The 57671-nt window shown below is 46.3% G+C and carries 52 protein-coding genes and 2 pseudogenes (1 of these 54 running past the window's edge); 40 read left to right on the forward strand and 14 right to left on the reverse strand.

Going from position 1 to position 57671, the window contains the following annotated elements; all coding sequences use genetic code 11:
• The first annotated feature begins 273 nt into the window (after positions 1–273).
• On the forward strand, positions 274–1950 hold the full coding sequence (locus tag QUA27_RS17235) for a calcium-binding protein (protein WP_333069281.1): 1677 nt from the start codon (positions 274–276) through the stop codon (positions 1948–1950).
• Between the two features lie 67 nt (positions 1951–2017).
• Here the strand turns inward: QUA27_RS17235 and QUA27_RS17240 are convergent, their stop codons facing one another.
• A complete protein-coding gene (locus QUA27_RS17240; RefSeq protein WP_333069282.1) occupies positions 2018–2380 on the reverse strand; it encodes a hypothetical protein in 363 nt (120 codons plus the stop codon).
• Between the two features lie 401 nt (positions 2381–2781).
• Between QUA27_RS17240 and QUA27_RS17245 the strand changes: the two genes are divergently transcribed.
• Complete coding sequence (locus QUA27_RS17245; RefSeq protein WP_333069283.1) at positions 2782–3624, forward strand: photosystem II manganese-stabilizing polypeptide; 843 nt, start codon at positions 2782–2784, stop codon at positions 3622–3624.
• Between the two features lie 461 nt (positions 3625–4085).
• The gene (locus tag QUA27_RS17250) at positions 4086–4859 is read left to right on the forward strand and encodes an RNA polymerase sigma factor SigF (RefSeq protein WP_333069284.1); all 774 of its coding nucleotides are present in this window, start codon (positions 4086–4088) and stop codon (positions 4857–4859) included.
• Positions 4860–4998: 139 nt separating this feature from the next.
• On the opposite strand, the gene QUA27_RS17255 is transcribed toward QUA27_RS17250, so the two are convergent.
• Positions 4999–6165: a pyridoxal phosphate-dependent aminotransferase gene (locus QUA27_RS17255; protein ID WP_333069285.1), complete on the reverse strand. Its 1167-nt coding sequence runs from the start codon at positions 6163–6165 to the stop codon at positions 4999–5001.
• A 210-nt stretch (positions 6166–6375) separates the two neighbouring features.
• Between QUA27_RS17255 and QUA27_RS17260 the strand changes: the two genes are divergently transcribed.
• The 10 genes and pseudogenes from QUA27_RS17260 (at position 6376) to nrdJ (ending at position 20248) form a co-directional block, all read left to right on the forward strand.
• Positions 6376–6888, forward strand: coding sequence for an adenine phosphoribosyltransferase (locus QUA27_RS17260; protein WP_333069287.1), 513 nt, complete (start codon positions 6376–6378; stop codon positions 6886–6888).
• 205 nt (positions 6889–7093) lie between these two features.
• The gene (locus tag QUA27_RS17265) at positions 7094–8134 is read left to right on the forward strand and encodes an ABC transporter permease (RefSeq protein WP_333069288.1); all 1041 of its coding nucleotides are present in this window, start codon (positions 7094–7096) and stop codon (positions 8132–8134) included.
• Between the two features lie 252 nt (positions 8135–8386).
• Positions 8387–8947 (forward strand): annotated as a pseudogene (locus tag QUA27_RS27440) (leucine-rich repeat domain-containing protein); the annotation flags it as partial.
• A 567-nt stretch (positions 8948–9514) separates the two neighbouring features.
• A pseudogene (locus tag QUA27_RS27445) lies at positions 9515–10018 on the forward strand (DUF6745 domain-containing protein); the annotation flags it as partial.
• 338 nt (positions 10019–10356) lie between these two features.
• Positions 10357–11310 carry an ABC transporter ATP-binding protein gene (locus tag QUA27_RS17275; protein WP_333069291.1) on the forward strand — a complete coding sequence of 318 codons (954 nt, stop codon included), beginning with the start codon at positions 10357–10359 and terminating at the stop codon, positions 11308–11310.
• A 77-nt stretch (positions 11311–11387) separates the two neighbouring features.
• Positions 11388–13067 (forward strand): hypothetical protein, encoded by a 1680-nt coding sequence (locus QUA27_RS17280; RefSeq protein ID WP_333069292.1) that lies wholly within the window; start codon positions 11388–11390, stop codon positions 13065–13067.
• A gap of 575 nt (positions 13068–13642) precedes the next feature.
• Positions 13643–15805, forward strand: a complete 2163-nt coding sequence (locus QUA27_RS17285; RefSeq protein WP_333069294.1) for a DUF4394 domain-containing protein — start codon at positions 13643–13645, stop codon at positions 15803–15805.
• A gap of 163 nt (positions 15806–15968) precedes the next feature.
• Entirely contained in the window at positions 15969–16256 is a 288-nt protein-coding gene (locus tag QUA27_RS17290; RefSeq protein WP_333069295.1) for a hypothetical protein, read from the forward strand.
• A 208-nt stretch (positions 16257–16464) separates the two neighbouring features.
• Positions 16465–18930, forward strand: a complete 2466-nt coding sequence (locus QUA27_RS17295; protein ID WP_333069296.1) for an LAGLIDADG family homing endonuclease — start codon at positions 16465–16467, stop codon at positions 18928–18930.
• A 244-nt stretch (positions 18931–19174) separates the two neighbouring features.
• Positions 19175–20248, forward strand: coding sequence for a ribonucleoside-triphosphate reductase, adenosylcobalamin-dependent (nrdJ, locus tag QUA27_RS17300; protein ID WP_333069297.1), 1074 nt, complete (start codon positions 19175–19177; stop codon positions 20246–20248).
• A 268-nt stretch (positions 20249–20516) separates the two neighbouring features.
• Here nrdJ and QUA27_RS17305 read toward each other — a convergent pair whose 3' ends face one another.
• On the reverse strand, positions 20517–21995 hold the full coding sequence (locus tag QUA27_RS17305) for a bifunctional orotidine-5'-phosphate decarboxylase/orotate phosphoribosyltransferase (RefSeq protein ID WP_333069299.1): 1479 nt from the start codon (positions 21993–21995) through the stop codon (positions 20517–20519).
• Positions 21996–22234: 239 nt separating this feature from the next.
• Here QUA27_RS17305 and QUA27_RS17310 point away from each other — a divergent pair, with 239 nt between their 5' ends.
• From QUA27_RS17310 to QUA27_RS17320, 3 genes are all read left to right on the forward strand, one after another.
• Positions 22235–22447, forward strand: coding sequence for a pentapeptide repeat-containing protein (locus QUA27_RS17310; RefSeq protein WP_333069300.1), 213 nt, complete (start codon positions 22235–22237; stop codon positions 22445–22447).
• A gap of 98 nt (positions 22448–22545) precedes the next feature.
• On the forward strand, positions 22546–23256 hold the full coding sequence (locus tag QUA27_RS17315; RefSeq protein ID WP_333069301.1) for a DUF547 domain-containing protein: 711 nt from the start codon (positions 22546–22548) through the stop codon (positions 23254–23256).
• A gap of 68 nt (positions 23257–23324) precedes the next feature.
• Positions 23325–23465 carry a hypothetical protein gene (locus QUA27_RS17320; protein WP_333069302.1) on the forward strand — a complete coding sequence of 47 codons (141 nt, stop codon included), beginning with the start codon at positions 23325–23327 and terminating at the stop codon, positions 23463–23465.
• Positions 23466–23713: 248 nt separating this feature from the next.
• Here QUA27_RS17320 and QUA27_RS17325 read toward each other — a convergent pair whose 3' ends face one another.
• Both QUA27_RS17325 and QUA27_RS17330 read right to left on the reverse strand, forming a co-directional pair.
• Positions 23714–23974 carry a hypothetical protein gene (locus tag QUA27_RS17325; protein ID WP_333069303.1) on the reverse strand — a complete coding sequence of 87 codons (261 nt, stop codon included), beginning with the start codon at positions 23972–23974 and terminating at the stop codon, positions 23714–23716.
• A gap of 287 nt (positions 23975–24261) precedes the next feature.
• Entirely contained in the window at positions 24262–24876 is a 615-nt protein-coding gene (locus QUA27_RS17330) for a Uma2 family endonuclease (protein WP_333069304.1), read from the reverse strand.
• Positions 24877–25067: 191 nt separating this feature from the next.
• On the opposite strand from QUA27_RS17330, the gene QUA27_RS17335 reads away from it, so the two are divergent.
• From QUA27_RS17335 to QUA27_RS17345, 3 genes are all read left to right on the forward strand, one after another.
• A complete protein-coding gene (locus QUA27_RS17335) occupies positions 25068–26468 on the forward strand; it encodes a DUF2157 domain-containing protein (protein WP_333069305.1) in 1401 nt (466 codons plus the stop codon).
• A gap of 98 nt (positions 26469–26566) precedes the next feature.
• The gene (locus QUA27_RS17340) at positions 26567–27265 is read left to right on the forward strand and encodes a GDYXXLXY domain-containing protein (protein WP_333069306.1); all 699 of its coding nucleotides are present in this window, start codon (positions 26567–26569) and stop codon (positions 27263–27265) included.
• 236 nt (positions 27266–27501) lie between these two features.
• On the forward strand, positions 27502–28626 hold the full coding sequence (locus tag QUA27_RS17345) for a hypothetical protein (RefSeq protein ID WP_333069307.1): 1125 nt from the start codon (positions 27502–27504) through the stop codon (positions 28624–28626).
• Positions 28627–28957: 331 nt separating this feature from the next.
• Here the strand turns inward: QUA27_RS17345 and QUA27_RS17350 are convergent, their stop codons facing one another.
• Both QUA27_RS17350 and QUA27_RS17355 read right to left on the reverse strand, forming a co-directional pair.
• A complete protein-coding gene (locus QUA27_RS17350; protein ID WP_333069308.1) occupies positions 28958–29188 on the reverse strand; it encodes a hypothetical protein in 231 nt (76 codons plus the stop codon).
• A 39-nt stretch (positions 29189–29227) separates the two neighbouring features.
• Positions 29228–29356: a hypothetical protein gene (locus QUA27_RS17355; RefSeq protein ID WP_333069310.1), complete on the reverse strand. Its 129-nt coding sequence runs from the start codon at positions 29354–29356 to the stop codon at positions 29228–29230.
• Positions 29357–29715: 359 nt separating this feature from the next.
• On the opposite strand from QUA27_RS17355, the gene hemH reads away from it, so the two are divergent.
• Positions 29716–30879: a ferrochelatase gene (gene hemH / locus QUA27_RS17360; protein ID WP_333069311.1), complete on the forward strand. Its 1164-nt coding sequence runs from the start codon at positions 29716–29718 to the stop codon at positions 30877–30879.
• A gap of 201 nt (positions 30880–31080) precedes the next feature.
• Here the strand turns inward: hemH and QUA27_RS17365 are convergent, their stop codons facing one another.
• Positions 31081–31692 carry a DUF4126 domain-containing protein gene (locus QUA27_RS17365; protein WP_333069312.1) on the reverse strand — a complete coding sequence of 204 codons (612 nt, stop codon included), beginning with the start codon at positions 31690–31692 and terminating at the stop codon, positions 31081–31083.
• A 323-nt stretch (positions 31693–32015) separates the two neighbouring features.
• Between QUA27_RS17365 and QUA27_RS17370 the strand changes: the two genes are divergently transcribed.
• The 4 genes from QUA27_RS17370 to QUA27_RS17385 all read left to right on the forward strand — a co-directional run bounded on the left by QUA27_RS17370 (position 32016) and on the right by QUA27_RS17385 (position 35830).
• Complete coding sequence (locus QUA27_RS17370) at positions 32016–33302, forward strand: Glu/Leu/Phe/Val family dehydrogenase (RefSeq protein WP_333069314.1); 1287 nt, start codon at positions 32016–32018, stop codon at positions 33300–33302.
• Between the two features lie 579 nt (positions 33303–33881).
• Positions 33882–34097: a hypothetical protein gene (locus tag QUA27_RS17375; RefSeq protein ID WP_333069316.1), complete on the forward strand. Its 216-nt coding sequence runs from the start codon at positions 33882–33884 to the stop codon at positions 34095–34097.
• Positions 34098–34184: 87 nt separating this feature from the next.
• A complete protein-coding gene (locus QUA27_RS17380) occupies positions 34185–35075 on the forward strand; it encodes an ABC transporter permease (protein WP_333069318.1) in 891 nt (296 codons plus the stop codon).
• A gap of 374 nt (positions 35076–35449) precedes the next feature.
• Positions 35450–35830 carry a hypothetical protein gene (locus QUA27_RS17385; RefSeq protein ID WP_333069320.1) on the forward strand — a complete coding sequence of 127 codons (381 nt, stop codon included), beginning with the start codon at positions 35450–35452 and terminating at the stop codon, positions 35828–35830.
• A gap of 117 nt (positions 35831–35947) precedes the next feature.
• Here QUA27_RS17385 and QUA27_RS17390 read toward each other — a convergent pair whose 3' ends face one another.
• Together QUA27_RS17390 and QUA27_RS17395 are read right to left on the reverse strand one after the other, a co-directional pair.
• Positions 35948–37306, reverse strand: a complete 1359-nt coding sequence (locus tag QUA27_RS17390; protein WP_333069321.1) for an FAD-binding oxidoreductase — start codon at positions 37304–37306, stop codon at positions 35948–35950.
• 145 nt (positions 37307–37451) lie between these two features.
• Positions 37452–38201, reverse strand: coding sequence for a class I SAM-dependent methyltransferase (locus tag QUA27_RS17395; protein ID WP_333069324.1), 750 nt, complete (start codon positions 38199–38201; stop codon positions 37452–37454).
• A gap of 303 nt (positions 38202–38504) precedes the next feature.
• Here QUA27_RS17395 and QUA27_RS17400 point away from each other — a divergent pair, with 303 nt between their 5' ends.
• The 6 genes from QUA27_RS17400 to QUA27_RS17425 all read left to right on the forward strand — a co-directional run bounded on the left by QUA27_RS17400 (position 38505) and on the right by QUA27_RS17425 (position 45908).
• Positions 38505–39974: an adenylate/guanylate cyclase domain-containing protein gene (locus QUA27_RS17400; RefSeq protein WP_333069326.1), complete on the forward strand. Its 1470-nt coding sequence runs from the start codon at positions 38505–38507 to the stop codon at positions 39972–39974.
• Between the two features lie 251 nt (positions 39975–40225).
• Positions 40226–41638 (forward strand): adenylate/guanylate cyclase domain-containing protein, encoded by a 1413-nt coding sequence (locus QUA27_RS17405; protein WP_333069328.1) that lies wholly within the window; start codon positions 40226–40228, stop codon positions 41636–41638.
• A gap of 214 nt (positions 41639–41852) precedes the next feature.
• Positions 41853–43157 (forward strand): adenosylmethionine--8-amino-7-oxononanoate transaminase, encoded by a 1305-nt coding sequence (gene bioA / locus QUA27_RS17410; RefSeq protein ID WP_333069330.1) that lies wholly within the window; start codon positions 41853–41855, stop codon positions 43155–43157.
• Positions 43158–43174: 17 nt separating this feature from the next.
• On the forward strand, positions 43175–44218 hold the full coding sequence (gene bioB, locus QUA27_RS17415) for a biotin synthase BioB (RefSeq protein ID WP_333069332.1): 1044 nt from the start codon (positions 43175–43177) through the stop codon (positions 44216–44218).
• Between the two features lie 235 nt (positions 44219–44453).
• Positions 44454–45065 (forward strand): class I SAM-dependent methyltransferase, encoded by a 612-nt coding sequence (locus tag QUA27_RS17420; protein ID WP_333069333.1) that lies wholly within the window; start codon positions 44454–44456, stop codon positions 45063–45065.
• Positions 45066–45233: 168 nt separating this feature from the next.
• Complete coding sequence (locus tag QUA27_RS17425) at positions 45234–45908, forward strand: SDR family oxidoreductase (RefSeq protein WP_333069335.1); 675 nt, start codon at positions 45234–45236, stop codon at positions 45906–45908.
• A gap of 140 nt (positions 45909–46048) precedes the next feature.
• Here QUA27_RS17425 and QUA27_RS17430 read toward each other — a convergent pair whose 3' ends face one another.
• Positions 46049–46528 carry a hypothetical protein gene (locus QUA27_RS17430; RefSeq protein ID WP_333069336.1) on the reverse strand — a complete coding sequence of 160 codons (480 nt, stop codon included), beginning with the start codon at positions 46526–46528 and terminating at the stop codon, positions 46049–46051.
• An 82-nt stretch (positions 46529–46610) separates the two neighbouring features.
• Here QUA27_RS17430 and petN point away from each other — a divergent pair, with 82 nt between their 5' ends.
• The 4 genes from petN (at position 46611) to QUA27_RS17450 (ending at position 47904) form a co-directional block, all read left to right on the forward strand.
• Entirely contained in the window at positions 46611–46700 is a 90-nt protein-coding gene (gene petN, locus QUA27_RS17435; protein ID WP_071883976.1) for a cytochrome b6-f complex subunit PetN, read from the forward strand.
• A gap of 92 nt (positions 46701–46792) precedes the next feature.
• Positions 46793–47392 carry a DJ-1/PfpI family protein gene (locus QUA27_RS17440; RefSeq protein ID WP_333069338.1) on the forward strand — a complete coding sequence of 200 codons (600 nt, stop codon included), beginning with the start codon at positions 46793–46795 and terminating at the stop codon, positions 47390–47392.
• Positions 47389–47625, forward strand: coding sequence for a DUF167 domain-containing protein (locus tag QUA27_RS17445; protein ID WP_333069340.1), 237 nt, complete (start codon positions 47389–47391; stop codon positions 47623–47625). Before QUA27_RS17440 ends, QUA27_RS17445 begins: the two co-directional genes overlap by 4 nt.
• Positions 47626–47715: 90 nt before the next feature.
• The gene (locus QUA27_RS17450) at positions 47716–47904 is read left to right on the forward strand and encodes a CsbD family protein (protein ID WP_333069342.1); all 189 of its coding nucleotides are present in this window, start codon (positions 47716–47718) and stop codon (positions 47902–47904) included.
• A gap of 522 nt (positions 47905–48426) precedes the next feature.
• On the opposite strand, the gene QUA27_RS17455 is transcribed toward QUA27_RS17450, so the two are convergent.
• Positions 48427–50403 carry a calcium-binding protein gene (locus tag QUA27_RS17455; RefSeq protein WP_333069344.1) on the reverse strand — a complete coding sequence of 659 codons (1977 nt, stop codon included), beginning with the start codon at positions 50401–50403 and terminating at the stop codon, positions 48427–48429.
• Positions 50404–50866: 463 nt separating this feature from the next.
• Positions 50867–52000 (reverse strand): cob(I)yrinic acid a,c-diamide adenosyltransferase, encoded by a 1134-nt coding sequence (locus QUA27_RS17460; protein WP_333069346.1) that lies wholly within the window; start codon positions 51998–52000, stop codon positions 50867–50869.
• 227 nt (positions 52001–52227) lie between these two features.
• Here QUA27_RS17460 and fraC point away from each other — a divergent pair, with 227 nt between their 5' ends.
• From fraC to QUA27_RS17490, 6 genes are all read left to right on the forward strand, one after another.
• Positions 52228–52746, forward strand: coding sequence for a filament integrity protein FraC (gene fraC, locus QUA27_RS17465; protein WP_333069349.1), 519 nt, complete (start codon positions 52228–52230; stop codon positions 52744–52746).
• 5 nt (positions 52747–52751) lie between these two features.
• A complete protein-coding gene (locus tag QUA27_RS17470) occupies positions 52752–53750 on the forward strand; it encodes a DUF5357 family protein (protein WP_333069350.1) in 999 nt (332 codons plus the stop codon).
• Positions 53751–53957: 207 nt separating this feature from the next.
• Positions 53958–54731 carry an ABC transporter permease gene (locus tag QUA27_RS17475; protein WP_333069351.1) on the forward strand — a complete coding sequence of 258 codons (774 nt, stop codon included), beginning with the start codon at positions 53958–53960 and terminating at the stop codon, positions 54729–54731.
• A 161-nt stretch (positions 54732–54892) separates the two neighbouring features.
• Complete coding sequence (locus QUA27_RS17480; RefSeq protein ID WP_333069354.1) at positions 54893–55273, forward strand: hypothetical protein; 381 nt, start codon at positions 54893–54895, stop codon at positions 55271–55273.
• Between the two features lie 222 nt (positions 55274–55495).
• Entirely contained in the window at positions 55496–56323 is an 828-nt protein-coding gene (gene larE / locus QUA27_RS17485; protein WP_333069356.1) for an ATP-dependent sacrificial sulfur transferase LarE, read from the forward strand.
• 107 nt (positions 56324–56430) lie between these two features.
• Complete coding sequence (locus QUA27_RS17490) at positions 56431–57165, forward strand: SGNH/GDSL hydrolase family protein (protein WP_333069358.1); 735 nt, start codon at positions 56431–56433, stop codon at positions 57163–57165.
• Positions 57166–57294: 129 nt separating this feature from the next.
• On the opposite strand, the gene QUA27_RS17495 is transcribed toward QUA27_RS17490, so the two are convergent.
• Positions 57295–57671 carry the final stretch of a polysaccharide biosynthesis/export family protein gene (locus QUA27_RS17495; protein ID WP_333069360.1) on the reverse strand. 1468 nt of this gene lie beyond the right edge of the window, so the window shows 377 of its 1845 coding nt (coding positions 1469–1845); its start codon lies off the right edge, out of view — the gene reads right to left on this strand; it ends in the stop codon at positions 57295–57297.

Genomic DNA, 57671 nt, shown 5'->3' on the forward strand with positions numbered 1-57671 from the left:
AGATAGCACTCAGTTTTTTCGCTTCTGTGCTTTATTGCGTAAGCATCCCTATTTAAAAACTGTCCGGAGTATTGTAATAACTAAATTAGATTGCAGATCGGGCATTATACCAGCCCCGATCGCAACTGCAGACACGAGCAAAACTTCCAGCGCCCCTTCGCCAGATTGCCAAAATCTCAATTATGCTAACCTAGGCAAGCAGCAATCCCTTGTCACGAAGGCGATTAACATAATTTCAAACAATTTATTTTATTGAGGACCGGTGTATCCCGTATGGCAAACCTGATCGGCACAGACAGCAACGACTTTATTCTAGGAACTCCGCTGGGCGATCGAATTCGCGCCTTAGATGGCGATGACACGCCCCTGGGTGCGGGAGGAGATGACACCCTAGAGGGCGACGGCGGTAACGACCAGCTTCTTGGAGCGGACGGAGCAGATTCGCTGATTGGCGGTGAAGGAAACGACGAACTCATTGGCAACCAAGGGCGCGATTTTGCTTCCGGCGGGAACGGCGACGACTCGATTCGCGGCGGTTTGGGCAACGACATCCTCGAAGGCAACGACGGGATAGACAGCGTGGTGGGAGACGCTGGGGACGACTTAGTTTTTGGCAACGGAGGTTCTGATGTGATTGCCGGCGGTACTGGCAACGACACGCTCACAGGGAATGACGGCGACGATTCCGTGTTCGGCAATGCTGATGATGACTTTCTCTACGGGAATTTTGGGAACGATTCTCTCAACGGCGGCAGTGGTAGGGATCAAATGTTGGGCGCTGAGGGCAACGATTATTTGACCGCCAGCGACGGCGACGACACTTTGTACGGCAATGCCGACAACGATTCGCTCTTCGGAGACGGTGGTAATGACCAGATATTCGGCGGCAAGGCTGACGATACAGCTTTTGGCGGCAGCGGTTCCGATACCCTTCGCGGCGATGAAGCCGACGACTCGGTACTGGGAGATGAAGGTAATGACTTCCTGTTTGGCGGCAAAGGTAATGATGGTATCGACGGCGGTTTTGGCGATGACTCCTTGGCTGGAGGTATCGGCGACGATACCATTTTGGGAGGTTTCGGCAATGACAATTTATTTGGGGCAGAGGGTAATGATTCTCTGATCGGAGGTGAGGGTTCGGATACTCTGATTGGCGGCAGCGGCAGCGATGTCTTTGGATTGGGAGCCGGGCCTGGCAGTTTGGCTTTAATTACTGATTACAATGACACAGAGGATTTCTTTGGACTGCCGAGCAATTTATCTTTCGCTCAACTGCAAGTTCGCCAAGGTAACGGTGCCAATGTCAGGGATACAGTAATTACGACGCTCGATGGCAAGCTTTTAGCAATTTTGACAGACACTCCGGCCGCGCTGATCGAGGGGAATGATTTTATCGCTGTGACTGGGACGGCTACTCCCAGACCAACCACCATTACAACTACAACTACAACTACAGTTACCAGCACAACTACAGATCCAACTCTAACTCCAACTCCGACTGAGACGCCGACTCCAACTCCAACTCCAACTCCGACTCCGACTCCGACTCCGACTCCGACTCCAACGCCGACGCCGACTCCGACTCCGACTCCGACTCCGACTCCAACTCCCACAGCAGCACCGACTCCGACGCCGACTCCAACTCCCACAGCAGCACCGACTCCGACGCCAACTCCAACTCCCACAGCAGCACCGACTCCGACGCCAACTCCAACTCCGACAGCAGCACCGACCCCGACTCCGACAGCAGCACCGACCCCGACTCCGACTGCTTCGAGGATTCCAATTCCGCCGACAGTTAGCGTGCCTGATTCACCTCTGCTATCAATTAGTTCGATTCCCCCGACTCCCGGACTATTGCCAATGCCGGGTCAGACGCCGATATTCCCGACGGCGGTGCCGAACCCGATACCTTTTCCTACACCTGTTCCTACACCTTACGGGCTGTAGGGGCGATCGCGCAGCTCGCTGATGAGTGATGAGTTAATGTAAAACTCACTAAACTCATCACTCAAAACTATTTAACATCCTGGGGAGTTTCGGCCGAGTCTTCTGGCGACTCGGCTGGAGAATCTTCTAGGGGAGATAATTGTTGGGTGTACCCCAAGAGCGATCGAAGTTTCATGCGGTGGATGTAAGGCCAGCCGCCATTGGCTTCAATATTCCTGAGCAGTTTGTAAAGTGCTTGGCGGTTGTCGGGAAAAGACGCTTGAAACAAACCGTCGCGAATTTCCCGGTGCGAAGCTTCCAGTGTCCGCAGCAGGGCCAAAAGCAGCAGACTGTCTCCCTGACAATTTTCGGCTAAAGTCCGAATCGCCTCTGTCACTGATTGCATTTGAGACTGCAAATTTTCTGACTCTAAATCTTTGCCGTTGTCCATACCGCTGCTTCCTTTGAAATCTACAAGGCCTTTGTCCCCAGCCTTTTGGTCAACCGACTAATCGAGCTAGTCGCGATCGCCATTCGGGGTCATAAGCAAAGTAACTTAAGTAGGTTGACTTAAGCAATATTAATTTGCAGTCCAAGTCAGGAAAAGAGCACCACCCGTCGTACCATGTGTATTGGGCTGCGATCGGAACATGATTGAGAAATCATAAGTTCTTGCTTATTTTCACGCCGCACTAGCTTGATTGTGTGAGTCAATGCCGGTGTCGGTGAAGCGAGGGATCAGGATCTAAATGCTGCCCGAAGCGCTGGCCTAGCCTGCCGGCGGGCAATTATATTTTGCTCGAAGTAGGGCTTTTTCTTAATATAATCCGATGTTGGATATTGAGGTTTGCAATGAAATATCGTGCTTTAATTGTTGCACTTTTAGCATTTTGCATGAGTGCGCTGGTTGCTTGTTCTTCTGCTCCTGACACGACGGTGGCGACTACCGAGTTGCTCACCTACGACCAGATTAGAGGTACTGGATTGGCTAATAACTGCCCTAGCTTGGCAGAAACTTCTCGGGGATCGATCCCCATCGAAGGGGGCGCCACCTATAAACTGACTGGTTTGTGTTTGCAGCCCACAACTTATTTTGTGAAGGAAGAACCAGCAAACAAACGCCAAGAAGCTGAATTTGTGCCTGGTAAATTGCTGACCCGGTTCACGTCGAGCATTGACCAAGTTCAAGGTACGCTCAACGTCGGTACTGACGGCACTCTGACTTTCACAGAAGAAGACGGCTTGGATTTTCAAGCTATTACGATTCAGTTACCGGGCGGAGAGCAAGTACCTTTCTTGTTTACCATTAAACAGCTAGTGGCCAGTTCCGAACCGGGAGTGGTTGCTATCAATACTTCCACCGATTTGCGAGGGGAGTTTAACGTTCCTTCTTACCGCAGCGCAGGCTTTTTAGACCCTAAAGCTCGCGGGGTAGCGACTGGCTACGACAATGCTGTAGCGCTTCCGGCTAGTGACAATTCCAAACGCGTGCGGGCTAATGTTAAGGTCGCTGACACTCGCACCAAGGCGGGCAAAATTTCTCTCCAAGTTGCTAAAGTTAACAGCGCCACTGGCGAAATTGGCGGGATTTTTGAGAGTACGCAGCCTTCTGATACTGATTTGGGAGCTAGACCCGCTCTGGACGTGAAAATTCGGGGTTTGTTTTACGCTCGCATTGAGCCTTCTGTGTCATAAAATTGGCTTTCAGGATCGATCGAACTTGAGCAGTTTTTTGCCCTAGAGCTACTGCTCACCCTTCATTAGCCAACAGTCTGGAGCAACATAACTTAGGACTGTTGACTAATGACTACATTTATGATTTAATTTGGATAAATACCAAGTTATTAATTTGGTATTTTTAATTAATTAAAGTATTGTATTAAAACCGCTTTAAAATTATAATTTACTTAAAAAAATCCGGTTAAATTCTGGCTTGTGCCGAAGGTCTTCTTCCGGATAGAGTTCTGCATCCTGCCGAAAAAAATTCGGATAATCCAACTAAATCCCTGCACCTTCCGAAAATTAAACTGGTGTGTCCGCTATCACACCTATTAAGTGCTAGGATTACACTACCTAAAAGTGAATTTTTTTAGACTAGATTGGAAACTAGATCTAAAGCAAGCTCAGTCCTCTGCTCTACCCACCCTTATGCCACCATGTCTACCACAGTGCCGAACGAGCTAAAAAGCGAAAATTTGCAATTGTTGCGCGAGTATCAACTTTCTGGATCGAATGAAACCCGCAATCAGTTAGTTAAACTGAATATTGGGCTGGTCAGAAAAGAAGTTTATCACTGGATCAACCAGTGCGGTGAAAGCTACGACGATTTGCTGCAAGTCGGGTGTATTGGGTTGATCAGGGCGATAGAGCGGTTTGATATCGCCAAGGGGCACGCTTTTAGTTCCTTTGCAATTCCCTACATACGGGGTGAAATTCAACACTACTTGCGGGACAAAAGCCCTTCTGTCCGATTTCCCCGCCACTGGCAGTCCCTCGAACGCAAATCCGTAGCAGCAATCAAGGATTTGCAGGTGCAGTTAAACCGCAAACCTACCGATGCTGAGGTAGCAGCAGTCCTTGAGGTTTCTGTAGAAGAATGGCAAGAAATTAAATTAGCCCATCTCAACAGATCGCCTCTGAGTTTGGACGCGCCGGTGCAAGATGAAGATGAGGGGGCTAGTTGTCTGGGAGAATTGGTGCCCGATACTAAGTATCGGAGTTTTCAGTTGGCGCAAGAGGATCAAATTCGCGTACAGCAAGCTTTGGCTATGTTGGAACAACGGACTCGCGAGATATTGGAGTTTGTGTTTCTCTACGATTTGACCCAGAAAGAAACGGCTGAACGCTTGGGTATCAGTGCGGTGACTGTTTCTCGGCGAGTTAAGAAGGGGCTGGATTTGCTCAAGGAAATCATGACTAAACAGCTTTAGTCAGTTGACAGTTGACAGTTGACAGTGGGCAGTGGGCAGTTGACAGTTGACAGTTGTCAGTTACTGCCAATAACTAATCACTAATCATCGCTCACTAATGACAACTAATAACTACTGACTACTGCCCACGGACTAATTTTTAGATGCTGCGGACAAATTTATCCAGCCTTTCTACGGCTTTTTTAATTGTGCCTAAATCGGTGGCGTAAGACAAGCGAATATGGTCGTCTGCACCAAACGCAATCCCCGGAATAACTGCTACTTGCTGCTGTTCTAAGAAAGCGTCGCAAAATTCCAGAGAATTCATTCCAGTCTTGCTGATGTTGACAAACATATAGAAAGCACCGTCGGGTTTAATACAGCTAATCCCAGGGATAGCATCGAGTAATTCAAATATTACCTGACGCCTTTCGGCAAAAGCTAGACGCATTGTTTCGACAGACTCTTGACTGCTTTCCAAAGCTGCGATCGCCCCGTACTGTGCAAAAGTACATACATTTGAGGTACTGTGACCTTGAATCGTGCCGGTGGCTTTGATTAATTCGATCGGCCCGGCCAAATAACCGACTCGCCAGCCTGTCATCGAGTAAGCTTTAGCAAAACCGCTGCTGATTAGGGTGCGATCGAAGATTTCTTTGCCTAGGGAACCGATGCTGACGTGTTGAGCGCCGTCATATATAATTTTTTCGTAAATCTCGTCAGCAACGACAAAAATATCTCGATCGACTATCACCTCGGCCAATGCTTTGATTTCGGCCGGAGTATAAACCATTCCCGTCGGGTTAGAGGGCGAATTCAGTACAAATAACTTGGTTTTGGGAGTAATCGCTCGACTCAGTTGTTCCGGTGTAATTTTATATCCTGTAGAAGCATCAGTCTGTACAATTACTGGCTTGCCGCTGGCGAGTTTCACCATTTCTGGGTAGCTTAGCCAGTAGGGAGCCGGAATAATTACTTCTTCTCCAGGCTCGATCAGAGCCATCATCAGATTGTAGAGCGAATGCTTGCCGCCGTTGGTGACAATGATATTTTCCGGTTGATAGTTGAGATTATTGTCATCGCGGAGTTTGCGGGCGATCGCAGCTTTTAACTGCGGTTCCCCAGCCACAGGGCCGTACTTAGTCTTCCCCTCGTCTAAAGCTTGTTTTGCCGCTGCTTTAACGTGTTCGGGGGTATCAAAGTCTGGTTCTCCCGTACTCAAACTACAGACATCAATCCCTTCGGCCTTCATGGCTTTAGCCTTAGCGGCGATCGCCAAGGTTATAGAAGGAGAAACCTCACCCACTCGTGCTGCCAACTTAATCATTGGATTTTAGATATTAGATTTTTGACTTTAGATCATAGGGTGACAAATCTTGATATTCAACCCTGTTGTTAGGAAATTATGACATTTGTTTACATATAGTAAATCTAAAATCTAAAATCTAAAATCTAAAATCTAAAATTTAAAATCGATTGACATTATTATTGTACCATTTTTGATGCCTCATTACCCTCAACGCCGATCTGCAAGCTTATGGATCTCAAATCTCTGATTCGCGACATTCCTGATTTCCCCAAGCCGGGAATTATGTTTCGAGACATTACAACTTTGCTGCGCGACCCGCAAGGACTCAGTTATACCATTGACAACTTAGCCGAAAAATGCTCTGCAATGTCTGCTGACTATGTGGTGGGTATGGAATCGCGCGGCTTTATCTTTGGCGCGCCTTTGGCCTACAAAATGGGAATAGGCTTTATTCCTGTCCGCAAACCGGGGAAACTGCCCGGTGCGGTTCATTTTGCTGAGTACGAGTTGGAGTACGGTGTCGATCGACTGGAGATGCACCAAGATGCGATGACATCAGGCAGCCGGGTGCTGATTGTGGACGATTTAATCGCCACTGGCGGAACAGCGGCTGCGACGGCTAAGTTGTTAGAGCAAGCTGGCTGCGAGCTTGTCGGTTTTGCTTTTATCATTGAATTGCAGGCTTTGGGTGGCAGGCAGAAATTGCCGGATGTGCCGATCGTCACGCTAGTTGAATATTAGTTAGTTAACAGTTGACAGTTGACAGTTGACAGTTGACAGTTGAATAAAAACTACTGACAAATAATATCCTTGAGCTTTGCATCGGAATTATTCATCTCTCTCTTCTGCAGACTCTGTGATCTCTGCGTCAAGAGCGGTTAAATCATTCCGATGCAACCGCAATTAATATCATTCACAATTCTTCAAATCTAAAATCTAAAATCGTATGACTTCTATTAAATTGAATCGAAATTGGCGAATGTTGAATTCTCTGTTTGGCAGCGAGACATTTACTTATGTTTTAAAGCGACTGTTGCAGGCACTTTTAACCCTATTTTTGGCATCGATGCTTTGTTTTGCAATTATTGAGCTAGCACCGGGAAATTACTTGGATACTTTGAGCCAAAATCCCAAGATTTCGCCGGAGACACTCAAGCAACTCGAACAGCAGTTCGGCTTAGATAAACCAGCTATTGTGCAGTATTGGCTGTGGCTGCAACAAATTGTGACGCGGGGGAATTTTGGCACGAGTTTTGTGTATCAGCGATCGGTAGCTTCGCTGCTGTGGGAACGGGTACCGGCGACGTTATTAATGGCGATCGCATCTTTGATTGTGACATGGGCGATCGCGATTCCCTTGGGAATTGTCGCCGCCGTCAATCAAAACCGCACAGTCGATCGAGTTCTGCAAGTAGTCAGCTACACGGGACAGGGATTTCCCAGCTTTATCACAGCGTTGCTGCTGCTATTTTTTGCTCAGAATACTTCGCCTCTGTTTCCCGTCGGAGGAATGACAAGCATCGACCACGCAGACTTACCTTGGTGGAGTCAAATCCTCGATTACGGCTGGCACTTAATTTTGCCAACTGTCGCCCTCAGCCTTACTGGTTTTGCTGGTTTGCAAAGATTGATGCGCGGACAATTGTTAGACGTGCTCCGTCAAGATTATATCCGAACGGCGCGGGCGAAAGGTTTGCCGGACGATCGAGTAATTTACGTTCACGCTTTGCGGAATGCTGTTAATCCGTTGATTACGTTGTTGGGTTTTGAGTTTGCTAGTTTGTTGAGCGGTGCGTTTATTGCCGAATATTTCTTTAATTGGCCGGGTTTGGGAAAGCTGACGTTGGAGGCGGTGAACAATCAAGATTTGTATTTAGTAATGGCAAGTTTGATGATGGGCGCTACCATGTTGATTGTTGGGAATTTGTTGGCGGATTTGCTGCTGAAAGCTGTCGATCCTCGGATTAAGCTGGAAGATTTGAAATAGAAGACTTAATTCAGTAATAGAAGGTACGCAAGGGCGATTGGTAATAGTCAACAGTCAATAGTATTCCCATTACCCATGTCGGAGCGTTTTATGTCTGAACACAAACCAAACGAGTCTATGATTTTTACCCGCTTTGCCGACTGGTACAGGCATATTGACAGCCTTTCAGAAGACGCAAAGTGCACAGTTAAGATGTTGTTGAGAAAGGCTGGCACTGATGACGCACAAGAAGCGGAGCAGATACTTTCAAGCATGACAGAACTGGATCTCTCTCGCCATGGAAAGTATGACTATAAAATTACTGATATCAGCCCGTTGCGCGAGCTAGCCAATCTGACAAACCTGGAGATCGGCTACCATCAAATTACCGATATCAGCGCGTTACGCGAGCTAGCCAATCTGACAACCCTGGAGTTGACCTACAATCAAATTACCGATATCAGTGCGTTGCGCGAGCTAGCCAATCTGACAACCCTGAAGCTCGGCCGCAATCAAATTACCGATATCAGCGCGTTGCGCGAGCTCACCAATCTGACAACCCTGAAGCTCGGCTCCAATCAAATTACCGATATCAGCGCGTTGCGCGAGCTCACCAATCTGACCACACTGGATCTCGGCTCCAATCAAATTACCGATATCAGCGCGTTGCGCGAGTTCACCAATCTGACCACACTGGATCTCGGCTCCAATCAAATTACCGATATCAGCGCGTTGCGCGAGCTCACCAATCTGACCACACTGAATCTCAACTACAATCAAATTACCGACATCAGCGCGTTGCGCGAGCTCACCAATCTGACCACACTGAATCTCGACTTCTCTAAAATTGTCCCTATGTGCGTGTTAGGCGAACTCGCACAGAAACGTCTTACTCTCTCGACTAGACCAATTGATGGTCAAAAAGCCACAGAAGCCATCAAAGTTGCCTATGCCGCTATTGGTCTAGAAGAACCAGACGTTATTATTTGCAGCAGTCCCCGCGACGCTTATCTCCAAATCTTCAACTTGTTCAAACGCGACGATTCACAAAACTGCTCTGACGAATACAGCAATAGATGGGGGAAAAATATAGACCGAAAATGGATGTCCCCTATGGGAGAATTTGCAAGTCCGGCGGTGTGGAAGTATGAGCTCTATAGCATGACTATCGAGTCCGAAGCATACAGCACACTGAGTTCGCTAATGTACGAATGGGCTGAAAGCTATGTGCGATCGGAACAATGGAAGGGGAATGTTTTTCCCGATTATTTGGAGGGCCTGGAATACCCTGAAACTCCCACGACTTTGTTTAAGGAAATCTATTTGACTGAATGGTATATCTCTTCATTAGGCGTCAATATTTCGGAAAAGGCACAAGAAATACATCGCTGCCAAAAGCTGCTTTTCGAGGACTGCGGTTGGATATTTCCCTTTGAAAAGTTTTGCGCGGTGTGCGATCGCCCCCGGCACCTGCGCTTTGACAGTCAAAACCGCTTGCACGCGGAAGCAGAACCTGCGATCGAGTTTGCGGATGGATGGAATTTTTACTATTATCACGGTGTCAAATTGCCTGAAGAATACGGCAAAGTTCACCCAAATCAATGGCAATCCCAATGGCTTTTAGCAGAAGATAATGCCGAAGTTCGGCGAGTGTTAATTGAAGCAATTGGTTACGAGCGCATTTGTCAAGAGTTGCAAGCAAGACAAATAGATATTTGGCAGGAATATGCGCTATTACAAATAGATAATGCCGATGTCGAGCCGATTTGTTTGTTAAAAATGATTTGTCCGAGTACGGGATTCATTCACGCTTTGAGAGTGCCGCCTAACCTGACATCAGCTAGGGAGGCAATTCGGTGGGTAAATTGGGATATCGATCCAGAGGAATTTTCCGTGCAGACTTGATATAGCAGAAGGAAGAAGGAACAAGGAAGAAGGAACAAGGAAAGGAAGAGGGAAGAGGGAAGAAGGAAGAGTTAATATTAGCAAGGATTTCAACGATCGATAATGTCTTTGTGTTAATTTCAGAAACGAGATGACAATTCAGGGAAGAACGGGCTAGGCTAGCTGTAGACATCTATTTCGATCGGGATTTACACACGGGTGGCCAGAAACCGGGTTTTTTGTGAGAAGAAGCGTTATAGCCCGTAAAAACGACATAAAACCCGGTTTCTTTGGTTTTGATGCGTCTAGGACTGTTCGGGGCAGGAATGCACCGATAAAACTTCATTCACCCTCCAAACATGGCAAAACAACTAGCAATAGAAACTCGCGGGCTCACGAAACAATTCGATCGCCATATAGCAGTCAATGACATAGATTTGCAAGTAGCAGCAGGCGAAGTATGCGGACTGATCGGCCCCAACGGTGCCGGCAAAACTACTTTGCTGCGAATGCTGGCGGCCGCTGAGGAACCGACTATAGGGGAAATTTACATCAACGGCGATAGGTTATTGCGCGATCGATCGCACCCAATTCTCAAACAGCGCATTGGCTTTCTTCCCGACGACTTTCCCCTCTACGACGACTTGACTGTTTGGGATTATTTAGACTATTTTGCGCGACTCTACAACCTCCAGCAACCGCGCCGCCGAGAGCGAATCAACTCCGTGTTAGAACTCGTGCAACTAACCAACAAGCGCAACAGCTTAATTTCCACCCTGTCGCGGGGGATGAAACAGCGCCTGAGTTTGGGGAGAACTATTATCCACGAACCGCTGTTGCTGTTGTTAGACGAACCCGTTTCTGGCTTAGATCCGATCGCCCGAATGCAGTTCCGCGAAATTATCAAAGTTTTGCAAGAAGCCGGCATGACCGTAGTCATATCATCTCACGTCCTCAGCGATTTAGCCGAACTTTGTACCTGGGTGGGTATCATGGAACTCGGATATCTGGTCGAAAGCGCACCTTTACAAGAACTTTACAAACGCCTCAGCCGCCAGCAAATTTTCATGTCGGTTTTAGGAAATAAATTAGAAGCGCTAACATCCGCATTAAAAAACTTTCCTTGGGTGGAAAATTGGGCAATAATCCCGGAAACTCAACAGGTGTGCGTTGATTTTTCAGGAAGCCCGGAAGATGCGGCAAATTTATTACGCGAACTCGTAGCCGCCAACATTCCCCTAACCGAATTCCACTGCACTCAAGAAGACTTAGAAACCATCTTCCTCAAAATGGGACACAAGCAAGCATCCTAATTTGCTTTTTCCCTCGTTACCAAGATGAACCGTGAGTTATAACTAACTCATCACCCATTCCCAATCACGAATAACTAATGACACTCAACTTATTAGATAAAATCGGCAACTGGAATCCCCAGTTATTTCGAGAAATTAAAGGCCGCTTGAAAATGGGCAATATCGCGATCGCCTCTGCCCTTTCCCTAAGCGGTCAACTGCTGCTGTTCATGTATTTCAGAGCCCAGATACCCGTTCCCCCTGCTAATGGGGAATACACTAATCCCATCTATCACAGATTTTGCACTTTAGATGAGGCCGCCAATTCCTATGAAAAAATCTGCGTCAGAGATGCCTTCAGCAACTTTGTCATTAACTGGCGGGAGTGGTGGCTAGAGATATTCGTTTGGCTGAGCATATTTAGCGTCTTAGCTTTATTAGTAGCAGGGACTTATCTACTTGTCAGTGACTTAGACAAGGAGGAACGCCGTGACACGCTCAACTTTATTCGCCTCAGTCCCCAGTCTGCCAAAACAATTTTTCTAGGCAAAATTCTTGGCGTACCAATTTTACTTTATTTAGCAACAATTCTGGCCATACCCCTGCACCTGTACGCTGGATTAGCTGCTCAAATACCCCTGAATGAAATTTTATGTTTCTACATAGCGGTTGTAGCTAGCTGTGCTTTGTTTTACAGCAGTGCGATGCTATTTGGATTGACAACCAGTTGGTTGGGAGGATTTCAACCTTGGTTGGGTAGCGCTACGGTTTTTGTTGTGTTTGGGATGTCTGTGATCCAGTTAACGCGAACTGCTTGGGATTTGCTAACATTTTTGTCTCCCATTCCTATCCTGAGATATCTGCTTTTTGGAGTTGGTGTTAATAACAATCATGCTTTCAAGTGGTTAGTTGCAAATTTAGACAAGTTGCAATGGTTTTACTCGCCAGTGGGTACAAATATTGCGAGTGTTCTTGCTTTGTCTCTATTGGTTTGTGGTACAGGAACCTATTGGATGTGGCAGGGATGGCAGCGCCGCTTTCCAAATCCCACTGCTACAGTTTTGAGCAAGCGACAAAGTTATTTGGTAGTTATCTGCTGTCAGCTAATAATTTTAGGGTTTGGACTCCAATCAAGTCTCGCATCCTACGGTAATAGCAGCGGTTTACTTGTCGTGAATTTGCTGATGTTCTTAACTTTAATTGCAGCTTTAACATCTGACAGACAATCTTTGTACGATTGGGCAAGGTATAGGCAACAAATCGTTCCCAGCAGTCAGAAGTTGTGGCGACGCTACCCGCTACTCGATTTAATTTGGAGCGAAAAAAGTCCGGCTGGAGTGGCGATCGCGATTAATCTCCTCAGCTCAGTGATAATTTTAACACCTTTGACGCTGTTTCAAAAAATTGAGACACAAGAATTTGGGGGCGTAATTTGCTGCCTTAATCTAATCCTAATTTACGCAGCCATCACCCAACTATTCCTATTTACCAAAACCCGAAATCAGGAAATTTGGGCCGCCGGCACTGTCGGTAGCGCTATCTTGTTGCCACCTTTGATTTTATCTATGCTGTTGCTAACCCCAGAAAAAGCTCCTATTTTCTGGTTGTCTTCAACATTTGCTAGCTTTTGGTCTTCGTCGTCTCTCGTAGCGTCAGGAAATACCATTTTGTTCTCCATACTCAGTCAGTGGACTGTCTTGGTGTTGTTGAATCTCAAATTGCGATCGCAACTGAGACTCGCAGGGCAATCAGCTTCTAAAGCACTGCTGAAAGCTTGAAAAAGCTGGGGAAGGGATTAAACGTGAAACTCCGATTCAGGCAGGGATTTAAACCCCTGCCTGAAAGCTTAAGTCGTCTGAGAACGACTGTTTAACTAACTTATTATGCCAATTCCGCATTTATAATCCACTTTATATTGAGCGATGGTGGTCGCCACCACACACACAAAGCCCCCCTTCGCAGGCTTTAAGATTAAAGTTGAAAAATAATTTCTGACTGGACAGATCCAAAATTATAGAGTCAGCGTATATTACTAATGAAAGCAGTACAAAATTTCACAGGTTCGCACCGCTAAAAATTTCAGCTTGCCTGTTTGCAGTTGAGCTGCGATCGCCCTTGGCTACACACCCAACTATAAAATACGGCTAAGTGATCGGTATTTAGGAGTGAGTTTATTTGAATCCGGGGGCGGGTTTATATATCATTTTAGCTGCGTGTAATACTTTTATGGCAACCCACCCCTACAGCAGAAAATAAGAAAAACTATCCTCAAAGTGCGAATTTGTGATATTTTGACTGAGAATACCGCCACCGTTAGGCAACAGAAGTATCAAATTTAGAGGGTGATTAGAGCATGGCAGAAATTAGAGGCACCGCCCAAGCAGACTTGCTTGCAGGAACTCCAGAAAATGACCTAATTTTTGGTTTGATGGGCAATGACACCATTACCGCCAACTCTGGTAATGACAGTATTTATGGAGGAAAACAAAGCGATTTAATTGAGGGCAATTTAGGTCAGGATTCGCTATTTGGAGATTTAGAGAACGACACTATTAACGGTGGAGACGGTAACGATTTTTTAGTGGGCGGAAAAGGCAGCGATTCCATATCGGGAAACTCCGGCAATGATGTTTTGTCGGGCGATCGAGATACTGATATCCTGATAGGCGGAGACGGGGCAGACTTATTTGTTTTGAGGCGCTACGCTGAGGCAGATCCTGGTCGTACCAGCGGCGGTGTTAGTCTGGCAAATGCAGACGCGATCGCCGATTTTGTACCAGGTACAGATTTAATCGGTTTGGGGGAAGGTCTCAGTTTTAGCGACTTAAATATTCTCGAAGCTGGAAACAATACTGTTATCCAAGACCGCGTAACAGGAGAATTTCTCGCTACCCTCCAAGGGGTGAGACAAAGTGCGATTAACCAGGCAAGTTTCACTAATAATATTAGCAGCGTTGTTCCCAATCCCCCGCCTCCAGCGCGGACAACGGCTTATGCTTTAACTCCTGCTAATCGGATTGTTGGTTTTAGCCTTTCCAATCCGGGAAGTGTGATCTCAGATTTGCCCGTGACTGGATTGCAAGCGGGAGAAAGTTTGCTGGGAATTGATTATCGGCCGGCTAACGGTTTGCTTTACGGTGTGGGTTCTAGCAATCGCTTGTATACTGTCAATCCGATGACTGGGGAAGCAAGTCCAGTCGGTAACGGGGAGTTTGCTGTTCCCCTAACTCCGGGGGCTGCGGGTTTTGATTTCAATCCGACAGTCGATCGAATTCGGTTTGTCAATCAAGCCGATCAAAACGCCCGCCTCAACCCGGATACCGGGGCACTTGTGGATTTTGACACGCTGGCGGGGGGAATTCAACTCGACGGGAATTTGGCTTATGCTGCGGGCGATCGCAATTTTGGAAGTTCTCCGGCTGCTGCTGGGGCTGCGTATGTGAATAACTTTGCCGGCGCAACTTCGACGACGCTGTTTGCAATTGACAGCGATTTGGATGTTTTGGTGCGCCAAGATCCTCCGAATAATGGAGTTTTGAATACGATCGGATCTTTGGGAGTTGATGCTACTAGCGTTCTCGGCTTTGATGTCAGGAGTATTGGCGGCCGCGAGGTGGCAGTGGCGGCGCTCGAAGTTGGGGGCGTTTCGGGCTTGTACAATATCAATTTAAGTAGCGGTCAAGCTTCCTTTGTCGGTCAAATTGCCGACGGGAGACAGATTAACGGTTTGGCTTTGCCTTTGCCTACAGCTTACGCTTTAACTGTCAGAAATGGCGCTGAAACAATTGTCGGTTTTAACGAGGCGGGACCGCGGGCGATTCTCAGTGACGCAGCAGTTACGGGGTTGCAGCCGGGAGAAAGTTTGCTGGGAATAGATTTTCGCCCCGCTAACGGTTTGCTTTACGGTGTCGGTTCTAGCAATCGCTTGTACGCGATTAATCCGGTTACTGGGGCTGCAAGTCAAGTCGGTAGCGGGCAGTTTGCTGTTCCCCTAACTCCGGGGGCTGCGGGTTTTGATTTCAATCCGACAGTCGATCGAATTCGGTTTGTCAATCAAGCCGGTCAAAACGCCCGCCTCAACCCGGATACTGGGGCACTTGTAGATTTTGACACGCTGACGGGGGGAATTCAACTTGACGGGAATTTGGCTTACCGGACTGGCGATCGCAATTTTGGCAATCCCGGCGCTGCTGCTGGGGCTGCGTATGTGAATAACTTTGCAGGGGCAACTTCGACGACACTATTTGCAATTGACACCAATTTAGATATTTTGGTGCGTCAAGATCCGCCGAATAATGGAGTGTTGAATACGATCGGATCTTTGGGAATTGATGCTGGTACTGTTCTCGGCTTTGATATCAGGAGTGTTAACGGTAACGAGACGGCTTTGGCTGCGATCGAGGTTGGCGGAGTTTCCAGCCTATACAATATCAATTTGACGACTGGTCAAGCTTCAATTGTCGGTCAAATTGGTGACGGGCGAGGGATTAAAGGTTTAGCACTGACTTTGATTTAACTGCTAGATTTCCAGCGATTTTAGGCATCAATTATCTAGTTTTTAGGTAGAAAATTGAAAACAACTCAACTTTTCTACAATCTGAAATTGTCAGTCTAAAATCGTTTGGGCAATTCCCAATTCCCAATTTGAGGTAACATATTATTTTGACAACCAAGATAAGATGTTATCTCAAGTTTTTTACTTGCTACGTTCCCGCAGTGATGGCAAATATCTCTGTGCCAATCCGAATCCCGATGCGGCAGTGAGTTACCTGCTCATGTTTCGCGAAGACTATGACGCTTTGAGCTATCTCAACGCCCACGCTGCTGATGTTGCCGATCGATTCGGAGTAGAATCGATTTCCGGTTCTCAGGTAAAAAAGCTACTTGAACGTTGGGGATTTAACGGTGTGGGGGTTGTTCAAGACCCGCTGTTACCCAATATTGAGTTTTTATTGACAAAGGATTGACAATTGACAAGATTTGCTATACACCCGGTTTCAGGAAGAAATCGGGTTTTTTCGTGATGTTTTTAGGCGATCGCTCGATCGAGCTTGTACACTTCTATGCCCCATATTTAGTGGAAATTGTGAAATTTGTCAAGCTTTTACCCTAAATCTGAATCCTGTTGTATATTCGTAGTCTGTTGATTTATTCCGACACGTCAGTACACAACCTATGGTTCGAGAATTAGAGCGATCGAGTGCCAGCGAGAAACGCAACCCGTCCGATTTCCCCGAAACAGCACCCGCAGCCAATCCAGTATTTTTTAGGACTTACAGTCGCCGTACCGAGACGGGAAGGGAGACTTGGGCCCAAGTGTGCGATCGAACTGTCAAGGGGTTGCAAAAGCTGGGAAACCTCACCCCCGAAGAAACACAACTGCTGCACCGGATGCAAAACCAGCTCAAAACCCTCGCTTCAGGCCGCTGGCTGTGGGTAGGTGGCAGCAAATGGATCGAGCAACCAGAGAATTTTTCCGGCGCATATAATTGCTCCTCAACAAATATTCTCGACTGGCGTTCCTTTGGTTTGTTGATGGATTTGGCAATGATGGGCTGCGGCACTGGGGCAGTATTGGAACCACAATATATCAACCAACTGCCGCCGATTCGCAACCGTTTAACTCTAACCATGCAAGGCGCAATCGGCTCTACACCCGCGCAGTCGCGCCGTGAAGAAACAGAAGTAAAAATAGCAGAAAAAACCGCAACTATTTATGTCGGAGATTCTCGCCAAGGTTGGGTAAACTCCTATCAAACTTTGCTGGAATTATCCACAGATGAAAGATTTGCAGGAGAAGTTCAAGTATTTATCGATTTGAGCGACGTTCGCCCCGTGGGAGAACCTTTAAAAGGTTTTGGCGGAGTAGCAAATCCGGTGAAATTGCCCGACCTTTATCAGCGCTGCGCCGCTATTTTGAATAAAGCTTTAGGGCGGCAGTTAAATTCTGTTGAATGCTGCGTGTTGATTGACGAAGCTGCGGTCACGATCGTCGCAGGAAATATTCGCCGCTGTTTGCCCGAAGATGCCCTAGTTCATACTTCTAAAGGACTCGTTCCCATTTGCGACGTGCAAGTGGGTGACTTAGTGCAGACTCCTCTAGGATTCAGGCGAGTGGTTGATAAATTCGACCAAGGATTTCAAGATGTCTACGAAATAGAAACTAATGGCACTTATCCTAGAGCAACTTTAAACCACTCTCAAGCAGTGCTGGCAGATGCTAGAGGCACAATTGTGTGGAAATCAGTGGCTAATTTAGCTGAGGGCGATCGCCTCCTGCACAACACACAAGTTTTACCTGGGACAATTACCTATTTGCCTGCTGACTTTACAATGTCTCGGCCCTCAAAAAGCCGAACAGCTAAGTCGTTTGTAATTCCTGAACTGACAAGTGAAGTTGCTTGGCTGATTGGGTTTACTCACGGTGATGGCTATGTAGCTATTGGTCGCAATAAATACGGTAAACCCTACGGCCGTGTTGAATGGGCAATGAACGCGTTAGATACAGAACTGACACCGAAAATTCAAGCTAAAATCAATGCTGGTTTAGCTTGGTTTGGCTTGACTGCTATTCATGGCAACATCAAGGGTGAAAATACCGCTAAATCTATCTGTTCATCTATACGATTAGCTGAATACTTCCATCGCTACATCAAGCAGCCAAATCTTCCCTTAGCAATTCCTAGTTTTATTTTGCAGGGTTCAGTAGATATCCGAGCAGCTTATCTAGCGGGATTAATGGACAGTGACGGCTCTATTAATAGCCGGCCCCCTCATCTAGTGACCTCAGTATATCGGTCATTTGTGAGACAAATAAGCGCAGTTTTATCCAGCTTGGGTATTGCTGGCAGAATTATCACCAATTATCCCCAGCAACAAGGATGGCAAATTAAGTACAGCATCACGATTCCAGCATTTAAACAGCGTTATAACGCTTTGATTTCACCTCACTCTCTTAAGGGAGAACTGCGTCAAGGGCTGAAAATGTATGGTTTTACCGTTCCCGGTGTGATAATGCGGGAAGCTTACACATACAGCGAGATGCGAGAAATGGGGTTCCAAGGTTCCCGCACCGTTGATGCTAATTACGAACGCTATATCGTTGAGACTGATATCTCATTAGATATTCCAGTCACAGTCAAAGGAATAGGCAGTTACGATCATGTCAAAACCTACGATATTGAAGTTGAAGAAGCTCATTGTTTCTACTGCGATGGTTATCTGACGCATAACAGTGCCGGAATGAGACAATTCTTTGCCGATGACGAACTGGGCGCAAATGCTAAAAACAATCTGTGGCAGCAAGATGAAAATGGCAACTGGAGAATAGATCCAGAACGCGATGCCCTTCGGATGGCCAACCATACGCGAGTTTTCCATACCAAACCTACACTAGAAGAATGTATTGATGCTGTCCGCAAACAGTATTACAGCGGCGAAGGTGCGATTCAATGGGCCGGCGAAGCTGTAGCTCGATCTAACGTTGATTTACTTTCAACACCAAGTCTTAAACTTGAATTTTTGAAAGCTTACGACGAAGGAAAAGCTAAAGAGTGGTTGCAGGAACGCCATCCTAATATGACCGCTAGCGAGTTAGAGCATCGGTTAGTCCGTGTGGGCTTAAACCCGTGTGGTAAGTAATTTTGCCTCACGTAAAAAACCTCGCAAAATCGGAGAAGACTGAGATGTTAACTCCGAGGTAAGTAAGGGAATTAAAAATCCTTTACCACCGTAGAGCGTACCGGGTGAACCTTCTTTTTTGAAGAATATAATCCTGGCAAGAGTGCGGGGCATTTACAACTAAAGTAAATGAAAAAGTACGCCGAGCTACAGGGAAAGTTGAATCTGTAGAACTAAAGGATAAAAAGCCTTTAGGGTAACAAAAATGGAAATCATCGGCTCTAATTTTCACTGTAATTTGGCGGAGGTTCACCTCAATCAAATTGATCCTTACAACTTCAAAGAACAGGAGGAAGCTTTCAGGGCTGCGGCTCTATCTGTCGCGGTACTTCTCAATCACAAATTTCTTGAACCCCGCTATCAATACAGCCGCGAACTAGACCCGATTGTCGGCGTATCTTTCACGGGATTATTCGATTTCTTCGTTCATGCTTTTGGCGTTGAGTGGCTGCGCTGGTGGGTGGAAGGCCGGCCGCAAACTGCCCAGGGAATCGCTTTTAAACAGCGGGAAGAAGAGTATTTGAGTGGTTGGCGGGAGATTGTGAATCGGGTAGTATGGGATTATTGCGATCGCCATTCCTTAAAACGCCCAAATCGCTGCACAACGGTTCAACCATCGGGTACTAAATCTCTGCTGACAGGTGCTTCGCCGGGGTGGCATCCGCCGAAAGCCCAGCGTTTCATTCGCCGAATCACTTTCGGCAAAAACGACCCCGTAGCCCTCGCCTGCATCGACTACGGATACAATGTGATTCCGTCTCAATCTGACAAGGATGAAAACGGCAATTTGCTGAACAATCCCTTCGATGAACGCTGCACGGAATGGCTGGTAGAAATACCTGTTGCAGTAAGTTGGGCTGATTTACCCGGTGCTGATGAAATTGACATTAACAAGTTCTCAGCGGCGGCACAAATGGACTTTTATATGCAGGTGCAAAAGTTCTATGTGCGACATAACACTTCAGCCACGATTGAACTGCGCGAAAATGAAGTAGAAAGTTTGGGTACTCGGATTTACGAAGCGATTCGCGATGATGAAGGCTACATTTCCGCAGCGCTTTTAGCTCGGTTTGATGCTCTTGAAACTTTCCCGCGTCTGCCCTTTGAACCGATAAACAAAGAAACTTACACCAAGATGGTGGAAGAGACTTTAGCGCGCCGCGAAATTGATGTTTTTCACGCGGCTTTGAGTCGCTATGACTTAGGTGAAATGATGGATTCGGGGCCGGCGGGTTGCGATTCTGATAAGTGTCTGATGCCGGAGACTAAGGCTATGTAATAGCCTTGAAGGAAATCCCCCAAATGGGGGATTTTTTTTAGGTTTAATTGCAGATAAACATAAAATCGTAGATACTGTCTTGGTCGGTCAAGGGGTAGCGTTCAAATAATTGGGGTCGAAAGGCTTTTGGGATTTTAAAATCCCAAAAGCCAAATGCACTAACTTCCGATATCAGGGAAAAAACGTACATTGAGTGGGGGCGGGTTGCTCAGATTAGTAATTTTTGGCGATTATGGTTGGTAAAAGTCTGCCCTACAGGAATTGGGGTTTAATGTTCCGCTTTCAAAAGATTGAATTGCTCGGTATCAATGCGATTTGCTCGATACAAAACTTCAGCTATTTCCGAAAGCGCTAACACTGAATGTGCGCGATAACCGTTGGCCTGCATCTTATCTTTGACTCCCTGTTCGTGGTCGATTAATACCACAATATCTTCCACATTCAAGCCAGCCGATTTTAACTTAGCCGCGCCTTCCATCACGCTTTTGCCGCTAATCAAAATGTCATCGACTACGACAATCGTTTCTCCTGCCTGAAAATGCCCCTCAATCAATTTGCCGGCACCGTAAGTTTTTACCTCCTTGCGCGGGAAAATCATCGGGCGTTCCATCCGCAAGGCTAAACCGGTTGCTGTGGGTAAAGAACCGTAGGGAATTCCGGCAATGCGATCGAATTTTAAGTTTTTAAGAATGTCTGCATAAGCGCTGACAATTTGGTGGAAAATCTGGGGAATGGAGATAATTTTCCGCAAGTCGATATAATATGGAAATACGGCGCCCGATGCTTGTACGTGGTCGCCAAAAACTACGCAGCCGATGTCATAAAGTTGCAAGATTAAATCGCGGTGAGGTTCCGGTTGCAAAAAGCAAACATCGGGCAGCCACAATTCGCAAGTGGGACTACCTTCGATCGCCCGCAGCCTCTGTTGATTAATATTATCCCGCAATTTCTCAATTTCTTGGCGCGGCTCTTTCCCCGCTAATAAAATCGGGGGGACTGGCAGCAATAAACCTTCACCATTCTTGCTTAAACCGGCCGCCAGCAGTTGTGCCAGGTCGTTTTCTTCTGTCAGGTCATTTTCTTCGGCGATGTCTCCTTCAACTAAAATTAGGCGTTCAGGAGCAGCTTGGCGGATGCGCGCCAACATATCCGGCATTACTCCTACTTCTAAACCGACTTTTTCGGGAGTTCCCCAAGTTTGAGAGAGTCGGACTAAGTGCAAGTAAAAAGGGTTTTTTGGCGTGGGGTATTCTTGCACAGCCTCGGCGGAGGAGTTGGCGGTGGCACAGAGTACAAAAACAGTTTTTCCCGCGTATAACAAAAAAGGCGCTACTTGGTCGAATCCGGCATAGGGACTTAAGGTAATCGCGTCAACTCGCCAGTCTTGAAATACAATTTTGGCAAACACTGTGCTGGTGTTTAAATCGCAGTGTTTGGCATCTAAAATTACTGGCAGGTGAGGGGGAATAATTGTTAAAATTTGTTCCAGCAATGCCCAACCGGGAATACCGAGAGATTGGTAAAAACCGAGGGTGATTTTGCAGGCACAAATTAAATCGGCTGTTTCGTCGATCGCACTTTTTAGCTTTGACAACAAATCAGTTACAAAACTTTGAGTTTCCTCCCCAGTCATGGAAACCAGCGGGGGCAAGGTTTCTGGGTCTGGATCGAGGGCTAAATACAGCAAACTTTGATTGGTTTCAACAGCCGCTAACAGTTTATCGAAAAAGTCGGTTCGTTCCGTCATAATTTGTTAGGAAGGTAAGGGGAATTAAAAAAATTGCAGATCAAAGTGAAAGGGGTGTTGTGCCGGAAGAAACCGATCCCCGTTGAAATTGAAATTAAGAATCTTTTAAGATTGTAGAATGTAAAGAGCAGGAAATCTGTAACTTTGGGAGCAGTTTCATGGGGAATGATTTTCGGGTTGGCTACACCGGTAATTGCACCTAAGCCACAGCAAGTCAATTAGTTGTGGTAAACTAACCAGTGTCCGGGCGGGGATTTGATCGGGATTCCCTGGGGCAGGCGAGTTTAGCAAATGCGGATTGGCCAGGAACAGATTTGAGAAAAGCAAATTTTAGGGAAGCTAATTTATCGGGGGCAAATTTGAGCGGGGCTTGTTTGTGGCAAGCTAATTTACAAGGCGCTAATTTGACTCAAGTTAATTTGATCCAGAGCTCGTTTGACGGGGTTAATTGAAAAAATATTACCTTTGTAGGTGTTATTTCGGTTGACGGTAGTATTAAATAGAAGCAGAAGCTACAGCAATGCCCGCCTTATATTATGGATAGTAATAAATGATCGGTACGATCGACTTTACGATTTGGGACGAGTTGCTGCAACGCTACGTTGACGATTTCGGCCGCGTCAATTATCGGCGTTGGAAAGCTGAGGGGGCGGATGTTTTGAGGGGGTGGCTGGGAAGTTTGGCGGATGTGGATTTGGCGGAATGTACTGATGCGGATGCGCGGCTGGCGTTGTGGCTGAATGCGTACAATGCGATCGCAATTTCTCAAGTTCTGGAAGTATATCCGATCGCGTCCATCCGTCCCAAAGTTTTGGGAATTCCCAACTGGCTGAGTTTTTTGGATTTTTTCACTCGTTCAAATTCGATTATTGGCGGCAAAAAGTACAGTCTCAATCAAATCGAACACGCAATTTTGCGGCCGGAATTTGCCGAACCGCGCATCCATTTTGCATTAGTTTGCGCTTCTGTCGGGTGCCCGCTGCTGCGCCGGGGGGCTTATTTCCCAGAGTCGGTACGGACTCAACTAGAAGCGGATGCCAGCCGTTTTATTCACAATCCTGATAAGGTGCGATATGATGCCGAGAAAAAGACGCTTTATTTGAGCAAGATTTTTAAGTGGTACGGGGAGGATTTTGTAAAGGCGGCGGGTTCGGTGGCTGAGTATGTGGCCGGTTATTTGGGGCCGGAGGCGGCTGTGGGCGATGGATGGGCGATCGTTTTTTTGCCTTACGACTGGAATTTAAATCGGGTTGATGGATAAAATTTGCGCCTAGGGGTAGGTGTTTTTTTGAGGGAGTAATTTTTTTCGGCTGTCGTTACCCCTTCAAATTGCCAGATTCAACAGGGCGATCGGATGACTCTGAGGCGATCAACTGTGACCAGGTGAGAGGCGATCGGACTGCTGGCACTGGCAAGGGTTGGAAATGCACCATCTGGCGGGGTCTAGAGGGTTTTGGGGTGATTGGATAGGTGGCACGGTTGAAGGGGTTTAAATCGCATCACAGGCACGGCTCGCACGGTTGCAACGGCTGGCACGGCTGGCAAGGTCTAGCGGCAAGGTCTAGCGGTTGGAGCGCTGGCAAGGTCTAGCGCGGTCGGAGTGGTGGTGGTCTAACTTTTTTGCTTCAGACTTGCACGTTAAAACAGCATACTTTTTTAAAAACCTAAAACGACAGAAAACCCGCCAGAGTTGGAGTCTAGCTGGTTCTGTTTTGTATCTAATTCATTCTGGGGTATCTTTTGTGTAACTCTGCCAAGGCTTCCTCATAATCCTCTACAGAAATATCCCACTTTGCTCTATCCGGCTCAATCCGCTCGGCATGGTAGATAATGTCTCTCTCCATATCTATTGAGCCTCTATCCTCTGTGTCACGCGCCTCATACAGGATTTTTGTTGCCCAGAGAGGGTCTGTCCTATGAGGATCGTTTTCGTGAATTTGCTTCATGCGCTTCAAGTAAGCATCGATAATTTTGCTCATTATGGTTATGCAGGGAAAGTCAACTATCTTGACCTAGTGACACTGTTTAGAGTCATAGGCAGGAAAATTATAGTTTCCCCGCCTAGATTTATTTAGCAAAGTAAGGTTGATGATATTCTCACGTCACTATCTAAAAATGGTGTGACTGTTAGCGAAACTTACAAGTTGCAATCAACCTAAATCCCTATCAGGGATTGAAACATGGCCTCAATCAGGTTGAGGGTGGAGATTTTCACTAATCGGTAGGTGGTTAGATGAATGCTAACCAATTAGCTATTGATCCGCCATTAAACCTCTCCACTCAAAATCTGTTGAACCGTCAAACTTAGCTGTGGAAACATCGGAGATACGATCGCCTCTCCATCCCGAAATACCCCAACCTCAACATATTGCCCATCCTGAAGCCGCAAAACCGTCACGACTTGTTCAATTGGATCGATAACCCAATACTCTGCAATGCCCCGCGCTGCGTACTGAGCTCGTTTGCGAGCGTAATCCCGATCGCTGCCCAGTCTACCCGGACTGACTACCTCCACAACAAACCGAGGAGGCAACATATCGAAAGTGATAGTTAGCCTGGTTGCTGTCAGCGGAATGTGTTCAGGTTCCAGAATTATCAAATCGGGGTAGCGGTTGGCTGCATCTCCCGATCCTCTTCGAGGGCTTCGCCAACGCAAAACGGCAACTTGAACCTCGCAATTATGCGTTTTAATCAGTCTAAGTGGCACTAGCCCGCTGCTAGCCAGATAGAAAAATAGATAGTTAGCAATGAAATTATTAGGTTCAGATTCTGGCGGCAAAGCGATTAACTCGCCATCAATTAACTCATAGCGTTGATCCGTCTCATTTGAGTAATTAAGGTACTCATCAAAAGTTAATTTTTTAGATTGAGCTTGTACCATAAAGTTACATTCCTTAATTTATTCGTCCCTTGCTGCTGAGAGTTTGTTTGTATAGAAACGGTTTCAACCGCCGAAGGATCTCAATCAAATCTGCTGTGCAAGTTCAGCAGGTGTCCCAGCCTCCATCGACAATCAACCCACAAGTGACATATTAAAAACTATCACAGTTCAAATCCTCTGGAATATAAACAATGATTTCAGATAAATTTCGACGCGAGTTGCGAGAACAAGCCAAACTCTGGCAAGCAGAAGGACTCATCGACACTTCATTCTACCAACAACTTTCGGAACGCTACCAATTCAACACACTCGAAACCGCCTCCCGCAACCGTTTCCTCAGCATTCTGATGAGTCTCGGCGGCATTCTCCTCGGTATAGGAGTCATCACCTTTGTAGCCGCAAACTGGCAAGTTTGGTCGCGAGAAGTGAGAGTTGCGCTACTGCTAAGTCTTTTCGTAGCAGTCAATGCAGCGGGTTTCTATCTGTGGCGACTTCCCCCATCCCGAAGCCAAAACTCCAATCTCAATTTGCCCCTAACAATAGGGCGAAACAAACTCCTAGGTGAAGGATTGTTGCTGTTAGGAGCTCTGATTTTAGGAGCAAATATGGCTTTGATGGCGCAAATGTTTCACATTGGCGGTTCTTCCTACGGACTTTACCTCACTTGGGGAATCGGCGTGCTCGGAATGGCTTACAGTTTGCGGTTGACTTCCTTGGGCGTTTTGTCCGCACTTTTAGTCGGTTTAGGCTATTGGCTTGCGGTGTTAGATTGGTCTTCTAAAGTCGAGTTTTCTTGGCTGGAAGTTTTGGTGCGGCAAATGCCGATCGCAGCCAGTATAATGTTTGTGCCGCTGGCTTATTGGTGTCGATCGCGTGCTATTTTTGCCATAAGTGCGATCGCGATAATTTTTTCCCTACAAGTTTCTATCGTCCAAGGGTTAAATCCAACCTGGGGTGCAGCAATTTTTTGTGCTTTACCGCCCGCTTTGCTGTGGGGGTACGACGATGAAATCTGGCCGAAGGTACACAGGAAATTGTTTCAACCTACCGCCCGCAGTTTAGCACTGCTGTTTCTCGCCGGTGTGTTTTATATTCTTTCTTTCTACGGGTTTTGGCAAGATTCGCCGAATCCTGCGCCAACTGAACTCGATTGGATTTTGCTGGCAAATGTGGTTGTTTTGGGCGGTTTCACAGTGTTTGAGTGGCTGCGTTTGGGACGTTTGGAACTGCGGCGACCAAAACAAAAAGCAGTGGATTTGACTACAAGTGCGATCGGCATTTTCATCCTCGCCAGCGCCTTTTTACCGCTTTTTCACCTCAGTTTTACTCCCATTCCGCAATTAGCGACTTTCCTGTTTAATGTTTTATATTTTCTGCTCGCTGTCGGCTTAATTCGAGAAGGTTTAGCATTAGGAAACCGCCGGAGTTTTTGGGGAGGCATAGTATTAATCACCCTGCAAATTATCAGCCGAGTGTTTGAATATAACACAGGATTGTTGATCAAATCTTTTGTCTTTGTTTTGTGCGGGATTGGCGTAATTGCTGCGGGTTTGTGGTTCGAGCGCCACTTCGCAAAAATCCCCGATGAATAGAAATTATTCATCTCTCTCTTTTCTAACTCAGCGCCCTCTGCGTTCTCTGCGGTTTAATCATTCCGAAACAACCGTAAACAATATAGCCCATACCTAATATGAACACAAACAACATTGACTTATTAGTTGAAAATCCAGATACAACAAATGCGTTTCAGCTTCCCCCGGAAGCAAAACGCCTTCCCGCGTGGCGGCTGTGGGTTCCTTTACTCTTGCAAATCGGACTAATTGCCGCCGTACCCGCCACCGCCGTTTACACTTTTATTACTGGCAAAACAGTTGTCCTGCAAACAGCACCAGTAGACCCTTACGACTTTTTGCGCGGATATTACCAAGTTTTGAGCTATAATATCTCCGATCGCACAAATCTCCAAAAACTCCCCGGCTGGAAAGATTTACCTGCCGAAAAAACACCTTGTCCGCCCGGAGTTGCTTGTCCACAAAATACGCAAAATGTCAAGCCACAAACCAGTTTTTATGTAATATTAGAAGCGCCAAAAACTGGGACTAATCCCGGCCGGCCCCAAGCTTGGAAACCCGTCCGCGTGAGTCTAGAAAATCCCACCAATTTGCCCGCCAATCAAATCGCCATTAAGGGCAAATATAACGGTTGGCAGATGGAATACGGCTTAGAAACTTATTATATGCCAGAGGATGAAAGGGAAAAAGTCAATCAGGAGATTAGCGAAGCTCAAAGGAAGCAGCGACAATCTTTTTTGGTAGAAGTAAAGGTTGACAAAACAGGCCATGCTGTGCCTGTGAGTTTGTGGGTGCGCGATCGCAATTATCGATTTTAGCCAAAAAGGGCAAAAGGTCGATCAGTCTTTTGCCCTTGTTTTGAGTATTTTTGCTTAGACACAGGCGGAAGTTGGGCGATTTCCTACCCTTTACCAAACGCACCCGCGTTCGGGATAGCTTCGCTGGCGCAGACATTTCAATTGCCGACAACCCAAGAGAATCTATTAAGATATATAAGACTTGTGCAAATCTTGCCAATTCAAGGGCGCAAGTCATGACTCTACTGGAGCTTCTCATGTTAGCCGAGCTAATCTCAGCCAGACGAATACTCAAGACCAAACTCCTCGACTTCTTAGGACTTCCCGAAAATTGCCAAGACAAAACCGATCACCTCGTCAACCGAATTGTATCCCTGCTGGAAGCAAATCCAGCCGAACAAGAAAGATTTTGGGAGACATTCAAAAGTGAATTAGCCGTCGATCCTGCTGAATTAGAAGCAATGCTCAAGTGTTCGCCAGCAGAACGCCAGCAGTGGATTGAACAAGAGAAACTCCCTGTTCTAGAATACCGCTCTTTCCGCAAATCAGGAATCCATTTAGAATATCCCGTTCACGATAGAAGATTGATCTTAAGTCTAACGCCAACCGATATTAATAATTGGCGTCAAGAACCCAAAGGGCTGATTAAAAATAATCACCAAATACCCCCCCCAATCAATACAGAAAACCCCGCCGAAAACGAACAATCGCGAGTAGCTTTTAGTTCAGCTTGGGAAAAAATCATTGCCGACTGGAAAGAACAAGGTTCGGCGGAAATTTCAGCAACATTCCAGCTAGCTTACTGGACAGTATGGGCATCGCGCTGGGCCAAAGAAAACCAGCTCAACAGCTTTAAAGCAATTAATAAATATAAGGAAATCTACGAAACTCACCAGCAGCAATGGTACCAGCGAAAAAATCAAGCAGTCAAGTTACTGATTGAAATGCCTTACGCCATGCTTTACTTCTACCGTCCGGCGGATGCTGACAAATTATATCTCGAACTGTGCGACGACCACCAGGAAATGATGAAAGATGGCTACTATTGGGACAAGTGGGATTTTTTCTATCAGAACCGCAAACTTGTAAATAAGTGCCGCGAATGTGCGTACTCCGAAACCAAAGATTATTACTCGCTTTACTATCTGGAAATCAAGAGCGACAAGTTTCCCGATTTTAGTTTTTCTTTCCACACGCCCTACACCATCGGCAGAAAATTTTTGCCACATCCAGAAACGTTGCCTTATGTAGACCACGTAGAACAGGACGGTATTTTTCGCTTTGGCCGCCCCCTGCTGGAACAAGAGAAAGTTATTCACACCGAAAAGGATGTATTGCTCAAGTTTGAGGCTGCTTTGGCAGCAGCGAAAAAGTTTGTTTAGTTAAGAGTCATTAGTCATGAGTCATTAGTAGACTTATTGCTGATTTTTTGAGTGCTAGGGAAACCGCAGATAAACGCAGATGCTTTTCCAGAGTGTTGGCAAGAAAAGGTGATTCTGTATACTAATGACTGTTGACTAATTATATCAAATTTATTCTCTTTATCTGCGTGAATCAGCGTCAATCCATTGTTATCTGCGGTTAATACATTCTATTTTTTTAATCGCAGATGAGGGCAGATAAACACAGATTAACGCAGATAATAAATTAGATCGATTCTGGTTGCACCCTCGGTAATTTTTGACTGTTGACTGGACTTGACGCCCCACGATGCTACCGGATTTGATATGACTTTTGAACTTGGATTACTTGAATGCAGCAGCCAGCATAAATTTTGGGTTGTTGAGCTTCTTTGAAATTGTACGATCGCCATTCCACCTGTGCCAACAAACTTTCCAAGTCAGTTTCGCTCAACTTCCATGCAGTTTCAGTCTCAAACAACCACAAAAATACAGCCAACCCTGGCAAAAATACCGGATTTGTGGGTCGATGAAAATCTACCAAAATGAATAGACCACCGTACTCGATCGCGCGCTACACTTCTTAAAAGATTTGTAGCAACTGTGCCCATCGCATTTCGTGCATCGCAACGCTGCTGTCTACCAAGTCAAACTGACAGTCGGCAAAATGCCTCGACTCGGCAAAAACTTCTACATAATTGGCTGATGGCACATTTTTCCTGGCAGGTTGCAGAGAGATTGGCGCAGCGTCAACTCCTGTGACATCCTAGGAATATTGCACCAGAAATTGCTTCGTTTGATTGCTACCGCAGCAAAGGTCTAAAACTTTAGCTTCGGCGCTGACGGTCAAATTTTCTCAGGCTAGTTGACCCAAACGAGCATTGCCGCCTACGCTCACTCGCAGCCAGACGCGCGATCGCATCCTAGAGCCACTGATACCGATAACTTAAATCTCTAAAAAATGTTGCCGCAGTCAAAATTATGTATACCTTGCTATCGACTTAAGATATTATTAAGTTATATGATAAAGATAAGTAACAGAACTGAGACGATGGGAGAGCTGTAACCGCTATGGGTCGTGTGGGAGTATTGCTATTAAACTTGGGCGGGCCAGATCAAATCGAGGATGTCCGTCCTTTCCTGTTCAACTTGTTTGCTGACCCGGAAATCATTCGCATTCCGTTTCCGTGGATGCAAAAACCGCTCGCCTGGTTGATTTCGACCCTGCGCTTTCAAAAATCCCAGGAAAACTACCGCCAAATCGGGGGCGGCTCTCCTTTGCGGCGGATTACCGAGGAACAAGCGGCTTCGCTGCAAGAACTCTTGCAAGAAAAGGGACAGGATGCTCGAGTTTACGTGGGGATGCGTTACTGGCATCCTTTTACCGAAGAGGCACTCGCCAAAATTAAGCGCGATCGCATTGAACATTTGACCATTTTGCCGCTGTATCCTCAATTTTCCATCAGCACCAGCGGTTCTAGCTTCCGGCAGCTAGAAGAAATGTGGGGCAAAGATCCAGCTCTCAAGGATATCGAATATACCGCGATTCCTTCTTGGTATCAGCGGCCAGGCTACATTCAGGCAATGTCGGAATTGATTGCCCAAGAATTAGACCACAATCCTGATCCCGATCGAGTTCACATCTTTTTCAGCGCCCACGGCGTCCCCCTCAGCTACGTAGAAGAGGCTGGAGACCCCTATCAGCGCGAGATTGAAGATTGCACTCGTCTGATTATGGAACATTTGAACCGATCGAACGAACACACTCTAGCTTATCAAAGTCGGGTTGGCCCGGTGGAATGGCTCAAGCCTTATACCGAAGACGCCATAACCGAACTGGCAGAAAATGGAGTGCAAGATTTGTTGGTAGTTCCTATTAGTTTCGTTTCCGAACACATCGAGACTCTACAAGAAATTGACATGGAGTATCGGGAATTAGCAGAAGAATCGGGGATTCAGAATTTCTACCGAGTGCCAGCCCTGAATAGTCATCCGGTGTTTATTGAAGCCTTGGCTGATTTAGTCATCGAGTCGATAGAATCTCCCAGCGTTAAATTCTCGGATGTTATACGCCCTTCCAAGACAGTGAAAATGTACCCTCAAGAGCAGTGGGAGTGGGGTTTGACCACGGGGGCTGAAGTGTGGAACGGTCGTGTGGCGATGATTGGTTTTGTGGCACTATTGCTGGAGTTAATTACGGGTCAGGGCCCGCTACATTCGATCGGATTGCTTTAAATTGACAGTTGACAGTTGACAGTTGACAGTTAACTGTTGACTGTTGACTGTTGTTACAAATGACTAATGATATCAAATCCGTTGGGAGCGGAATTATTCATCTCTCTCTTCTCAAATTCAGCGCCCTCTGCGGTCTCTGCGGTTAAATCATTCCGAAACAACCGTAAACGATATGATTAATCGCCAATAACTAATCAATAATTAATCAGGATCGTGCTTGCGGCGGCGGGGATTTCCCCTATCGCCCGGGATTCCCTGACTTTTGTACCAGCGATACCACTCTTTAGAACTGCGAATTGCCAGCCACAGCAGCATCATCGCAACTAACCCTCCCTGCCGCGGGGCGTCAAAGGCAAACAAAACCAAGGAAATGCACAGAACATCTTGGAGGAAAATCACCCAAATCGGCAAACCCCGCAGCCGATAAAACCATCCTGCTTGTACCAGTTGCAGCACTAAAGCCAACAAACCTCCGACAATACCAATTATCCACAGCATCCAAGGGTGAGCAATAATTTCCTCGATCGAACTTACTTGAGCGATCGTAATTCCCATAATTGCTCCTACAAGGGGGCTGAAAATAATTTGCACAATTTGTAGCACCCGCTGTCCCACAAAAGTTTTAGAAGCAAATAACTCTAACAGCGACCAACTCACCAAGATGGCGATCGCCACCTGGGGGGGAACCCCCGACAATAAGGGTATTTCCGACCAAAGTTTGTCAATCCGCAACAAACCAATTAACAGCAGGGGCAGGGCAATTCTCATACCCCCTGCCGCAGACGCTGAGAGTGCGGCTAGGAGTCCAACCATAATAATAATTCAGTTTCTAACGTCAGCTAAAGCCTCGATCTATTTCAGAATTTAATTCCCCTGATGGCTGGCTGTAATTTGAGCAATCGAACTCAAATTGCGGCTTGAGGTTAAATATCACCTTCTATTGTAAGTGTATCTGCTTAATCGCTGCTTGGCACTGCGAGATTGTCGATCGACACAAGGTAGTTGACTGTTAACTGTTAACTGTTGACTGTTGTCAGAAGAAAGGAGGTAGCATTCAACCAGGATTGTGATTAAATTAGCTTAAGCACTCCAAGCCTTATTCTCTCTGACAACAGTCAACTGTCAACTAACTTCTTATGTCTGATTCATTATTTGCCGATGCCAGTCGCCGATTAGAACGAGCCTTAAAATATGTGTCCCTTTCCGAGGATACGATCGAACGGCTGAAATATCCCAAATCCAGTTTAATTGTATCTATTCCCGTGCGGATGGACGACGGTTCCCTGCGAATTTTTCAAGGTTATCGGGTGCGCTACGACAATACCAGAGGCCCGTCTAAAGGAGGAGTGCGCTATCATCCGGGAGTATCCCTTGATGAAGTGCAATCCTTAGCATTTTGGATGACTTTTAAATGTGCAGTTTTGAACTTGCCTTTTGGAGGAGCCAAGGGCGGAATTACTCTCAATCCCAAGGAATTGTCTAAACTGGAATTGGAAAGGTTGAGCCGGGGCTATGTCGATGCGATCGCAGATTTCATCGGCCCCGATGTCGATATTCCCGCGCCGGATGTCTACACCAATCCCATGATTATGGGTTGGATGATGGATCAATACAATATTATTAAGCGGCAGCTTTCTCCCGCGGTGGTGACTGGAAAACCAGTGACAATTGGTGGAAGTCTGGGCAGAGATACGGCAACAGCAATGGGTGCTTTTTTTGTAGTAGAAACTATTTTACCCAAATTTGAACTCAATCCTCAAGATACCACTGTAGCAGTACAAGGTTTTGGTAATGCAGGTGCCGAAATAGCTGAACTCCTGTGGAAAGCAGGTTACAAAGTTGTTGCTGTCAGCGATTCTCAAGGGGGAATTTATGCTAAACAAGGGCTAGATATACCCAGTATTAGAAGTTTTAAAGACTCTAACAAAGGTATCAAAGCTCTTTACTGTGAAGGTTCAGTTTGCAATATTATCGAACACGAAATCTTGACAAATGAGCAACTTCTAGCCTTAGATGTAGACGTGCTAATTCCAGCAGCTTTGGAGAATCAAATAACGGAAGCGAATGTTAAGGATGTTAAGGCTAAGTTTATTTTTGAAGTAGCTAACGGTCCGATTGATTCTGCTGCAGATTTGATTTTAGAAACGAGGGGAATTCACGTAATTCCTGATATTTTAGTTAATGCCGGAGGCGTAACGGTTAGTTATTTCGAGTGGGTGCAAAATCGCAGCGGACTTTATTGGACGCTGGAGGAAGTCAACCAGCGGTTGAAGCATAAAATGGTCGAAGAAACTGAAGCAATTTGGAAACAATCTCAGGAATTGTCAGTTTCCATGAGAACTGCTGCTTACGTGTACGGGTTAAATCGACTCGGGGAAGCGATGAATGCGAAGGGAACGCGGGATTATTATGTGAACGGTTGAGGGAAGTGCGGTAAGATTGTGCGATCGCACAATCTTACCGCAGTTATTCGAGAAGAGTGCAGTCTACGAACCGACTTGGCAAAACTTAGCTCGGAATAGGGAAATTTGAGGTCTGCACGCAGCAGTTTATTTGACCGCAACTTTGCTATTGCAGAATCGGAAAGATATTTTAAAATAGAGATTTTAAATAGAGAGAAATGTGTTAATTTTTACGAACTACCTAATTGTACAAAACCCGCAGTTATCATGTAGGGGCAACCACCGGAGGATTACCCCGAACAAACACCATATTGCGAGATCATGCTTAAGTTTGGATCTTGCACTTTTCTAAATCAATCGCCCCTGCACAATACAGGCATTTTTTTTAAGAGGGGAAGAGAAGAGACGATCGCACTTTTTGATTAGATATGGAATAGGTGCGCTCGCTGTTACTTTTGCTATTGCCTAGTTTCCTTTATTAATCTACCAAATCGTCTACAGAAAGCTTCAGCAGGTCGCACAATACTTTCGTTTGTTCGTAAGGATTCAGGTGGTGGGTATTGACAAGTGTGATACTGGAAAGTAGGATCTAGCACAGAAATGTTGAATTTTGATACAAAATTTTACATATTTAGATATCGCCAACAACAAGAAAAACAACTCGCTCAGCAACAGGCCCAACAAAAACAGGAAGAAAAACAACTCGCTCAACAACAGCTAGAAGAAGAACGCACTCTGCGGCAACAGGAACAGCAGCACTATCAAGCTTTAATAGAATTGATGCGAGAAAAAGGGATTGACCCCCAACAATTGTAAGGGCGATCGCCCGCCCAACACCACCAATAGCTCCAGACTTGCTACTGTAAAGATAGTTAGATTTAATCAAAATCAGCGCAAGCAATTATGAGCGGTACTGTTACATCCCCCAACAACCTCAACCAGCAGCGGCCACTCTCCACGGCATCCGCTGACACTTCCAGTTCCCTGCTGGGCGACTTCATCCAAGAAACACTCGCCTTAACCAAGCGCCTGTTTATTCAATTGCAGCGCCGCCCCTCGACGCTAGTTGCAGGAATTATTCAGCCGCTGATGTGGTTGGTTTTGTTCGGAGCTCTGTTTGAAAATGCTCCCTCCGGCTTGTTCGGCGAAAGCCAGAATTACGGACAATTTCTCGGTGCTGGTGTAATCGTTTTTACTGCATTTGCCGGGGCGCTGAATGCTGGTTTGCCGATTATGTTCGATCGCGAGTTCGGATTTCTCAACCGCTTGTTAGTCGCGCCGTTGGCTTCCAGATTTTCGATAGTCCTCGCTTCGGCTATTTTTATCGTCACCCTCAGCTTTATCCAAACCGGCACAATCGTTACAGCGGGAGCGTTTTTGGGCGCCGGATTCCCCGGAATTGCCGGACTGGGGGCGATCGCCCTAATAGTCCTGCTATTAGTTTTGGGTGTCACCGGCTTGAGTCTGGGTTTAGCCTTCGCTCTTCCGGGCCACGTAGAATTAATAGCGGTAATTTTTGTTACTAACTTGCCGCTGTTATTTGCCAGCACAGCCCTCGCGCCGCTGTCATTTATGCCAGACTGGCTGCAAGTGGTGGTGACTCTCAACCCTCTGAGTTACGCGATCGAACCCATCCGCTACCTGTACCTGCACAGTGATTGGTCCTTAGCCAGTGTCGTGATGCAGGCTCCTTGGGGTAATGTTACCTTTGGAGGAGCGCTTTTAGTATTGCTAGCCTTTGATTTGGTGGCGCTGCTGAGCATTCAACCGCTGCTGAGACGCCGGTTTGCTTAGTTAGGGCGATCGCGGCAAATCTGCGGGCGATCGTTTAACCTGCACCATCAATTGTAGGGACACTCCAAGAACCCATTGGTGTCAACTTAACGTCAAACCCAGTCACAGAATGGTGTTGGACTATTAAGCCTAGATCCCCCCTAGCCCCCCTTAAGAAGGGGGGAACCGGAAATGGATCAAAGTCCCCCTTCTTAAGGGGGATTTAGGGGGATCTGGACTCAGGTAAAAACGAGATTTATCAAGGCTTTCAGGCGATTTTTCACACCAATCGGTATTGCCGTGCCCTTAGACCCAGCGAAGTAATATAATATTTATTCGCAAGTCAGAATATTGTTTAGATAGAATTGTTTTTTTGAAAGTTCAACTAATAAATTATGAACACCAAAACTTCCAAATCGGGCAAATTGATGATGGGGATTGCTGCAAGCGCGATCGCATCCTGTGCTCTGTTATCGCCTCAAGCAAGCTTCGCTCAAGCCAGCGGTTTAAATAATGCCCAACCGCTGCAAGACTTTCAAACTCAAGACAATACCGACCCCTTTTCCGGCCGCAGCAGCGGCAGCGGAATATTTGATTTAATTCACCGATCCAATTTGGGAGGCGGCCGCAGCATGGAAGAATTTAATAGCGAACAGCGCAAAAATTTGAACGATGCGGCCGCAGAATTTCGCAACAAACAGCGCCTATTACTGGAAAAGCAAGCTGTACCTTCAGAAGGGGCGGCACCAACAGAAATTACCGCCCCCGTCCCTTAAATTTACAACTGCTGTTTGCTCATTTCTCAGTCCGCGTGAGCGAAGCCAGCGCTTAGGCGGACTTCGTTTCTCTAGCAGCGATTTCAAGATCCGAATCTTATCTAAAAACCATCGCCCTTAATCCCGTTCCAACCACGCCCGCATTTTACCCGGATTAAGCAAACCGTAAGGATCGACCAACTCTTTAAACTGCAACTGTTCCACATTAATACTTTTCATCCCTCCATCTTCCAATATATAAGTGTGAGGATTAGCAATGAATGCGCCTTGCTCTTCGTGATAGCGAATAATTTCATTGAGCCGTGATTCCGTAGTGTAGCGAACTATTTGCAAAGCCGCGGCGATCGCCCTGCCATTGATTCGCAAAAACTCCAAGTGCATCATCACCTCATCCCCATAAAAGTTATACAGTTCCTCAATCAATTTCAAACCTTTATCTGGGGGAAAAAGCGTCTGCAAATAAGTCAGAGACGGGTCAGCGCTGCGCGCGTGTAGAGTTGTATGATTCCAAGTAAATTCAGCAATTGCTGCACCTTTGCTCGCTGCTTGCGCGTTTTTGTGATAGCAAATTGTGCCACCATATTCGCGCACCAAATCTTGTAGCGGTTCCAGACAAGATTCAGCTACCATTAACAAAGCGCAGTGCTTACCTTCAGGAATCGCATCGCGGAAAGCAGCAAAATAAGCAGGAATCGGCCAAGCACAAACACAAATTAGTTTTTTGATAATTCCGTCAGCATCGCCCAAAGCTTGACCGAACTTTGCCGATGTCATAAAATCGTCAAAAGCCACAATGATTTCCGCCCAAGGGTAAGCAGGGGCGAGGGGAATTTCTAACTCAGTAATAATCCCATTTGTGCCGTAAGCGTGATTGACTTTCTGCACTTCATCGCCGCGCAATTCGATGACGCGCGGCTCGTCTTCCATTGTAACGACTCGAACGGCATGAAGATTTCCCCGATCGCGCAATTGCCCGTAAGTTATCGAACCAATTCCCCCGCTACCGCCGCCGATAAATCCTCCAATCGTTGCGGTGCGATAGGTTGAGGGAACCATCCGCAATTCCCAACCAGTTTCTCGCGCTTGTTTGTCAAAAACCGACATTTTCACCCCCGGTTCTACGCAAGCTAAACCCGGTTTTATCCAGCGGATACTGTTCATTTTGGTGGTATCTAAAATGACGCCCCCGTTAAGGGGAATGCACTGCCCGTAATTGCCCGTTCCTGCACCTCTAACCGTTAGGGGAATTTTGGAGTTGACGCAGGCTGCTGCAATCCGCAAAACTTCGGCTTCGCTGGCGGGACGAACTACTAAATCTCCTGTTTTATCACTTAAGAGAGGTTGCAAAACTGGACTGAAGTGATAGTAGTCTTGAGATAGCTTGACAACTTGCGCGCGATCGCTAATTATTTCGATTCCCGATAGTTCCGAAGAAAAAGCATCCCAGTCAATACTTTGAATCGCAGTTGCCGTCATTTTGTTTACTCCATGCTGCCAGTATTATATATTTTATCAACCAGAAATTAGTAAGATAAAATACTAACTGCAATCTTTATTTAAGTAGTAAGGTGCGTCCAGGCGCAACCTACATATAGAAGTTCTGCCTCCCAGACTGCTTTTTTCAATTAACAAATCCCCCAAACACCGCCATCCCGTAGTATTTCCAAGGCACTGCAACAGTCTCAAATCCAGATGAGGCCAGCATTTCCAAATGTGCCGAAAGTGTAGCTAGGCGATCGGGATTAGAATACCCGTAAGAGACACTTGTCCCCACATTTGCGCGAATTTGTGCTAAGGTTTCCCCCTGATTTCGCGCCCAATCTTCTCGCGCCGCTTGATAAATATCTTTCATTGCTGCTGATTCTGCTAAAAGAGGATCCGCATTCCAAAAACAGCCACCAGCATTTAAACTTTCGCGAATCCGTTGAAACAATTTCAACTTCATCTCATCCTCAAGATGGTGAATTGCCAGAGATGAAATGCAAGCATTGAATTTATCGGCAAAGCCTGCGAAATTGGGATTGTTCGCCCATTCTCCAAAATCCATTTCTATGCCAGTCCACCGGGCTGCGTATCCTGCCGACTCTATTTTTGCGCGGGCAAAATCAAGCATTCGCGGCGAGTAATCGACAGCAACTATTTCCGCAAATGGGTAGCGTTTGAGAACTTTTACAGTGAGTTCCCCGGTACCGCAGCCGAGTTCTAAAATGCGGTGGTTTGTGTTAGCAATGCAGCCTGCTAATACATCGAGCATTTCGTCATATTTAGGTAAAAGTCGCCGAATGCCCGTATCAAAATCAGCAGTATTGACGAAAACTTCTCCCGGAAAAATTTCCTTGTTAGTAGGTGAGGCAGTAGAGTCAGAATTCACGATCGCCAACCATAGACTACAATTGCTATCCTAACCGAAATAGAACAAAAAATGCGTCAACTAGGGACACGGTACTGCCGTGTCCTTACTCGATCATCTATACTTCATCCAACAGAAAACCACTATCCATTTATGCGTATTCTTACGGATAAGCGAAACACTCGCGGTAAACAATAATTAACCATTCCTTGCACTCTCCAGTCTGGCTTTACCCATGATGCCAGCAAAACACTCTGAACAAGCAGTGTTATGTTAGTAGTGCATAAATTCCAATCAAGATTAAACCTCACGCTTGAGGATACCATGCGCCAGTTGATTTCTCGAATTCTGGCTGCCATCAGCCAATTAATTTACAAGCGAATTCTGCTTGCGGTGACAATTTTATTTTGTGTAGGTGTAGGAGTAGCGATGGCAAATATATCTCGTCTTTCCTCAACCCTAATTGAATCCCAAGCCCTCCAAAATGCCACCCTCTATGCCCAAGCTGTTAAAGAAGCCCGCACCCTTTACAGTTCCGATGTTGTCAATCCTCTCAACACCGCTAAAGCGATTAACTTTACCCACGACTACAACCCGACAAAAGTAACAGTTCCCGTACCGGCCACCTTCTTAATAGAACTGGGTAACCATATCACCACCAAAAATCCCGAAGTGTTACTTCGTCTCTACAGCGACTACCCCTTTCCCTGGCGGCGAAAAGAAGGCGGAAGCAAAGACGATTTTGAACGGCAAGCTATTACCTATTTGACGCAAAACCCGGAAGAAAAATTTTTCCGAAGTGAGAATTTTCGCGGGAAGCCAGCATTTCGGTATGCCGAGGCAGATATTCTAACTCCTAGCTGCGTTAACTGTCACAATACTAACCGCGACAGTCCCAAAACTGATTGGAAAGTGGGAGACGTGCGGGGGATATTAGAAATTATTCAACCTCTCGATACCATCACGCAAAATACTCGCAGCGAACTTAAAAACCTGTTTTTACTGTTAGCAGGACTTTCAATTTTAGGCATCACAGGATTGACTTTATCGATCAGCAGGTTGCGCCAAAATGCTAAACAATTAGAACAGCGCGTCAGGGAACGCACGGCACAATTGCAAGAAACTAATGTAGAATTGCTGAAAGAACAGGAAAAGAGCGATCGCCTGCTGCTCAATATTTTACCCGAATCCATTGCTGCCAAGCTAAAAGACGGTCAAAGCAGTATTGCTGACGGCTTCGCAGAAGTCACGATTTTGTTTGCAGATATCGTGGGCTTTACGGTGCTTTCATCACAAATATCTCCCGAAGAATTGCTCAAGTTTCTCAACGAAATTTTTTCAGCCTTCGATGGTTTAACGGAAAAGTACGGCTTGGAAAAAATCAAAACAATTGGAGATGCTTACATGGTAGTGGGAGGTTTGCCGAATCCCAGCAGCAACCACGCGGAAAGCATTGCGGAAATGGCTTTAGATATGCAGGAGGAATTAGCCAAATTTAATGCCAAACATCATACAGGAATTAACATTCGCATCGGCATCAATACCGGGCCTGCAATTGCGGGGGTCATTGGCACTAAAAAATTTATTTACGACCTCTGGGGCGATGCCGTCAATACAGCAGCCCGCATGGAATCCCACGGGATTGCAGGCGCGATTCAAGTCACACAATCAACTTACGATATCTTGCAAAATAAGTATCTGTTTGAAGACAGAGGAATTATCCACATCAAAGGTAAGGGCGATATGAATACTTATCTGCTTGCAGGCAGGCTAGTCAGCGCAGTTTCGGTTTAATTTGTTTATTATATTATTAAGGGGTATGCTACTTAGTCCGAAGTCATCAGTCATTCGTTGTTAGTCGTCAGCCAAGAACTAACAGTTAATAGCTACTGGCTGTTGACTGCTGAAAATTACAGGAATTACACAGGGGATGTGAGAACCCGGTTTCTGCGCGGTTGCTTCGTTGACAAACCCAAATTTGATTACCAGAAACCGGGTTTATTTTCCTATGTCCTACATTAGCCATTTGCAAAATAGTAAATTTTATGGAATCGCGGATTTTATCATTCTTAAAATTTTTCCAATCTCGCTTGTCTAGGCAAATAGCTTTGTGGGTATTTGCTAGCATTCTTGTCATAGAGGGAATTATTTTAGTTCCCTCTTATTTTCGGCGAGAAAATGAACTTTTAAGTCAATTGGAACAGGTATCTCGCGCGACTATTGATTCCCTAGAGTTTTTGCTTCAACAAGATATTTCCGATCGCACTTTCTTGCAAGAAGAAGTAAAAAATATTATTAAGGATTCTCAAGTAGTGTTAGGACTATCTATTTACCAAGCTAACGGTCAGCTAATATATACACTTGGTGAACCCCCAGAAATCAGTTTAAAGCAACTAAAAAGAGCTCGTATAGTTCACAGTCACAATTTCGATGGCAAGCGCTACGATATTGCTTGGACGGAACGACATTTTGGAGGCGATTACATCTTAATTGTTCGCCACGATGCTTCCACCGTTCAGCCGGAACTCTACGCATTTATCGGACGGATTGCTGTTCTAGTCATCATTATATCAGCCTTTGTCACTTCTGTGACTATGTTCTTTTTAGGGGTGACAGTAATTGCACCTATCTTGAGATTGCGCGATGACTTGATCGCTGCTGGAGACGCTTTAAGCAAAGATCGAGAAAAACCTGATTTTTACTCTCTGTCTGTCAAGCGCGATGACGAGTTGGGAGAACTCATGGTCGCATTCAATCAAATGTTTCACCGAGTATACAAAGAAATCGCACAGCGGAAACAAGCTGAGGAAGTATTGCGCGCCGAACAAGAAAAGTCGGAACGTTTATTACTAAATATTTTACCGGCAATGATTGCCGAGCGCCTAAAACAAGGTCAGATAAATATTGCGGACGGATTTGCCGAGGTTACGGTTTTGTTTGCTGATATTGTGGGCTTTACCGAAATATCTTCGCGCACGTCTCCTGCAGAATTAGTCGAGTTGCTGAACAAAATATTTTCATGTTTCGATAGCTTGAGCGAGCAATACGGCTTAGAAAAAATTAAGACAATAGGCGACAATTATATGGTAGCAGGCGGTTTGCCGCTTCCCTGTACAAATCACGCCGAATCTATTGCCGAAATGGCCCTGGAAATGCAGCAAGAAATTATGAAATTCCGCGACGAATGCGGTCAATCTCTCAATATCCGCATTGGCATTAATACTGGGCCTGTTGTAGCAGGTGTCATCGGCACTAAAAAGTTTATTTACGATTTGTGGGGAGATGCTGTGAATACAGCAAGCCGCATGGAATCTCAGGGACTTCCGGGTAAAATTCAAGTTAGCAGCTCAACTTATGAGTTGCTGTGCGATAAGTATTTGTTGGAAAAGCGCGGTAAAATTAATGTTAAAGGCAAGGGAGCAATGACGACTTATTTGCTGAAAGGTCGAAAATTGTAACTGACAATTTTAACCGCCGCCGGGAATACGCGATATGGCGGCAGACGTTGCAGGGCAGCCGCCCTCAACACCAAACTAGATTTTTTTTGAACGAACCGCGAAGACGCTAAGGACACGAAGGAAGAGAAGAAGAAAGAACCAAAAATAAAAAGTTCATAAGTGAGTTAAAATTGCTATATTAAAAGGCGGTTTGATATTAGTTGTATGGGTAAACATGATTGCGAATCAGGAAAATAATTCTGCAATTTCACCGATTTGGCAGCCCTTCACGCAAATGAAAACGGCTGCCCCGCCGCTGAAGGTAATTCGCGGCAAAGGATCGGTGCTGGAATTAGCAGACGGGCGGCAAATTCTCGACTGCATTTCTAGTTGGTGGGTGACTGTTCACGGACACAGCCATCCGATTCTGGCGGAGGCTCTTTACGAACAAGCTCAAAAGTTAGAACACGTCATTTTTGCGGGGTTTACTCACGAACCTGCCGAGAAACTTGCGAGTAAATTGCTAACTCATACGCCTGCTTCTTTAACGCGGATTTTCTTTTCTGATAACGGATCGACTGCTGTTGAAGTTGCTCTGAAAATGGCTTTTCAATATTGGCGCAATCTCGGAGAAACTAACCGCACTAGCTTTATTAGTTTTGAGGGAGGTTATCACGGCGATACTGTGGGCGCGATGTCTGCTGGCAGAAGTTCGCTGTGGTGGGAATCTTTTGCACCTTTAATGTTTGCTGGGGATGTTGTTCCTTTTCCGGCGACTTTTGATGGCGATGAGGAGGTGGAAAGCAAGGAGGCGGCGAGTTTGGAGAAATTGGAGTTTTTGTTAAAGCAGGGCGGCTATGCGGGAATTTTTATCGAACCTTTGGTGCAAGGTGCCGGGGGAATGCGAATGTGTCGCCCTGAGTTTTTGCAGGATCTCGCACAACTTGCCCGCCAGTTTAATGTATTGTTGATTTACGATGAAGTAATGACGGGTTTTGGCCGCACGGGCGAACTGTTTGCCTCTGTTAAATCTGCAACTTCACCGGATATCCTGTGTTTGTCTAAAGGATTGTCTGGCGGCTGTTTGCCAATCGCTGTCACAATGGCATCGGAGGATATTTATCAAGCCTTCTGGCGAGATGAACCGGACAAAGCTTTTTTTCACAGCCATTCTTACACCGGAAATCCCTTAGCTTGTGCGGTGAGTGTAGCATCCTTGGAGCTTTTGGAGCAAAACCCAAATGTGTATCAAGGGATGGAAAAATTGCACCGCCAATACCTGAATCAATGGCTGAGAAATCATCCTAAACTCGAACGGATTCGGACTTGCGGCACCATCGCAGCAATAGATGTGAAAACCGAAAGCGTTTCCTGTTATTTTAATGACATCGCTCCTGTATTGAAAGCCAGATTTCTCGAAGCGGGGTTTTTGCTCCGCCCCTTGGGAAATACGCTTTACTTGATGCCTCCCTACTGCATTTCTCCTGATGAACTCGAATCGATTTATCGGGTGATTCGTCAGGTTTTGGATACTCTGTAAACCCTTTAATTTTAGTAATGAATTTACCCAATTGGAACGATTTGGCTGACGGCGCGCTGGCGGGGAAATGTCTCTCTCGTGAGCAATCTTTAGCCGTATTGCGCGCACCGGATGAGGTTTTGCTGGAACAACTAAACGCAGCTTATCGGGTGCGCCGCCACTACTGGGGAAACCGAGTCAGGCTGCACTATTTGTTAAACGCTCAAAGCGGCCTTTGTCCTGAAGATTGCCATTATTGTTCTCAGTCAAAAATTTCGACTGCGGAAATTGAGAAATATCCGCTTTTAGCTAAGGAGAAAATTCTGGATGCCGCCCAACGCGCAGCAGATTTAAAAGCTGGTACGTTTTGTTTGGTGATTTCGGGCCGCCAGCCTAACGCATCTACTTTCGATCGCGTTTTGGATGCTGTCGAGACTGTGAAGGCAAATTATAACCTGAAAATTTGTGCTTGTTTGGGATTGTTGAGCGAGGAACAAACTCAGCGTTTGGCTAAAGCTGGAGTCGATCGCGTAAATCACAATCTCAATACTTCCGAATCGTACCACACGGACATTTGCACGACTCACACTTTTGGCGATCGGGTTGAAACCGTCGAACACGTAAAAGCAGCGGGGATCACAACTTGTTCCGGCGGAATTTTGGGGATGGGCGAATCGGATGATGATGCGATCGATTTAGCGCTTTCGCTTCGCAATTTGGGCGTTACTAGCGTGCCGGTCAACTTTTTCATTCCGATTCCCGGAACGCCATTTGCAGATGTGAATCGCTTAAATCCCCGCCAATGTTTGCGAATTCTCTGTTTGTTCCGATTTTTGCTTCCCAGCCAAGAAATTCGGATTGCTGGGGGACGGGAGGTGCATTTGCGATCGCTGCAACCTCTGGGACTCTACCCCGCTAATTCTATCTTTGTTGGCGATTATCTGACAACTCCCGGACAAGCTGCCCATCAAGACTGGGACATGATTCGAGATGCAGGATTTGCGATCGAATCCCCCGAAGGTTCTCTCTTAGAAGTTGATTCAGCAGTTACAAAATCCGCACAAAAAACCCTGGTTGTTTAACTCTTATACCAGTTATCAATCGGATGAAATAGAGTAGGACACGGCAGTGCCGTGTCCCTACCCAATATTTCTACTTCAGGCTTACGCATGGGCGGATAGAAACCGGGTTTCTGATGTAGCAAATGCGTCAGCCTTAAGTTATTAGATTGTAGCCAGAAACCCTTATTCTACGGTTGACATTCTTCAATATAAAATCTAAAATCTAAAATCTAAAATCATACAAAAGGGGGAATTTGTGGACAAACGCGAAGAAATTACGATCGCAGAATACCAGCTAACTGCCGAATCTTTCCGAGAAGGAACTTGGCATCACGACGTATCCCAAAATCGATCCGCATTGACCGCTGCCATGCCCCGCAATCCCGGTAAAATTCTCGATATAGGATGCGGGCCGGGACGAGATTTAGTAGCGTTCAAGAGCCAAGGACACACAGTTGTAGGCTTAGATGCAACTCCAGCTTTTGTAGAAATAGCTAAGAAGTTATCGGGATGCGAAGTTTGGCAGCAATCTTTTCTGAATCTCGACTTGCCAAAGGCAGAATTTGACGGTATTTTTGCCAATGCTTCCCTGATTCACGTTCCCAGCGATGAGATGGTAAAAGTGCTGCAAGATTTGCACAAAGCCTTAGTTGTTAACGGTGCAATTGTCATGTCAATGTGCCGGGGAAATTGGGAAGGATACGACGAGCGGCCGACGGGAAAACGCTATACTGCCGGATGGGAATATCATACTTTAGTGCCTTGTTTAGAACAAGCGGGATTTGCAATTGTCAATCACTACTATCGCCCCCCCGGCTTACCGCGCGAAGCTCAATCTTGGGTAGTAATGGTGGGCAAAAAAATCTAACGTAAATTGGACATGGGGAATAATCGGTAATTGCGAATCTTCCCTCTCTCTTCCTCTGCGCCCTCTGCGGTTAAATAAAAAAACTCATTCACCAATTGACCGAGGATGGTTGTATAATAATCCACAGTCAAATAAACCACTTTCGGCACCAATTAAATCCCAATTTATATGACAGAGAAATTCCACATTTTTTTAGCGGGTGCTAGTCGAGGAGTCGGCTTAGAAATCGCGAACTGTCTGGCAGCACAAAAGATGCAAGTAACAGCACTTTTGCGATCGCCCGCAACAAGCACCGAATTAGAAGAAAGGGGCATCAAAGTCGTGACTGGCGATGCTTTGGATGCTGCCGCTGTGGAAGCTGCGATGGCTGGCGGTGAGCCAATTCATGCCGTAATCAGCACAATTGGCGGCTTGCCAAAAGATGGGGAAAGAGCCGATTATTTGGGCAACAAAAACTTGATTGATGGCGCTGTCAAAGCAGGCGTCCAAAAATTTATTTTAGTTTCATCCATCGGTAGCGGTAATAGTGCCGGCGCTTTGCCGCCCCAAGCTTTAGAAACTTTGCGGCCGGTTTTAATTGAAAAGGAAAAAGCCGAAAATCATTTGATAGAAAGCGGGATGATTTATACAGTGATTCGTCCCGGCGGACTCAAATCGGAACCTGCAACAGGCAACGGTATTTTAACAGAAGATTGTCGAGTTGCTGGAACGATTCACCGGGCAGATGTAGCGCAGCTAGTTTGTCAGTGTTTAGTTTCTGATGCTGCTAACAATAAAGTTGTGTCGGCGGTAGACAGGCAAATGCTTTACGGCAATCCAGAATTTGAGGTATTAAATCTTTAGGGGCGGGTTGAGCGCAAAATAAGCTGTTTCGCATCTAAATTGTATTTTTTGGGCGGGCTAGAAGCCCACCCCACAATAAAATTGAACTTTTGTGGAACAGGCATCTTGCCTGTTCCTAAAAATGCTGCAAGATTTTGCACTCAAGAATCAAAGGGCTTAATCCACGATCGCCCGATCGCCCAATCCAAAACCAAACCCGCGATCGCAAACAATACCACACTCTCGACACCGCGAACCGCAAACGGCAATAACTCGTGGAGGGCGGGCATCTTCCCGGGTTCAAAAAACAATCCAGCATCCAACTGTCCAAAAGCCCGCACCAACCCAAAAGCCAACACCGCACCAGATTTAAGCTGCGGGTTAACATCTCGGCGAATCGCATAGCGGTAAGTCACGCCGAACAAAAAACCCCCCAAAAGTGCCAGCGCCCCTCTGAAGGCAAAATTTAGGTCAATTTCCCTTACCTGCCAACTCGCCAGAGAATCCAACCTATCCGCTAGAATTAAGCTATGACCAAGGGCGATCGCCCCAAAACCAAGCAAACAAGACAAAGCAGCAACACTCCCTGCCTTCAAAGATTCTACCCGTTCAGCCGCACTAAAATTTGACGAGTCCTTCACAGCGCCCTCATTTCAAAAATGGCTCAAATTGACTTATCATAAGGTTTGGAGTCACTTTGTACAGTTTGTTCAATAAATAGCTATGGATATTTTGTCACTCGGTTGGGTTTCGGTGCTAGTTCTGTTCTCTTTCTCAATTTCAATGGTCATTTGGGGACGCAACGGTTTCTAGATTCCAGAATAGCTTGCGGGGCAAGCTTTTTCACTGCCCCGCATTTTTTTTAAATCCTATTTAACACACTCAAAATAACAGGAGTTGGAAACATGACAGCAAAAAAAATCTTAATGTTAGTCGGTGACTTTGTAGAAGACTACGAAGTAATGGTGCCTTTCCAAGCACTGCAAATGGTAGGTCACACCGTCCACGCCATCTGCCCGGACAAAGTGGCAGGTCAAACAATTCGCACCGCTATTCACGACTTTGAAGGCGATCAAACCTACAGCGAAAAACCCGGTCACAACTTCACTTTAAACGCGACTTTTGACGAAATCAACCCTGCCGACTACGACGCTTTGATTATCCCCGGAGGACGCGCCCCAGAATACATCCGCCTCAACGAACAAGTGCTGCAAATTACCCGCTACTTTGCCAACAGCAAAAAGCCGATCGCATCTATTTGTCACGGCTTACAGGTTCTAACTGCAGCAGGCGTACTCGAAGGCAAACGCTGCACCGCATACCCCGCTTGCAGCCCCGACGTACTCCGGGCCGGCGGCAAATATACAGAAGTTCCCGTTACCGAAGCCGTAGTCGATGGCAATTTAGTCACCGCCCCCGCGTGGCCAGCACATTCTAACTGGCTGGCTGAATTCCTGAAAGTTTTGGGAACGAAGATCGAACATTCAGAGAAAGTCGAAGTGTGACTATTTTCACAGTCAAAGTTAAACCGAATTCCAAACAGCAAAGCATCGAAGAGCAACCAGACGGTAGCCTCACAGTACACCTCAAATCGCCCCCAGTCGATGGCAAAGCCAATCAAGAATTAATCATGCTGTTGGCGAAAAAGTTTAAAGTGCCGAAATCTGCGATCGGGATTAAATCCGGTTTTTCCTCCAGAAATAAACTTGTGGAAATCCCCATGGAACCTTTAACTTAGAAATAAAGGTAATAACAAATCTATCTAAAGAGGGATATAGACTCAGCTTTAAAAGTATAGATTATAGTTGTAGAGTTAGAATATAAAATTATGAGCATTGAAAATAGAGTCGAAGCAACAGCCAAGAATATTGAAGGCAAAATCCAAGAAGCTGTTAGCGAAGTTACAGGCAATCAGAAAGATAAATTAGAAGGTCAAGCCAAGCAGGACGAAGCATCAGCAATTCACCTGAAAGAAGATCTCAAAGATAAAGCAAAAGAGATTGTAGACAAAGCTTAGTAACTGTATTCGCTACAAGTTTCCTGCCTACTAAATCCCGCAAACATATCGTTTGCGGGATTTTTTTTATAATGAGCCTAAATCATTTGTACCAATATCTTGGGGCAGGTTTTACCAACCATAATTGGCCAAAACTAACCATCTCATAAACCCACCTCCCCCCAGCCCAAAATTCAGAATTAATTGAATTTAATGGTTGGGCGACGATGCTTAATCGGGGTTATTTGTTGGGTGGGGGCGGGTTTATCAACATTATTGGTGCGTGGCAAAATTCATCGGCGAATTGAGGGGTGGTAAAATTCATGGGGGAACGCGCCCCTACAGATTCTACTTTTTTGCCCAATCCCTCCGCTACGCAGGGCGAAGATGCTGTTTGGCCAATGCCCTGTTTGGCCGATGCCCAATTCCCAATGCCAATAAAAAAGCCAGGGATGGATATCCCCAGCTCGAAACAAAGCACAATTAGTTTTGAGAGTTAGTAGGGCGATGTTTCAGAATCGACCCCACCCACTTTTACCCAAATTAAATCAGGGTAATGTCAGCAGCCGTAATGCCCGGTCTGCCATTCAGATTTGCCAGCGTCACGCCTGGGTCAGCACCACCAAAACCGTCAGAGTCAAATCCTAGTCGTCCAGTTGAATTCTCATAAAAGACGAACGGTTCTGTCGGGCCCGCCCCGGCTGGACCAAAACTGCTATTGTAAGACCCACTCTCAATCGCCAAGAACGCCTGCGAAGAAATTCGATTCGTATTTGGCACTACCCTCAAGTTGGGGAAGCCGTTGGAGCCATTGATTTGGAAGATAAACTTGTCTTGGCCGATCGTAAAATCGCCGATTTGGTCTACGTTAGTACCCGCGGCGCCCTCGCCGAAGTTGTTGTAGTAGAAGTTGTCATTACCTGATCCGCCAATCAGAGTGTCAGCACCAGGCCCGCCGCCGAGAGAGTCGTTACCGTCGCCGCCGATCAAATAGTCGTTTCCAAATCCGCCCAGCAGCGTGTCGTTTCCGGCACCGGCATTTAAAGTATCGTCCCCGGCGAGGGAGTCGGTAGCATTGGATGAGTCGCCGAACAGGATGTCATCTCCGTTACCAGTAGTGACCACATCAGTGCCGTTGCCACCAATAATGAAGTTGCTGCCTATGGTATCGGTAATCAAGTTGGCGGCTGTGCCGGTAAAGGTGATGCTGCTAGCGTAGGAGATGAAGTCGTTACCCGCCAAGTTGCCGATCAGGCGATCGCGCTGGCTGCCAAAGATGATGGTGTCACTTCCCTCGCCACCGTTCATGAGGTTGGTAACGGTGAAGCTGCCAGTAGTAGGATTGGTGTAGCCAATTAACGAATCGTTGCCCAGCCCGCCTTCGAGAGTAATCAAAGCAGTACCAGTAGCATTACCAAAAAAGGCAGCGGTAGCATTGATAGTATCGTTGCCATCTCCACCTGCTGCGTTAGTAAAGGTACCGCTCAGGCTGTCGCTGCCTTCGCCGCCAATCATCGTATCGCTGGAGAAGGCAGCGACGATCGTGTCATTGCCCACTCCGCCGTCGAGCAAATTGCGACCCGCGAAGCCTGGAAATGAACTGGAGGCGCCTACGCTCGAAATTACATTCGGTACCGACGCCGACACGATGAAGTCGTCGCCTGCACCTCCCAACGCAGTATCAGAAGTGGCAAAAACGTTGATCGTGTCGTTACCGTCGCCGCCCTCAAAGAAGTTTCTGCCGCCGCCAAACTCGCCGATCGCCCCGGTGAGAGAATCGTTGCCGCCACCACCAATCAAGCTGGTTCTCTCAATGCCGATCGTGATGACGGAGGAAGTAAATGGGCTGCTTTGCGTACTGTTGGTAATGACTAAGATGTCGTCGTCATTATCGCCCGACAGGTAGCTGTTGCTGGCCACACCTCTTAGGGTGTCGTTGCCTTTACCGCCAAAGAGAGTGTCTCTTACATTGATACCTACAACCAAGTCGTCGCCATTATCACCCCGCAAGTAGTTGCTGCCTTCATTGCCAGCGAAGCCAATACCCAAGCCACCCTGTAAAGAAAGGTTGTTGCCACCGCCTGCGATGAAGAAGCCGATCGCGTCATTGTCCTTACCGCCGTAGAGGGAATCTCCTCTCTGCGCCCCTCCCAGTATCGTATCTGCGCCCTGATTACCAAACATCAGGTTAGCTTCGACAGTACCTTGGAGGATGTCTTCTCCTTCGCCGCCGACCACGGTAGCGCGGGCTTCAGCGACTATGGTGTCATTGCCTGCGTCGCCAAACAGCAAAGCCGGAGTCCGCTGAGATCTGATTGAGTCTTCGTCGTCGCCGCCGTATATGGTATCGTTCGGGCCAACTGAAATCAGAGTATCGTTATCGCCTTGGCCAAATATTAAGCTGCCGCCCAGGGTCGAAGTTCTAATGAAATCCGCCCCAGCTCCGGCGAATACTGTATCCGGGCCTAGTCCCGGAAGGTTTAAATCTAGTTGATTAGGATTGTCATCTAACGTTGTCATAAAGCTTCACTCCTCTACTTGTTGGTCATCGCTGGTGCGACTACAGACACTGCCTAGAACACCGAATGTTTGGATTCCGCTGTAGTTTAACCTGTTTGCCAGCCGCAAGTCTAGCCTACAGGCGTTAACCCTGTCTAGACTTTCTCCCTCGCGGATTTTTTGCTTGTAAGCTTTTATTTTCAAAGTCTTCACCCTTTAATAATCCTGGTGCACTGTCTCAGGTGCTCACGCTCCATAAGACGCCGCTCATATTCTTAATGTTCCACTCTCGATTGGCGGTCGGGGATCGCGCCCGGGGGAGGAAATTAAAGATTAAAAAAGGCAGATCTGGGTGATCGGGAAGACAAGGGAAATTGGGAGATTTGTTACTTGGTAACAAGGCTTTGTGGCAATTTCCGGTTTTCCAGGCAGGGCCCTCATTTAATAATTCTGACCCCGATTGAACTGCGTACCGCTCCGGGCTTTAAAAGTCTACGCCCCGCTTTAGTTCTACGCCCCGATCGCCGTAGTGTTTGTGACAGTATACCTCGGAGTGTACGCTTGCCAAGTCAAAGTAAGCGTGGGGTTTGTGGCAACGCCCGGTGATAATAATTTCTGTATCCCGCGGCTTGCGTAGCAGGGCTTCGACGATCGGCTCTACCGGCAGCAGTTCTAAGTCTACTGTGGGATTGAGTTCGTCGAGAATAATCGTTTTGTACCAGCCGCTGGCGATCGCACATTTTGCGATTTCCCAGCCGCGTTCTGCTTCTATGCAGTCTAGCTCTTGCTGTTGCCCCCGCCAAACTATAGCATCTCGGCCACACCGCTGGTGGTCTACTAGCTGTGGATAGCTTTGGCGCAAAGCTGCGATCGCCGCATCTTCTGTATAACCGGTGCCGCCTTTTAGCCACTGCACGATTAACACCCGGTGAGATTGGTCTTGACTGATACCCCTACCTATTGCCTGCAAAGCTTTGCCCAAAGCGCTTGTAGACTTGCCTTTGCCCGCTCCGGTGTATATTTCGATACCCGAAATATGATGCTCTGCCGCTGCGGGGTGATAGTGGGGCTTCATTTCTGAATGCAAGTCGGCAATCTCCAGCAAAGCTTCCGGTGCCGCTCGGCCTGTGGCGATGACTTCTAAATATTCTGGCTTGTTTTTGAGGGTTTGGACTACTTCGTCAACTGGCAGCAAACCCAAGTCCAATACGGGGTTTAGTTCGTCTAATACCACGACGGAATAGAGTTCGCTGGCGATCGCTCCTTTGGCGATATCCCAGCCTCGCTGAGCTTCGGCGCGATCGAAGCGGGTGATTGCTTCTGCCCCAAAATATTCGGCTCTGCCGGTTCGCACTTGGTCGATCAAGTGGGGAAATGCCTGTTGCAAGGCTTCTATTGCCCCGTCTTCGTCGTAGGAGCGGCCGGGGCCTTTGAGAAAGCGCAGCAACAAGACTCGCGTGGGCAAGTCAGAATTGATACCCAGCCCGATCGACCGCAACACTACTCCCAAAGCTGCCTGAGACTTGCCTTTACCAGCGCCGTCGTAGACGTGAATCTGACCCGCGGCGCGTTCCGATCGGGATGAGGCTGTCCGAATACCAATGCCATTCCTTACCATAATCAGCAGTTGTTTGAGTCTGTATCGGGGTGGGTATTCGATCGCGCGCCTTGAATGTTTAATTTTTCCATTCTGTTGGCGGATCTCAACAGATTATACGATAAGTTCTAACCCCCAATCTTTTAAGCAACGATTTAACGCAATCAGGTGCTTAAACCTCCGGTTAAGATTATTCCGCTTGTGCTGTACAATTAAAATCTAACACGGACTGATATACCTAAAGGCTTATGATTGCGAGTGTTTTCCCATTTCGGACTGTTTTGGTGCAAATTTTAATTATGTTTTTGGCGATCGCGATCGAATCGTGGTTTTTGCAAAAACTACTTAAACTCGGCCCCAAAACCAGCATTGAATATACAGCCATCCTCAATCTATCTTGCACTTGCGTAGGCTGGTTAGTTTTCTTCGGCATTGAAAGCGTTCTTAGCAAAGAATTGCGGGAACAGCTTATCGGTTATATTTTATTAGGACGTGGGGATAATGTTTACGCTCCAATAACTATGATAGCACTCTCAGTATTAGCAGTAACTTTTCTAGCTAAATGGCAGGGATTAGAATTCATAGAAAACATGGTTTCCGGCAATAAAAAAGCTTCCAAGCCAGCGTTTTTAGGACCGCCGAGCCTCACCCGCCGTGCTCCCAAAAGAACTTTTCAAGTAACTACCCAATTTGGGGGAATTTTAATCGCCCACATTGTTAGCAATGTCGTTATTTTAACCGTGTTGTTTTTGCAAAGCGTCTATTAAAATTTATGATGAAGCAATTTTTTGATGTCACTCAGCAACTCACTAAGCTGACGAACAACTTTTGGGAAACCAATAAAAAAATCCAAAAGGCGATGATTCCGCCTAAAGTTGTTCACTGGAAGACTCCTTTACTGCTCAGCATCTTTTTAGCTTTGCTGACAGTGGCGGCAGTCACTGACTGGCGGACGAGAACTCTGCTTTTTGATATGAGCTGGTTATTTTTTACACTTTCAATGGGTTTGCTGACCAGCCAGCAACCTTTTGTGATTAAAGGAGTAAGTCTGAGTCCGTGGGTGACAAGCATCTTAATTGGCTTGTGGTTGCTGGTAAGATTGCCGTCGGATAGGAAGGAAATAGCGTGGATATCCGGCCCACTGATAGCAGTAGTAGTTCTTGCTACAATAGAGGTTTGGAATAGCGAGTCAAAACGGGAAGGTATCAGGTCGTTGGTGCGCCCTCAGTTTTTGATCATTACTCTAGTTCACCTGCTGTTTTCCTGTTGGTTTGCTTTTCACTTTTTAATTCAAGGTTGGATACGACAGTACCCGAGCGTTTTATCCCAGGATTTGAGGCAAAGCGATTATGTGGTGACATTTCAACAGCCAACTATTAATCGCTCCCGAGGAGTTGTCATCCTCAATGCAATGGAGGGATATTTGCGAAATGAAGCCCGCACAAAACCGTGGGCGCAAGTAGAACAAATGTTAATAGATATTGACAACGAGCGATTTTTTCTGCGGAATCAAGCCTTAAAAACAACAGGGGTAGTCGCAGAAGATGCGAGGTGGGATGTCAAAACTTCGATCGTCCAAGGAGATTCCCGCTATCAGTTAGAGATGGAGGCAACTTGGCTGGGGCTGGTTTTTAGACCGGAAATATATTCGTTTACCAAATCTTGCGAGGTCTTCAATATAGGCAATAGGGCGACTGTAACCTGCGGTGCCATCAAACGCTCTCAACCCGGACAGCGAAAAGATGGAACGGCGGGGGACAGTCAAGCTTGATTCTGTCTCTGTTAACTAATTGCGATTGGTATAGCGCGAGAGTGAGAGAGTCTGAGAGTCGGAGCGTCTGAGAGCCTGAGATGGAAAAAATCCTCTTTCTTCCCTCTTCCTTCTTTTTACTCTGAGCGAAGCCAAAGAGCCTTCTTCCTTCTTCCTTCTTCCTTACACTAAAAGTATGGCGAAAGTTTTCAGCGGGTTAATAACTAGATGAATTTGAGAAGAATCTTGACAGTCGCGACCAATGTATTTTGGGAAGTAATTCGCGATCGCATCTTTTACTTAATTATTATTTTTGCTCTGTTGATGGGCGCATCGGTACGGTTGATACCGGAATTGGCCGCGACAACCGAAAAGAAAATTATCTTAGATATCGGTTTGGCTGCTATGAGCCTCCTCGGTCTAATTGCCACAGTCTTTGTGGCTACCGGACTGGTCAACAAAGAAATTGAAAAACGGACTGTTTATCTGTTAGTTGCTAAACCGATAAGTCGGGCGGAGTTAATTGTGGGCAAGCACTTAGGGCTGTCGGCGGTGCTGGCGGTGCTTGTAGCAGCAATGACTGTTATCTATCTGGCTATTCTGAGTTTGAGCCACATTCCTTTCCCTTTGGAAAGCATTTTAATCGCTTCGTTGTTTGTCTGGTTTGAGCTGTGTCTCATGGCCGGTGTCGGGATTTTATTTGGGGTTTTTAGCAGTTCGCTGCTGGCAACTTTACTGACATTTGGCGTTTATTTAATGGGACATTCGACTCGGGATTTAGTTGCTTTGGGCAAGTTAACTAAAAATCCTGGCATTGAACAACTGATGATGGGACTATATCTGGTTTTGCCGGATTTAGCCAGATTCAATTTGAGAAACGATGCTGTTTACGGACAAGTTCCTTACTTGGCAGGTTTGATTACAGATGCTGGCTACGGTTTGCTGTATGTGGTGCTGCTGTTGTCAATTGCGATCGCCATATTTTCCCGCCGGGAATTTTAAAACTCGCAGTCGGCACTTTCAGGGTAACTGTTTGTAGTGAGGATTTCCGTCATCACTACAAACAATTTTATTATCAAATTAGCGCGCTAAGATATAGAAAAGGTTATTGATAGCCAATCTCGACTAAAACTCAAACTTTTATTGGTAAAATGAGGGGGCTTATGACTACTGTAGTTCACAAACCGATATGGCAGCTCAAGATTACTTGCCCGCTGCTACCCGATGATTTCATCCTACCAGACGACCCGGTGGATGATATTGAACATCCTTTAATCTCTAACGGTTTGCGCCAGTCTGTAGTGGATGCCCCGGAACTAATCCAAAACGCACTAATAGTTTCTAATTTTGCTTGGTGGGCTGCTGTGGACGATCGCACTATTTGCAAAGCCCCAGACTGGATGTACGTGCAGCCGGTTCAAAAGAGGCCTCACAACGATCCCCGCCGCAGTTACACACATGATATCGAAGGAACAGTCCCTTTTGTAGTGATGGAATTTCTATCAGCTACTTACGGCGATGAATACTCTGTAGAACACACATAAGAAATCGGCAACTTTTTTGTTAGGAACAATTAATCAAAGTTCCTCGCTATGTCATTTTTCGACCGCATACAGGCAGAATAGAAGTTTATGCGCTTGCATCAGATCGTTCGGAATAAAGAAGAGGTTCGAGGGAAGAAGGGAAGCAGATCGAGATATGCTTTCTTCATCCTTCTTTCTTGAGTTTAGTTTATTACTTATATGTTGGCAAAAAAAGTTGAAATAATGTTAGTAGAAAAACTGGAAGAATTAAAAAATATTTTCGCACAGATGGAACGGGCTTTGATTGCCTACTCCGGCGGAATTGACAGCACTTTGGTAGCCAAAATCGCTTTTGATGTGTTGGGCGAGCGCGCTTTGGCAGTTACTGCTGTTTCCCCGTCTTTACTGCCAGAAGATTTAGAAGATGCGCGCATTCAAGCAGCAGAAATTGGAATTGCCCACGAGGAAGTAGAAACTCAGGAAATGGCAAATCCCAATTACACTTCTAACCCGGTTAACCGCTGCTATTTCTGCAAAAGCGAACTGCACGATACTTTGAAACCCTTAGCACTAGCAAAGGGTTATCCTTATGTGGTGGATGGGGTTAATGCTGACGATTTAAAGGATTACCGTCCCGGAATTCAGGCGGCCAAGGAACGCGGTGCGCGATCGCCCTTAGCAGAAGTAGGAATCACTAAATTTGAAGTGCGGCAATTGGCAAAAGAATTGGGTTTGCCTTGGTGGGACAAACCCGCTCAACCTTGTTTGAGTTCGCGCTTTCCTTACGGTGAAGAAATCACCGTTAGAAAGTTGCAAAGAGTCGGGCGCGCTGAACGGTATTTGCGCCAGTTGGGACTGAAAAATTTGCGAGTGCGATCGGAGGGAGATACGGCGCGCATTGAGTTACCGGCAGAGGAGATTCGGGAGTTTGTGCTAAATACGGATTTGCCTGCATTGGTGGCGGTGTTTCAGGAGTTTGGTTTTATGTACGCGACTTTGGATTTGGAGGGGTTTCGCAGCGGCAAATTAAATCAGGTTTTGCAGCAGGAGTTGTTGGGGGCGAAAGATTGATTAATTATCATGAAAAGACGGTCGCAATTTCGCTAAATTTGCATAAATCCTGACTGTTGGTTAAAGGAATAGCATAAACTAAACTAGCAGCAAGAGTAGCAAGTTTTATGAAAGTTAAATTTAGGTTATTTTCCGTCCTGTTGGCTTTGTTTTTATCGGCGTATATCCCCTTTCGGGTGTTAGCTAACCCGCAACCTTCGGGTGATACAGTTAGTTCTGCACTGTGGTGGCAAGTGGCTGTGTACAATCAGGTACAACAAATTAAAGATCGGCAATATCAAGGGTGTGTGTGGGGCGATTCTATTTCCTCGGCTCTGGGAGACTCTTTGGGAGCAGAAAATTTTAATTTTGCGATCGGAGGGATGAGTTCAGTCTCGCTGCTAGAACAGCTTAAACTTGTAGTGCCGCTTCGCTTTACCTGCGAAAAAGCGATTGTGGCGATCGGCACAAATGATGCTATGTACGGCATTAGCGATGAGCAGTTTGTCAGTAATTTAAAAGAGGCGATCGCCGTGATGCGATCGATCGGAACAAAACAAATTATTCTGATTCCTGCTTTTTACTCAACTCTTGCCGCCAGCTACAATCCTAAATTAGCAGGAACAATTGCTAGAGTTGACGAAATCAATGGTCTCATCAATCGAGTAGCAGCCGCTGAAAATGTGACTGTTGAATCTCGCGGCATACAAGCATTGTTTAAGGAACAAGCTCTCAATGCAGATTTAACAATTGACGGTGTTCACCTCAATGCTAAAGGTTTAGATATATACAGAAAAGTTTTGTTAAATATTTTGAATGGTCTCTTAACAACTCGCAATTTTTATGAGATAATATGTGTTTAAATTATTACTTTAAATTCCTTGCGGACTTGAATAGTGTGTTTTGAAATCAACGACCCTAATCAATTTTGTTGCAGAGAGGACTGAAGTCCTCACTACAAACTTATAAGGGTTATTTTACCTGACTAGATATCAAGGAGTAGTTGTCGTAGTTTGTGGCTGCATTTGCTGCGGCTGCTGATTTTGGAGCTGAATTTGCTGCTGCTGAATCTCAAGTTGCCGATTTTGCAGATCGATTTGCCGCTGTCTGTCTTCCAGTTGCAAGCGTCTGTCTTCTGCTTGCTGCAATCTATCTTGACGTTGTAGCTCTCTTTCTAGCAGCCTGTCTTCACGTTGCTCTTGTCTGTCTTGACGTTGTTCGCGAATCTGCCTGAGCTGATTTCGCCGCTCGAAATCCCCTCCCAAAAATAAGTTTTGAAAAGCGTTGATAGTTGCTTGAAACCCAGTAAGAACGCCACTAACAGCGCTGATCCCACTTGCAACTCCTGTTATTGGCTGCAAGAAACTGT

Origin of the sequence: Microcoleus harperi Pol14_C6 (genome assembly GCF_036701295.1) — a bacterium.
Taxonomy (GTDB): Bacteria; Cyanobacteriota; Cyanobacteriia; order Cyanobacteriales; family Microcoleaceae; genus Microcoleus.

What these genes read in the sequence shown, in the direction of transcription:
- QUA27_RS17475 (WP_333069351.1), top strand. Translation starts at nt 53,958, where the DNA reads ATGAATTTGAGAAGAATCTTGACAGTCGCGACCAATGTATTTTGGGAA.
- hemH (WP_333069311.1), top strand. Translation starts at nt 29,716, where the DNA reads ATGGGTCGTGTGGGAGTATTGCTATTAAACTTGGGCGGGCCAGATCAA.
- QUA27_RS17460 (WP_333069346.1), bottom strand. Translation starts at nt 52,000, where the DNA reads ATGGTAAGGAATGGCATTGGTATTCGGACAGCCTCATCCCGATCGGAA.
- QUA27_RS17285 (WP_333069294.1), top strand. Translation starts at nt 13,643, where the DNA reads ATGGCAGAAATTAGAGGCACCGCCCAAGCAGACTTGCTTGCAGGAACT.
- QUA27_RS17390 (WP_333069321.1), bottom strand. Translation starts at nt 37,306, where the DNA reads ATGACGGCAACTGCGATTCAAAGTATTGACTGGGATGCTTTTTCTTCG.
- QUA27_RS17255 (WP_333069285.1), bottom strand. Translation starts at nt 6,165, where the DNA reads ATGATTAAGTTGGCAGCACGAGTGGGTGAGGTTTCTCCTTCTATAACC.
- QUA27_RS17345 (WP_333069307.1), top strand. Translation starts at nt 27,502, where the DNA reads ATGTTAGCCGAGCTAATCTCAGCCAGACGAATACTCAAGACCAAACTC.
- QUA27_RS17240 (WP_333069282.1), bottom strand. Translation starts at nt 2,380, where the DNA reads ATGGACAACGGCAAAGATTTAGAGTCAGAAAATTTGCAGTCTCAAATG.
- QUA27_RS17295 (WP_333069296.1), top strand. Translation starts at nt 16,465, where the DNA reads ATGGTTCGAGAATTAGAGCGATCGAGTGCCAGCGAGAAACGCAACCCG.
- bioA (WP_333069330.1), top strand. Translation starts at nt 41,853, where the DNA reads ATGATTGCGAATCAGGAAAATAATTCTGCAATTTCACCGATTTGGCAG.
- QUA27_RS17385 (WP_333069320.1), top strand. Translation starts at nt 35,450, where the DNA reads ATGAACACCAAAACTTCCAAATCGGGCAAATTGATGATGGGGATTGCT.
- QUA27_RS17325 (WP_333069303.1), bottom strand. Translation starts at nt 23,974, where the DNA reads ATGAGCAAAATTATCGATGCTTACTTGAAGCGCATGAAGCAAATTCAC.
- QUA27_RS17275 (WP_333069291.1), top strand. Translation starts at nt 10,357, where the DNA reads ATGGCAAAACAACTAGCAATAGAAACTCGCGGGCTCACGAAACAATTC.
- QUA27_RS17490 (WP_333069358.1), top strand. Translation starts at nt 56,431, where the DNA reads ATGAAAGTTAAATTTAGGTTATTTTCCGTCCTGTTGGCTTTGTTTTTA.
- QUA27_RS17470 (WP_333069350.1), top strand. Translation starts at nt 52,752, where the DNA reads ATGATGAAGCAATTTTTTGATGTCACTCAGCAACTCACTAAGCTGACG.
- QUA27_RS17400 (WP_333069326.1), top strand. Translation starts at nt 38,505, where the DNA reads ATGCGCCAGTTGATTTCTCGAATTCTGGCTGCCATCAGCCAATTAATT.
- QUA27_RS17280 (WP_333069292.1), top strand. Translation starts at nt 11,388, where the DNA reads ATGACACTCAACTTATTAGATAAAATCGGCAACTGGAATCCCCAGTTA.
- QUA27_RS17315 (WP_333069301.1), top strand. Translation starts at nt 22,546, where the DNA reads ATGATCGGTACGATCGACTTTACGATTTGGGACGAGTTGCTGCAACGC.
- QUA27_RS17290 (WP_333069295.1), top strand. Translation starts at nt 15,969, where the DNA reads ATGTTATCTCAAGTTTTTTACTTGCTACGTTCCCGCAGTGATGGCAAA.
- QUA27_RS17305 (WP_333069299.1), bottom strand. Translation starts at nt 21,995, where the DNA reads ATGACGGAACGAACCGACTTTTTCGATAAACTGTTAGCGGCTGTTGAA.
- QUA27_RS17365 (WP_333069312.1), bottom strand. Translation starts at nt 31,692, where the DNA reads ATGGTTGGACTCCTAGCCGCACTCTCAGCGTCTGCGGCAGGGGGTATG.
- QUA27_RS17370 (WP_333069314.1), top strand. Translation starts at nt 32,016, where the DNA reads ATGTCTGATTCATTATTTGCCGATGCCAGTCGCCGATTAGAACGAGCC.
- bioB (WP_333069332.1), top strand. Translation starts at nt 43,175, where the DNA reads ATGAATTTACCCAATTGGAACGATTTGGCTGACGGCGCGCTGGCGGGG.
- petN (WP_071883976.1), top strand. Translation starts at nt 46,611, where the DNA reads ATGGATATTTTGTCACTCGGTTGGGTTTCGGTGCTAGTTCTGTTCTCT.
- QUA27_RS17440 (WP_333069338.1), top strand. Translation starts at nt 46,793, where the DNA reads ATGACAGCAAAAAAAATCTTAATGTTAGTCGGTGACTTTGTAGAAGAC.
- QUA27_RS17245 (WP_333069283.1), top strand. Translation starts at nt 2,782, where the DNA reads ATGAAATATCGTGCTTTAATTGTTGCACTTTTAGCATTTTGCATGAGT.
- QUA27_RS17480 (WP_333069354.1), top strand. Translation starts at nt 54,893, where the DNA reads ATGACTACTGTAGTTCACAAACCGATATGGCAGCTCAAGATTACTTGC.
- QUA27_RS17375 (WP_333069316.1), top strand. Translation starts at nt 33,882, where the DNA reads ATGTTGAATTTTGATACAAAATTTTACATATTTAGATATCGCCAACAA.
- larE (WP_333069356.1), top strand. Translation starts at nt 55,496, where the DNA reads ATGTTAGTAGAAAAACTGGAAGAATTAAAAAATATTTTCGCACAGATG.
- QUA27_RS17265 (WP_333069288.1), top strand. Translation starts at nt 7,094, where the DNA reads ATGACTTCTATTAAATTGAATCGAAATTGGCGAATGTTGAATTCTCTG.
- QUA27_RS17450 (WP_333069342.1), top strand. Translation starts at nt 47,716, where the DNA reads ATGAGCATTGAAAATAGAGTCGAAGCAACAGCCAAGAATATTGAAGGC.
- QUA27_RS17425 (WP_333069335.1), top strand. Translation starts at nt 45,234, where the DNA reads ATGACAGAGAAATTCCACATTTTTTTAGCGGGTGCTAGTCGAGGAGTC.
- QUA27_RS17335 (WP_333069305.1), top strand. Translation starts at nt 25,068, where the DNA reads ATGATTTCAGATAAATTTCGACGCGAGTTGCGAGAACAAGCCAAACTC.
- QUA27_RS17340 (WP_333069306.1), top strand. Translation starts at nt 26,567, where the DNA reads ATGAACACAAACAACATTGACTTATTAGTTGAAAATCCAGATACAACA.
- QUA27_RS17260 (WP_333069287.1), top strand. Translation starts at nt 6,376, where the DNA reads ATGGATCTCAAATCTCTGATTCGCGACATTCCTGATTTCCCCAAGCCG.
- QUA27_RS17250 (WP_333069284.1), top strand. Translation starts at nt 4,086, where the DNA reads ATGTCTACCACAGTGCCGAACGAGCTAAAAAGCGAAAATTTGCAATTG.
- QUA27_RS17330 (WP_333069304.1), bottom strand. Translation starts at nt 24,876, where the DNA reads ATGGTACAAGCTCAATCTAAAAAATTAACTTTTGATGAGTACCTTAAT.
- QUA27_RS17380 (WP_333069318.1), top strand. Translation starts at nt 34,185, where the DNA reads ATGAGCGGTACTGTTACATCCCCCAACAACCTCAACCAGCAGCGGCCA.
- QUA27_RS17455 (WP_333069344.1), bottom strand. Translation starts at nt 50,403, where the DNA reads ATGACAACGTTAGATGACAATCCTAATCAACTAGATTTAAACCTTCCG.
- QUA27_RS17405 (WP_333069328.1), top strand. Translation starts at nt 40,226, where the DNA reads ATGGAATCGCGGATTTTATCATTCTTAAAATTTTTCCAATCTCGCTTG.
- QUA27_RS17235 (WP_333069281.1), top strand. Translation starts at nt 274, where the DNA reads ATGGCAAACCTGATCGGCACAGACAGCAACGACTTTATTCTAGGAACT.
- nrdJ (WP_333069297.1), top strand. Translation starts at nt 19,175, where the DNA reads ATGGAAATCATCGGCTCTAATTTTCACTGTAATTTGGCGGAGGTTCAC.
- fraC (WP_333069349.1), top strand. Translation starts at nt 52,228, where the DNA reads ATGATTGCGAGTGTTTTCCCATTTCGGACTGTTTTGGTGCAAATTTTA.